The sequence below is a fragment of the Variovorax ginsengisoli genome, assembly GCF_030486595.1.
Classification (GTDB): Bacteria; Pseudomonadota; Gammaproteobacteria; order Burkholderiales; family Burkholderiaceae_C; genus Variovorax; species Variovorax ginsengisoli_B.
On the sequence record NZ_JAUJZH010000001.1, the window covers coordinates 1 to 55,558 of the forward strand.

At 68.5% G+C, this 55,558-nt stretch carries 51 protein-coding genes (1 of these 51 cut by a window edge); 13 read left to right on the top strand and 38 right to left on the bottom strand.

Annotated elements, in window-relative coordinates; translation table 11 throughout:
* The 16 genes from QZH52_RS00005 to flgB all read right to left on the bottom strand — a co-directional run.
* Positions 1-1,074, bottom strand: a 1,074-nt coding sequence (locus QZH52_RS00005; RefSeq protein ID WP_301802087.1) for a HAMP domain-containing protein, incomplete at its 3' end; no start/stop codon positions are given.
* 31 nt (positions 1,075-1,105) lie between these two features.
* On the bottom strand, positions 1,106-1,618 hold the full coding sequence (locus tag QZH52_RS00010) for a chemotaxis protein CheW (protein WP_286511327.1): 513 nt from the start codon (positions 1,616-1,618) through the stop codon (positions 1,106-1,108).
* Positions 1,619-1,633: 15 nt separating this feature from the next.
* Positions 1,634-3,217, bottom strand: a complete 1,584-nt coding sequence (locus tag QZH52_RS00015; RefSeq protein ID WP_286536609.1) for a methyl-accepting chemotaxis protein — start codon at positions 3,215-3,217, stop codon at positions 1,634-1,636.
* 6 nt (positions 3,218-3,223) lie between these two features.
* Positions 3,224-4,786 (bottom strand): methyl-accepting chemotaxis protein, encoded by a 1,563-nt coding sequence (locus QZH52_RS00020; protein WP_301802106.1) that lies wholly within the window; start codon positions 4,784-4,786, stop codon positions 3,224-3,226.
* Between the two features lie 70 nt (positions 4,787-4,856).
* A complete protein-coding gene (locus QZH52_RS00025) occupies positions 4,857-6,425 on the bottom strand; it encodes a methyl-accepting chemotaxis protein (RefSeq protein ID WP_301802109.1) in 1,569 nt (522 codons plus the stop codon).
* A gap of 40 nt (positions 6,426-6,465) precedes the next feature.
* Positions 6,466-8,169 (bottom strand): methyl-accepting chemotaxis protein, encoded by a 1,704-nt coding sequence (locus QZH52_RS00030; protein ID WP_301802112.1) that lies wholly within the window; start codon positions 8,167-8,169, stop codon positions 6,466-6,468.
* Between the two features lie 37 nt (positions 8,170-8,206).
* On the bottom strand, positions 8,207-8,722 hold the full coding sequence (locus QZH52_RS00035) for a chemotaxis protein CheW (protein WP_301802115.1): 516 nt from the start codon (positions 8,720-8,722) through the stop codon (positions 8,207-8,209).
* 49 nt (positions 8,723-8,771) lie between these two features.
* Entirely contained in the window at positions 8,772-9,740 is a 969-nt protein-coding gene (gene flgJ / locus QZH52_RS00040; RefSeq protein ID WP_301802118.1) for a flagellar assembly peptidoglycan hydrolase FlgJ, read from the bottom strand.
* Between the two features lie 8 nt (positions 9,741-9,748).
* Positions 9,749-10,888, bottom strand: a complete 1,140-nt coding sequence (locus QZH52_RS00045) for a flagellar basal body P-ring protein FlgI (RefSeq protein ID WP_301802122.1) — start codon at positions 10,886-10,888, stop codon at positions 9,749-9,751.
* A gap of 1 nt (position 10,889) precedes the next feature.
* Entirely contained in the window at positions 10,890-11,573 is a 684-nt protein-coding gene (locus QZH52_RS00050; RefSeq protein WP_286536617.1) for a flagellar basal body L-ring protein FlgH, read from the bottom strand.
* Positions 11,570-12,352 (bottom strand): flagellar basal-body rod protein FlgG, encoded by a 783-nt coding sequence (gene flgG, locus QZH52_RS00055; RefSeq protein WP_286505120.1) that lies wholly within the window; start codon positions 12,350-12,352, stop codon positions 11,570-11,572. Before flgG ends, QZH52_RS00050 begins: the two co-directional genes overlap by 4 nt.
* Positions 12,353-12,380: 28 nt before the next feature.
* On the bottom strand, positions 12,381-13,124 hold the full coding sequence (locus tag QZH52_RS00060) for a flagellar basal body rod protein FlgF (protein WP_301802132.1): 744 nt from the start codon (positions 13,122-13,124) through the stop codon (positions 12,381-12,383).
* A 46-nt stretch (positions 13,125-13,170) separates the two neighbouring features.
* The gene (flgE, locus tag QZH52_RS00065; protein ID WP_301802133.1) at positions 13,171-14,397 is read right to left on the bottom strand and encodes a flagellar hook protein FlgE; all 1,227 of its coding nucleotides are present in this window, start codon (positions 14,395-14,397) and stop codon (positions 13,171-13,173) included.
* A 49-nt stretch (positions 14,398-14,446) separates the two neighbouring features.
* A complete protein-coding gene (locus QZH52_RS00070) occupies positions 14,447-15,133 on the bottom strand; it encodes a flagellar hook assembly protein FlgD (protein WP_286526947.1) in 687 nt (228 codons plus the stop codon).
* 20 nt (positions 15,134-15,153) lie between these two features.
* Positions 15,154-15,570, bottom strand: coding sequence for a flagellar basal body rod protein FlgC (flgC, locus tag QZH52_RS00075; RefSeq protein WP_301802142.1), 417 nt, complete (start codon positions 15,568-15,570; stop codon positions 15,154-15,156).
* 24 nt (positions 15,571-15,594) lie between these two features.
* Positions 15,595-16,002: a flagellar basal body rod protein FlgB gene (flgB, locus tag QZH52_RS00080; RefSeq protein WP_286526945.1), complete on the bottom strand. Its 408-nt coding sequence runs from the start codon at positions 16,000-16,002 to the stop codon at positions 15,595-15,597.
* Positions 16,003-16,214: 212 nt separating this feature from the next.
* Between flgB and flgA the strand changes: the two genes are divergently transcribed.
* The 3 genes from flgA to QZH52_RS00095 all read left to right on the top strand — a co-directional run bounded on the left by flgA (position 16,215) and on the right by QZH52_RS00095 (position 17,781).
* Positions 16,215-16,916 carry a flagellar basal body P-ring formation chaperone FlgA gene (flgA, locus tag QZH52_RS00085; protein WP_301802148.1) on the top strand — a complete coding sequence of 234 codons (702 nt, stop codon included), beginning with the start codon at positions 16,215-16,217 and terminating at the stop codon, positions 16,914-16,916.
* Between the two features lie 122 nt (positions 16,917-17,038).
* Complete coding sequence (gene flgM / locus QZH52_RS00090) at positions 17,039-17,332, top strand: flagellar biosynthesis anti-sigma factor FlgM (protein ID WP_286526943.1); 294 nt, start codon at positions 17,039-17,041, stop codon at positions 17,330-17,332.
* Positions 17,329-17,781: a flagella synthesis protein FlgN gene (locus QZH52_RS00095; protein WP_286526942.1), complete on the top strand. Its 453-nt coding sequence runs from the start codon at positions 17,329-17,331 to the stop codon at positions 17,779-17,781. The genes flgM and QZH52_RS00095 overlap by 4 nt, the downstream gene beginning before the upstream one ends.
* Positions 17,782-17,812: 31 nt before the next feature.
* Here the strand turns inward: QZH52_RS00095 and QZH52_RS00100 are convergent, their stop codons facing one another.
* Both QZH52_RS00100 and QZH52_RS00105 read right to left on the bottom strand, forming a co-directional pair.
* Entirely contained in the window at positions 17,813-18,946 is a 1,134-nt protein-coding gene (locus QZH52_RS00100) for a zinc-binding dehydrogenase (RefSeq protein WP_301802154.1), read from the bottom strand.
* A gap of 56 nt (positions 18,947-19,002) precedes the next feature.
* On the bottom strand, positions 19,003-20,316 hold the full coding sequence (locus QZH52_RS00105; RefSeq protein ID WP_301802157.1) for a hemolysin family protein: 1,314 nt from the start codon (positions 20,314-20,316) through the stop codon (positions 19,003-19,005).
* Positions 20,317-20,339: 23 nt separating this feature from the next.
* On the opposite strand from QZH52_RS00105, the gene QZH52_RS00110 reads away from it, so the two are divergent.
* Positions 20,340-21,182 carry a symmetrical bis(5'-nucleosyl)-tetraphosphatase gene (locus QZH52_RS00110; RefSeq protein WP_301802158.1) on the top strand — a complete coding sequence of 281 codons (843 nt, stop codon included), beginning with the start codon at positions 20,340-20,342 and terminating at the stop codon, positions 21,180-21,182.
* Positions 21,183-21,202: 20 nt separating this feature from the next.
* Here QZH52_RS00110 and QZH52_RS00115 read toward each other — a convergent pair whose 3' ends face one another.
* The 5 genes from QZH52_RS00115 to guaD all read right to left on the bottom strand — a co-directional run bounded on the left by QZH52_RS00115 (position 21,203) and on the right by guaD (position 26,016).
* Positions 21,203-22,672, bottom strand: coding sequence for a DEAD/DEAH box helicase (locus QZH52_RS00115; protein ID WP_301802160.1), 1,470 nt, complete (start codon positions 22,670-22,672; stop codon positions 21,203-21,205).
* A gap of 87 nt (positions 22,673-22,759) precedes the next feature.
* Positions 22,760-23,638, bottom strand: a complete 879-nt coding sequence (gene ypfJ, locus QZH52_RS00120) for a KPN_02809 family neutral zinc metallopeptidase (RefSeq protein WP_301802163.1) — start codon at positions 23,636-23,638, stop codon at positions 22,760-22,762.
* A gap of 50 nt (positions 23,639-23,688) precedes the next feature.
* On the bottom strand, positions 23,689-23,928 hold the full coding sequence (locus QZH52_RS00125; protein ID WP_301802166.1) for a hypothetical protein: 240 nt from the start codon (positions 23,926-23,928) through the stop codon (positions 23,689-23,691).
* A 192-nt stretch (positions 23,929-24,120) separates the two neighbouring features.
* On the bottom strand, positions 24,121-24,687 hold the full coding sequence (gene dcd, locus QZH52_RS00130) for a dCTP deaminase (RefSeq protein WP_286371529.1): 567 nt from the start codon (positions 24,685-24,687) through the stop codon (positions 24,121-24,123).
* A 45-nt stretch (positions 24,688-24,732) separates the two neighbouring features.
* Positions 24,733-26,016 carry a guanine deaminase gene (gene guaD, locus QZH52_RS00135; RefSeq protein ID WP_301802174.1) on the bottom strand — a complete coding sequence of 428 codons (1,284 nt, stop codon included), beginning with the start codon at positions 26,014-26,016 and terminating at the stop codon, positions 24,733-24,735.
* Between the two features lie 133 nt (positions 26,017-26,149).
* Between guaD and QZH52_RS00140 the strand changes: the two genes are divergently transcribed.
* Both QZH52_RS00140 and QZH52_RS00145 read left to right on the top strand, forming a co-directional pair.
* Complete coding sequence (locus tag QZH52_RS00140; protein ID WP_301802177.1) at positions 26,150-27,295, top strand: glycosyltransferase family 4 protein; 1,146 nt, start codon at positions 26,150-26,152, stop codon at positions 27,293-27,295.
* A complete protein-coding gene (locus QZH52_RS00145; RefSeq protein ID WP_301802180.1) occupies positions 27,292-27,954 on the top strand; it encodes an acyltransferase in 663 nt (220 codons plus the stop codon). The genes QZH52_RS00140 and QZH52_RS00145 overlap by 4 nt, the downstream gene beginning before the upstream one ends.
* A gap of 27 nt (positions 27,955-27,981) precedes the next feature.
* On the opposite strand, the gene QZH52_RS00150 is transcribed toward QZH52_RS00145, so the two are convergent.
* Both QZH52_RS00150 and QZH52_RS00155 read right to left on the bottom strand, forming a co-directional pair.
* Positions 27,982-29,079 carry a BMP family ABC transporter substrate-binding protein gene (locus tag QZH52_RS00150; protein ID WP_301802183.1) on the bottom strand — a complete coding sequence of 366 codons (1,098 nt, stop codon included), beginning with the start codon at positions 29,077-29,079 and terminating at the stop codon, positions 27,982-27,984.
* An 83-nt stretch (positions 29,080-29,162) separates the two neighbouring features.
* Positions 29,163-30,092 carry a LysR substrate-binding domain-containing protein gene (locus tag QZH52_RS00155; protein ID WP_301802185.1) on the bottom strand — a complete coding sequence of 310 codons (930 nt, stop codon included), beginning with the start codon at positions 30,090-30,092 and terminating at the stop codon, positions 29,163-29,165.
* A gap of 82 nt (positions 30,093-30,174) precedes the next feature.
* Here QZH52_RS00155 and QZH52_RS00160 point away from each other — a divergent pair, with 82 nt between their 5' ends.
* A complete protein-coding gene (locus tag QZH52_RS00160) occupies positions 30,175-31,470 on the top strand; it encodes an MFS transporter (RefSeq protein ID WP_301802188.1) in 1,296 nt (431 codons plus the stop codon).
* Here the strand turns inward: QZH52_RS00160 and QZH52_RS00165 are convergent.
* The 11 genes from QZH52_RS00165 to QZH52_RS00215 form a co-directional block, all read right to left on the bottom strand.
* Entirely contained in the window at positions 31,428-32,483 is a 1,056-nt protein-coding gene (locus QZH52_RS00165) for an adenosine deaminase (protein ID WP_301802191.1), read from the bottom strand. The two genes, QZH52_RS00160 and QZH52_RS00165, sit on opposite strands and share 43 nt — an antisense overlap.
* Positions 32,483-33,481 (bottom strand): Rieske 2Fe-2S domain-containing protein, encoded by a 999-nt coding sequence (locus tag QZH52_RS00170; protein ID WP_301802194.1) that lies wholly within the window; start codon positions 33,479-33,481, stop codon positions 32,483-32,485. Before QZH52_RS00170 ends, QZH52_RS00165 begins: the two co-directional genes overlap by 1 nt.
* Before the next feature lie 66 nt (positions 33,482-33,547).
* Entirely contained in the window at positions 33,548-34,717 is a 1,170-nt protein-coding gene (locus tag QZH52_RS00175) for a BMP family ABC transporter substrate-binding protein (protein ID WP_286371539.1), read from the bottom strand.
* A gap of 170 nt (positions 34,718-34,887) precedes the next feature.
* The gene (locus QZH52_RS00180; RefSeq protein WP_286536639.1) at positions 34,888-35,808 is read right to left on the bottom strand and encodes an ABC transporter permease; all 921 of its coding nucleotides are present in this window, start codon (positions 35,806-35,808) and stop codon (positions 34,888-34,890) included.
* Positions 35,808-36,959: an ABC transporter permease gene (locus QZH52_RS00185; RefSeq protein ID WP_301802196.1), complete on the bottom strand. Its 1,152-nt coding sequence runs from the start codon at positions 36,957-36,959 to the stop codon at positions 35,808-35,810. Before QZH52_RS00185 ends, QZH52_RS00180 begins: the two co-directional genes overlap by 1 nt.
* Complete coding sequence (locus QZH52_RS00190) at positions 36,952-38,493, bottom strand: ABC transporter ATP-binding protein (protein ID WP_286536641.1); 1,542 nt, start codon at positions 38,491-38,493, stop codon at positions 36,952-36,954. Before QZH52_RS00190 ends, QZH52_RS00185 begins: the two co-directional genes overlap by 8 nt.
* Before the next feature lie 39 nt (positions 38,494-38,532).
* The gene (locus QZH52_RS00195; RefSeq protein ID WP_286527753.1) at positions 38,533-39,891 is read right to left on the bottom strand and encodes an NCS2 family permease; all 1,359 of its coding nucleotides are present in this window, start codon (positions 39,889-39,891) and stop codon (positions 38,533-38,535) included.
* Positions 39,892-39,972: 81 nt separating this feature from the next.
* The gene (locus QZH52_RS00200) at positions 39,973-40,926 is read right to left on the bottom strand and encodes a LysR family transcriptional regulator (RefSeq protein WP_301802207.1); all 954 of its coding nucleotides are present in this window, start codon (positions 40,924-40,926) and stop codon (positions 39,973-39,975) included.
* Between the two features lie 65 nt (positions 40,927-40,991).
* Positions 40,992-43,415 (bottom strand): xanthine dehydrogenase molybdopterin binding subunit, encoded by a 2,424-nt coding sequence (gene xdhB, locus QZH52_RS00205; RefSeq protein WP_301802209.1) that lies wholly within the window; start codon positions 43,413-43,415, stop codon positions 40,992-40,994.
* Position 43,416: 1 nt separating this feature from the next.
* The gene (xdhA, locus tag QZH52_RS00210) at positions 43,417-45,018 is read right to left on the bottom strand and encodes a xanthine dehydrogenase small subunit (protein ID WP_286536752.1); all 1,602 of its coding nucleotides are present in this window, start codon (positions 45,016-45,018) and stop codon (positions 43,417-43,419) included.
* 169 nt (positions 45,019-45,187) lie between these two features.
* Positions 45,188-46,102 carry a LysR family transcriptional regulator gene (locus QZH52_RS00215; protein ID WP_301802211.1) on the bottom strand — a complete coding sequence of 305 codons (915 nt, stop codon included), beginning with the start codon at positions 46,100-46,102 and terminating at the stop codon, positions 45,188-45,190.
* A 129-nt stretch (positions 46,103-46,231) separates the two neighbouring features.
* Between QZH52_RS00215 and QZH52_RS00220 the strand changes: the two genes are divergently transcribed.
* The 6 genes from QZH52_RS00220 (at position 46,232) to QZH52_RS00245 (ending at position 54,080) form a co-directional block, all read left to right on the top strand.
* Positions 46,232-48,385 (top strand): thiamine pyrophosphate-dependent enzyme, encoded by a 2,154-nt coding sequence (locus QZH52_RS00220; protein WP_301802212.1) that lies wholly within the window; start codon positions 46,232-46,234, stop codon positions 48,383-48,385.
* Complete coding sequence (locus tag QZH52_RS00225; protein WP_301803310.1) at positions 48,385-50,001, top strand: indolepyruvate oxidoreductase subunit beta family protein; 1,617 nt, start codon at positions 48,385-48,387, stop codon at positions 49,999-50,001. Before QZH52_RS00220 ends, QZH52_RS00225 begins: the two co-directional genes overlap by 1 nt.
* Positions 50,002-50,097: 96 nt before the next feature.
* Complete coding sequence (locus QZH52_RS00230; RefSeq protein ID WP_301802213.1) at positions 50,098-51,144, top strand: TRAP transporter substrate-binding protein; 1,047 nt, start codon at positions 50,098-50,100, stop codon at positions 51,142-51,144.
* Between the two features lie 16 nt (positions 51,145-51,160).
* A complete protein-coding gene (locus tag QZH52_RS00235; RefSeq protein ID WP_301802215.1) occupies positions 51,161-51,703 on the top strand; it encodes a TRAP transporter small permease in 543 nt (180 codons plus the stop codon).
* Positions 51,704-51,785: 82 nt separating this feature from the next.
* A complete protein-coding gene (locus tag QZH52_RS00240; RefSeq protein WP_301802217.1) occupies positions 51,786-53,087 on the top strand; it encodes a TRAP transporter large permease in 1,302 nt (433 codons plus the stop codon).
* Positions 53,088-53,129: 42 nt separating this feature from the next.
* On the top strand, positions 53,130-54,080 hold the full coding sequence (locus QZH52_RS00245) for a nucleoside hydrolase (RefSeq protein WP_301802219.1): 951 nt from the start codon (positions 53,130-53,132) through the stop codon (positions 54,078-54,080).
* 7 nt (positions 54,081-54,087) lie between these two features.
* Here QZH52_RS00245 and QZH52_RS00250 read toward each other — a convergent pair whose 3' ends face one another.
* Together QZH52_RS00250 and QZH52_RS00255 are read right to left on the bottom strand one after the other, a co-directional pair.
* Complete coding sequence (locus QZH52_RS00250; RefSeq protein ID WP_301802222.1) at positions 54,088-54,783, bottom strand: phosphoribosyltransferase; 696 nt, start codon at positions 54,781-54,783, stop codon at positions 54,088-54,090.
* 2 nt (positions 54,784-54,785) lie between these two features.
* Positions 54,786-55,558 carry the 3' portion of an ATP-binding cassette domain-containing protein gene (locus QZH52_RS00255; protein ID WP_301802224.1) on the bottom strand. It continues 64 nt past the right edge of the window, so 773 of the gene's 837 nt are visible here — the last part of the coding sequence; its start codon lies beyond the right edge, outside the window — the gene reads right to left on this strand; it ends in the stop codon at positions 54,786-54,788.

A 55,558-nucleotide genomic window follows, 5' to 3' on the forward strand; every position in this document is an offset into this window, starting at 1 on the left:
GATCTTGCGGGATGACGCGTTGATGGAGCCCATGGTGTCGACCACCTGGCTCACCACGCTGCCGCCCTTGACGGCGACTTCGGAAGCCGAGACCGCGAGTTGGTTGGCCTGGCGGGCGTTGTCGGCGTTCTGCTTCACCGTCGAAGTCAGTTCCTCCATCGACGCGGCCGTTTCTTCCAGCGAGCTCGCCTGCTCTTCAGTGCGCGACGACAGATCCTGGTTGCCCGTGGCGATCTGGCTCGAAGCTGTCGCGATCGTGTCGGTGCCGGTGCGCACTTCGCCCACCACCTTCGCGAGACTGTCGTTCATGTCTTTCAGCGCCCGCATCAACTGGCCGGTCTCGTCGCGGCTCTCGATCTCTATGCGCGCGCTGAGGTCGCCGGAAGCCACCGTCCGGGCCACCTTGACCGCCTTGTCGATCGGCCTCGTGATGCTGCGCGAGATCAGCCACGCGAAGAGACTGCCGATGAGCACCGTCAGCACGCCCAGGGCCAGCGTCAGCGAGAAGCTGCGGGCGTTGGCGGCATCGATGGCGCGGCTCATGTCGTCGATCGCCTGGCGTTCCATCGACAGCAGGTCGAGCACCCGGCTTTCATAAGCCTTCGCGGCTGGCAGGAAAGCGTCCTTGAAGACGCGCTCGGTCTCCGCCGCATTGCCCCCGGCCTTCGCCTTGCCCACCACGTCCTTCGCTGCCTGGTACTTCGCACGCAGCTCGACGATCGACTTGTAGGTTTGCTTCTCACCGTCGGTGACCAGCAGCGCCTCGACCTTCGCCATGGTTTCGCTGCCCCGCTTGACGCTGTCGGCGATCACTTCGGCAAAGGTCACGGGCAGCGTCTCGTCGGTGGTCTTGGCGATCATCGACGTACGCGCGATGGCCGAATAGGTCAGCACGTACCAGTCGGAGATCAACCGCTCCTTGGCCAGCGGACTCTGCATCATGCGGCGGGTGGCTTCGGCGTTGTTCCGCGCGCTGACCAGGGCCGCGGCGGTCGAAATGATCGTCAGGCCCAGAACGATGGCGAAGCCGACGGCGAGGCGTGTTCCGATACGGACGTTGGGCAGGAGGGTCATGGTGGTACTCGACGCAAAAAAGAGGTTGGTTTCAGGCCGCGACGGCTTCGATCAGGCCCATCTCGTCGCTGGACATCAGGCGGTCGATGTCGACCAGGATCAGCATCCGCTCTTCGAGCGTGCCCAGCCCGATCAGGTAGTCGGTGTCCAGCACCGAGCCCATCGCCGGCGCCGGCTTGATCTGCTCCGGCGTCAAGGTGATCACGTCCGACACGCTGTCGACCACCATCCCGACCACCCGGCCGCCGATGCTCAGCACGATCACCACCGTGAACTGGTCGTAGCTCGGCGTGCCGAGCGCGAACTTGATCCGCATGTCGATGATCGGAACGATGATCCCGCGCAGGTTCACCACCCCCTTGATGTAGTCCGGCGCGTTCGCGATCCGGGTCACCGCGTCGTAGCCGCGCAGCTCCTGCACCTTCTGGATGTCGATGCCGTATTCCTCCGCGCCCAGCGTGAAGGAGAGGAACTCGAGCGGCTTGTCCGCGCGTGCCGGGTTCGCCACGCCATCGGCGGCGGGCTTCGATTGAACTGTGCTCATCTTGTCGACTCCTGTTTAAGACTTGAAAACACTCACTGCATGAACCAGGCTTTCGGCCTGCTCCTGCAGCGACTGCGCCGCGGCGGAGGCTTCCTCCACCAGCGCCGCGTTTTGCTGGGTGACCTGGTCCATCTGCGTGATGGCCTGGTTGATCTGCTCGATGCCCGAGGTCTGCTCCTGGCTGGCGGTCGTGATCTCGCCCATGATGTCGGTCACCCGCTTGACGCTGCCGACGATCTCCTCCATGGTCTTCCCGGCTTCACCGACCAGCGCGCTGCCGGCATCGACCTTGCCCACCGAGTCGTCGATGAGGCCCTTGATCTCCTTGGCGGCCGAGGCCGAGCGCTGCGCGAGGCCGCGCACCTCGGCGGCGACGACGGCGAAGCCCTTGCCCTGTTCTCCGGCGCGTGCGGCTTCCACCGCCGCGTTCAGCGCCAGGATGTTGGTCTGGAAGGCAATGCCGTCGATCACGCCGATGATGTCGACGATCTTGCGGGAAGAAGCGTTGATGGAGGCCATGGTGTCGACGACCTGGCCGACGACTTCTCCGCCCTTCACCGCGACCTCGGAGGCCGACACCGCCAGTTGGTTGGCCTGGCGCGCGTTGTCCGCGTTTTGCTTGACGGTGCTGGTGAGCTGCTCCATGGACGCCGCGGTCTGCTCCAGCGAGCTGGCCTGCTGCTCGGTGCGCGACGACAGATCCTGGTTGCCGCTGGCGATCTGGCCGGACGTCGTCATCACGCCGGTGACGTTGCTGCCGACGTCGGCGACGATCGCGAGAAAGTTGGCGCTCATCTGGTTCAACGCGCGCAGCAGGCTCTTGGTCTCGTCCTGCGGCCGGATCTCGAACTTGGCCAATGCGCCGCCCGCGATCGCCTGCGCCACGCCCACCGCCTGCTCCAGCGGCCGGAAGATGGTGCGGCTCATGAACCACCCGAAGCCGATCCATGCGAGTGCGCTGCCGACGGTCGCGGCGGCCAGCAGGCCGGGGAGCCAGCCGGCGGCGGAGGCGGACGCGAGACGCGTGGCCTCGACCCAGCCGACGGCGCCGATGCCCACCGAGAGCACGGCCGCGGTCGACGTCGCTGCGATCACGCGGCTGCGGATCGGCAGGCGACGCAGGCCGCCCATCGGGTCCGACCATCCCTTGCGGACCACCTCGCCCTGGCGGATCGACACGCCCCGGGCCAGGCCCTCGCGCATGCTTCGATAGAGCGCGTCGGCTTCATCGACATCCGACCGTTCGGGCTTGCTGCGAACCGACATGTAGCCTTCGGCGACTCCGTTGCGGCGGATCGGCGTCACGTTCGCCTGCACCCAGTAGAAGTCGCCGTTCTTGCGACGGTTCTTGACGAATCCGGTCCATGGCAGGCCGCGTCCCAACGTGTCCCACATGTCGGCGAAGGCCTCGGGCGGCATGTCCGGATGCCGGACGATGTTGTGGGCCTTGCCCATCAGCTCTTCGAGCGTGTAGCCGCTGACCTCCACGAAGGTCGGGTTGACGTAGGTGATGCGCCCCTTCAGATCGGTGCGCGACACCAGCGCCGCGTCTTGCCGCAATGGGTATTCCTGGTCGGTGATGGGTAGATTGACGCGCATGCTCTCTCAGTGCTTTTCGGATTCGGATTCAAGCCTGAACATGCTCACGACTTGCGACAGGCTTCCGGCCTGCTCCTGCAGCGACCCGGCAGCGGCCGCGGCCTCTTCCACCAGCGCCGCGTTCTGCTGCGTCACCTGGTCCATCTGCGTGATCGCCTGGTTGATCTGCTCGATGCCGGAGGTCTGTTCCTGGCTGGCCGCCGTGATCTCGCCCATGATGTCGGTCACCCGCTTGACGCTGTCGACGATCTCTTCCATCGTGCGACCCGCCTCCGCCACCTGCTTGCTGCCTTCCTCGACCTTCTCCACCGAGTCGCCGATCAGGGTCTTGATCTCCTTGGCCGCCGCCGCCGAGCGCTGCGCCAGGCTGCGCACTTCCGACGCCACCACCGCGAAGCCACGGCCCTGCTCGCCGGCGCGAGCGGCTTCCACCGCCGCATTCAACGCCAGGATGTTCGTCTGGAAGGCGATGCCGTCGATCACGCCGATGATGTCCACGATCTTGCGCGACGAGGCGTTGATCGAGCCCATGGTGTCGACCACCTGGCTCACCACGCTGCCACCCTTGACTGCCACTTCGGAAGCCGAGACCGCGAGTTGATTGGCCTGCCGTGCGTTGTCGGCGTTCTGCTTCACCGTCGAAGTCAGTTCCTCCATCGACGCGGCCGTTTCCTCCAGCGAACTCGCCTGCTCTTCGGTGCGCGACGACAGGTCCTGGTTGCCCGTGGCGATCTGGCTCGAAGCCGTCGCGATCGTGTCGGTGCCCGTGCGGACTTCGCCCACCACCTTCGCGAGGCTGTCGTTCATGTTCTTCAGCGCCTGCATGAGCTGGCCGGTTTCGTCGCGGCTCCCGATCTCGATGTGGCTGGCGAGATTGCCGTCCGCCACGGTCTCCGCCACTTTCACGGCCTCGCCCAACGGGTGGACGATGCCGACCGTCAGCCGCCAGGCGAACAGCCCGCCGACCGCCAATGCAACGATCGACAGCACGATCATCGACATCCGGCCGGTGTCGTGCTCCTTCGCGATCGCCTGGGCCGACGCGTCGATCAACCCGCGTTCATGCACCGACAGCGCATCGACGGCCTTTCCATAGTTCGCCAGCGCCGTCGTGAACTGGTTGTCGGCCAGTTTGTTGGCACCGTCCGCGTCGTTCGCCGCCTTGAGCTTGTTGAGCGTCGCGAGCAGTTCGAGCACCACGCGGCGTGCCTCGGCCACGTCGCCGTAGAGCTTCTTTTCCTCGGGCGAGACCAGCAGCGCCTCGAGCTTCTTCTGCAGCGGATTGATGAGTGCCTGGCCGCCGCCGAGTTCCTTCTTGAAATAAGCTTCAGTGGCGGGATCGCTGGCCTTCACGATCGCAAAAGTCCGCACGATGTTGGCCGCCAGCAAGGTCGACCATTCACCGACCATGCGCTCCTTGACCAAGGTCTTCTCGACCATCTCTTCGGTGGCGTTGCCCACGTTGGCCAGCCGCAGCATGCCGGTGGCCGAAAGAAGGGCCATCAGCACCAGCATGGCGGCGAAGCCGATGCCCAGGCGGGTGCCGATCTTCAGATTCTTCATACTCATCACACACTTCCTCACTTCATCGAACGATTGGATCGGCGTCGAAACGCCGCGGGTCTTGTCGTATGCCGGCTCAGCTGGCCCGCCCGTCGGACGGATTCATCTTGAAGACGCTCACCACCTGCGACAGGTTGCCGGCCTGCTCCTGAAGCGACTGCGCCGCTGCCGAGGCCTCTTCGACCAGTGCCGCGTTCTGCTGGGTCACCTGGTCCATCTGCGTGATCGCCTGGTTGATCTGCTCGATGCCGGAGGTCTGCTCCTGGCTGGCCGCCGTGATCTCGCCCATGATGTCGGTCACCCGCTTGACGCTGTCGACGATCTCTTCCATCGTCTTGCCGGCCTCCGCCACCTGCTTGCTGCCTTCCTCGACCTTCTCCACCGAGTCGCCGATCAGGGTCTTGATCTCCTTGGCCGCCGCCGCCGAGCGCTGCGCCAGGCTGCGCACTTCCGACGCCACCACCGCGAAGCCACGGCCCTGCTCGCCGGCGCGTGCGGCTTCCACCGCCGCGTTCAACGCCAGGATGTTGGTCTGGAACGCGATGCCGTCGATCACGCCGATGATGTCCACGATCTTGCGGGATGACGCGTTGATGGAGCCCATGGTGTCGACCACCTGGCTCACCACGCTGCCGCCCTTGACGGCGACTTCGGAAGCCGAGACCGCGAGTTGGTTGGCCTGGCGGGCGTTGTCGGCGTTCTGCTTCACCGTCGAAGTCAGTTCTTCCATCGACGCGGCCGTTTCTTCCAGCGAGCTCGCTTGCTCTTCGGTTCGCGACGACAGGTCCTGGTTGCCCGTGGCGATCTGGCCCGAGGCCGTCGCGATCGTGTCGGTGCCGGTGCGGACTTCGCCCACGATCTTCACCAGGCTGTTGTTCATCTCCTTGAGCGCCTGCATCAGCTGGCCGGTTTCGTCCTTCGAGGCCACGTGGATGCGCGAGCTGATGTCGCCTGCGGCGACGGTCTCGGCCACCTTCACGGCTTCACCGATCGGCCGCGTGATCGATCGCGTGATGAACCAGGCAATCGCAGCGCCCAGCAGCACGGCCATCAGGCCGAGGCCCAGCATCAGGCCGCGTGCACGCTGGTACTCGGCGGCCGCGGCGGCATTCGCCTCTTCGGCCCGCCGGGTCTGGTAGTCGATCATCGCGTCCACCGAGGCCAGCGTGGCGCGCACGGCGGGAGCGAACTTCTTCATCAGGAGTTCGGTCGCTTCGACGTTCTTGTTCTGCTGCGCCAGTTCGATCAGCTGGGCGCTCAGGGGCGCGGCCACCGCCAGCGTCTCGTCGATCCTGGCCAGGAAGGCCTTGCCTTCCGGGCGCACGACGATCTTGGCGAGCGCCGTCTTGGTCTCGGTAAACAGTTCGCGCGCCGATCCGATCTTCTTCATCTGTTCGCGCATCGCGGCTTCGTCGGTCAGCAGCACCAGTTCGGTGCCGAAGCCGGCGATGTCGCGAATCGAATCGAGCATCTTGTTGGCCAGCGCCACCTTGACATTGTTGTCATGGACCATGCTGTCGAGGCGCGCCCGGATGCCGCCGAGGGAGTTCAGGCCGAGTGCGACGATCGCCGCCAGGAACAGCAGAACGACGGCGAAGCCCATGCCCAGGCGGGTGCCGATTTTCAGATTGGAAAGCGCGTTCATGGTGGTGGCAACAAGGTGTCCTGGAGTAGATGTGAGGGTTTCAGAATTCGGTCCAGTCGCCCGCGGCCGCGCTGGCCGTCGCCGGCGCAGGCGCCGGCTTCGAACGGGCGGGGGCCGGAGCCGGTGATGGCCTGGATGGCGCCCGGCTCGGCGCAGCTGCCGCGACAGGCGTGCGGGCAGACGCAACGACCGCTGCCGGCCCGCCGTCGTCGAGCTTGAAAGTGCCGACGATCTGCGACAGGTTGCCGGCCTGCTCCTGCAGCGATGCGGCAGCCGCCGCGGCCTCTTCGACCAGCGCCGCGTTCTGCTGCGTCACCTGGTCCATCTGCGTGATCGCCTGGTTGATCTGCTCGATGCCCGAGGTCTGCTCCTGGCTCGCCGCCGTGATCTCGCCCATGATGTCGGTCACCCGCTTCACGCTGCCCACGATCTCTTCCATCGTGTGGCCCGCCTCGGCCACCAGTGCGCTGCCCGCGCCCACCTTGCCCACCGAGTCGTCGATCAGGCCCTTGATCTCCTTGGCCGCCGCCGCCGAGCGCTGCGCCAGGCTGCGCACTTCCGACGCCACCACCGCGAAGCCGCGGCCCTGCTCGCCGGCGCGTGCGGCTTCCACCGCCGCGTTCAACGCCAGGATGTTGGTCTGGAACGCGATGCCGTCGATCACGCCGATGATGTCCACGATCTTCTTCGACGAGGCGTTGATCGACGCCATCGTGTCCACCACCTGGCTCACGACTTCGCCGCCCTTCACCGCCACTTCGGAGGCCGAAGCCGCGAGTTGATTGGCCTGGCGCGCGTTGTCGGCGTTTTGCTTGACGGTGCTGGTGAGTTCTTCCATCGAGGCGGCCGTTTCCTCCAGCGAGCTCGCCTGTTCTTCGGTGCGCGACGACAGGTCCTGGTTGCCCGCCGCGATCTGCCCCGAGGCGGTCACGATCGAATCGGTCGCGGTCTTGATGCGCCCGACCAGGTCGGTCAAGGTGTCTTCCATCTCGCCCATGCCGCGCAGCAGCCTGCCGAAGTCGCCGCCGCGATCGGTCTCGAACTCCTGGCTGAGGTCACCCGAGGCCACGGTGTCGGCGATCAGCAGCGCCTCGTCGATCGGCTGCACGATGCTGCGCGTCAGCAACCAGGCCAGGACCGATCCGAGCGCCAGCGCGATCGCCGCCAGCACCAGCAGGTTGACGCGGCCCGAGCGGTAGAGTGCATCGATCGCGTCGGCCGACTTGTCGATCTGTGCCCGTTCATGCGCCAGGATGGCGCGGATGCTGGCGTCGTAGCTGTCGAGCGTCGGCACCAGCTTGTCCCTGGCGATGCGCATCGCCTCGTCGCGCTGGCCACCGGCCTTGAGCTTGAGCAGCATGCTGCGCAGCTCGATGTAGTCGGCACGCTTCTTCTTGATGTCGGCGACCAGCGCGGTTTCTTCCGGCGTGTCCAGCATCTCCTCGAGTTGCTTTTGCGTCTCGGAGATCGTGACGCTGATCTTGCTCATGCCCTTCTGCAGGTAGTCCTGCACCTGCGGGTCGTCGGTGTTCAGCAGCGCATAGGTCCGCACGCTGTTGGTGCTGGTGCCCAGCAGCCAGCCCGCCGCCAGGCGCTCCTTGGCGAGCGAACGATTCGACATCTCGTGGGTCGCATCGCCGACCGCCTGCAGCCGCAGCACGCCGATGCCGGCGATGGCGGCCACCAGGGCCAGGATCACGGCGAACCCGCCACCCAACCGGGTGCCGATCTTCCAGTCTTTCATTGCGTCTCCGATTGCTTCGTTGTTCTAGATGACCGCTTCAGGCCGCCAACTTCTCGATCAGCCCCATGTCGTCGCTGGACATCAGGCGGTCGATGTCGACCAGGATCAGCATCCGTTCTTCGAGCGTGCCCAGCCCGATCAGGTAGTCGGTGTCCAGCACCGAGCCCATCGCCGGCGCCGGCTTGATCTGCTCCGGCGTCAAGGTGATCACGTCCGACACGCTGTCGACCACCATCCCGACCACCCGGCCGCCGATGCTCAGCACGATCACCACCGTGAACTGGTCGTAGCTCGGCGTGCCGAGCGCGAACTTGATCCGCATGTCGATGATCGGAACGATGATCCCGCGCAGGTTCACCACCCCCTTGATGTAGTCCGGCGCGTTCGCGATCCGGGTCACCGCGTCGTAGCCGCGCAGCTCCTGCACCTTCTGGATGTCGATGCCGTATTCCTCCGCGCCCAGGGTGAAGGTGACGACCTCCAGGCGGTTCGCGTTCGCAATCGCGGCGGCAGTGCCGGCCGCATGGGATGGAGGGCTCGAGATCTCTGCCATGGGGTTCCTTGGAGTCGGATGGATAAGTTGTCTGGATGGATATCGGCAGTCAGCCGAATTTCTGCATGATGCGAACCAGTTTTTGTCCGTATTGCGGATCGGTGGCGTAGCCCGCGCGCTGCAGGCCGTGCGCGGCTTCAGTCGGGTCGTCGGTCGCCAGCACGTTGGCGTAGCGCGGGTTGCGCGTCATGAAGCGTGCGTAGTCGGTGAAGGCCTCTTCATAGGAGCCGTAGGCCCTGAACTTGGCGCGGATGCGCTGCGGCTCGCCGTCCACGTACTCGGTGGTGGTGGTCTCGACCACCGGCCCCTGCCAGCCGCGGTCGGCCTTGATGCCGAACAGGTTGAAGCTCTGGGTGCCGTCATCGGCGCGGATCTCGCGCTTGCCCCAGCCCGATTCGAGTGCCGCCTGGGCCAGAATCAGCGGCGCCGGCACGCCGCTGGCGGCGCTCGCCGCCTGCGCCGAGGCACCCATGCGGTTGACGAAGCTGTCGACATGGCCCTGCAGGTTGGCCACGGCGCCGGCCGCGCCGCCCGAACGGTCGTTGTTGACCTGGTAGGCGCTCAGGTCGACGCGGCTGGACGGCGCCGAGCCGATCGGGATGCCCGCCTGCGGCGACAGCGGCAGGCCACCGCGCGGCGCCAGCGACATGCCCGCCGGGTTCGGCTCGCGTTCGTCGGTGCCGGCAGCCGCCGAGCGCTGCAACTGCGCCAGCATCGCCTCGGCCAGCCCCAGTCCCCGGCCGGAGAGGTTCTGCGACAGCTGCTGGTCCAGCATCGAGGTGTAGATCTTCTCGTTCTGGCCGTCGAGCAGGCCGCTGGAAGGCGTCGCCTCCCGCATGCTCTTCAGCACCATGTTCATGAACATGGCCTCGAACTGCCGCGAGACCTGCTTGAGGCCTTCTTCGGGCGAGGCGCGCACGGTGCGCCGCAGGGCGTCGACGCCCTGGACGTCGAGCGCGAAGCGCTGGTCGAGCGCACCGGCGCGATCGACCCCTGTGTTGGCTGCGGAAATCGCCATGCCGGGCCTCAGATGATCTCGAGCTCGGCGCGCAGGGCGCCGGCGGTCTTCATGGCCTGGAGGATGGACACCAGGTCCTGCGGATTGGCGCCCAGCGTGTTGAGGCCCTTGACCACGTCCGCCAGCGAGGCGCCGCCGCGGATCATCTGCAGTGCGCCGCCCGGCTGGTTGATCGAGATCTCGGAAGTCGCAGAGGTCACGGTCCGGCCGTTGGAGAACGGGCCGGGCTGGCTCACCAACGGGTCGGTGTTGATGACCACCGACAGGCTGCCGTGCGCCACCGCGCAGTCGTTCACGCGGACCGCCTGGTTCATCACCACCGAACCCGTGCGGGCATTGATGACGACCTTGGCCACTGCCTGTGTCGGCGTGATCTCCAGGCCTTCGAGCCGGGCCAGGAAGCCGACCCGCTCCTGCGCCGATTCGGGCGCTCGCACGCGGATCACGCGGCCGTCGACCGCCTCCGCCAGGCCGCCGCCGAACTGCCGGTTGATCGCCTCGACCGCCCGCTGGGCGGTGCCGAAATCCGAGCGCATGAGTTCGAGCGTGACGGCGCCCTCGCCGCCGACCGCGGCCTCGACCGCGCGCTCGACCGTGCCGCCGGCCGGGATGCGGCCCGAACTCAACTGGTTGATCTGGACCTTGCTGCCGTTGGCCGATGCACCTGCGCCGCCGACCACCATGTTGCCCTGCGCGATGGCATACACCGCGCCGTCGGAGCCCTTCAGCGGCGTCATCAGCAGGGTGCCGCCGCGCAGGCTCTTGGCATTGCCCATCGAGGACACCGTGACGTCGATGGTCTGGCCGGGCCGCGCGAAGGCGGGCAGCTGCGCCGTCACCATCACGGCCGCCACGTTCTTGAGCTGCATGATGCCCACTTGCGGCACCGTGATGCCGAGCTGCTGCAGCATGTTGTTCAGGCTCTGCGTCGTGAACGGCGTCTGCATCGTCTGGTCGCCGGTGCCGTCGAGGCCCACCATCAGGCCATAGCCGATCAGCGGGTTGTCGCGCACGCCCTGGATGCTGGCGAGCTCCTTGAGCCGCTCGGCATGCGCAGGCACGGCCAGCAGGAACGCGCAAGCCGCGGCGAACGCTGCAAGGGGCTTGGCGAAGCGCGTCGAAGCGCGCGAAGAGGGGGTGTTTTTCATGCTAGAACGGCATCACGTTCAGGAAGATTCGCTGCATCCAGCCCATCTGCTGGGCCTCGTCGATGTAGCCCTTGGCCGTGTACTCGATGCGCGCATCGGCCACCTGGGTCGAGAGCACGGTGTTGTTGCCGGTCACCGTGCGCGGGTTCACCACGCCCGAGAAGCGAATGAACTCGGTGCCCTGGTTGATGCCCATCTGCTTCTCGCCGCTGACCAGCAGGTTGCCGTTGCCGAGCACGTCCACCACCGTGACCGTGATCACGCCGCTGAAGGTGTTGGCGGCGTTGGCGCCGCCCTTGGCGGTGAGCGCGTTCTTGCCCGAGAGCTTGGCGTCCTGGTCGTTGAGCAGGCCGCCGAGGAACTTCGGAATGGTCGCGAAGGCGGCCGAGGCGCTGCCGTCGCGGCTCGCGTTGGCGCCGGAATTCTTGCTGGCGTTGACCTTCTCGCTGATGACGATGGTCAGGATGTCGCCGACGTTGCGCGGGCGGCGGTCCTCGAACAGCGCGACGCCGCGCGCGCTGTCCTGCCAGATCGCGCCGGTGGGCACGCGCGGCTGCACCGGGATCATCGCATCAGCGCGCGCCGTCATCGGCTGGTGCACCAGCGGCTCGCGCGGCACCAGCGCACAGCCCGTGGTCAGCGCGATGCCGAGCCCCGCCAGAAGAAGACGCGTGAACGCGATCACAGCTGGGCCAGCCTTTGCAGCATCTGGTCGGAGCTCTGGATCGCCTTGCTGTTGATCTCGTAGGCGCGCTGCGTCGCGATCATGTTGACCAGCTCCTCGACCACGTTGACGTTCGAGGCCTCGGTGTAGCCCTGGCTCAGGATGCCGGCGCCGTCGAGGCCCGGGTTCAGCAGGTTCGGCGCGCCGGACGAGTCGGTCTCGGTGTAGAGGTTCTCGCCCTTGCTCTCGAGGCCGGCCGGATTCAGGAAGGTGGCCAGTTGCAGCTGGCCGACCTGCACCGTGGCCGTGCTGCCGGCCTGGGTCACCGAGACGATGCCGTCGCGGCCGACCGTCATGCTGGTGGCGTTCTGCGGGATCGTGATCGGCGGCTGGATCGTGAAGCCGCTGGCGGTCACCAGCTGGCCGTCGCGGTCGGTCTGGAACGAACCGTCGCGGGTATAGGAGGTGGTGCCGTCGGGCATCAGCACCTGGAAGAAGCCCGAGCCGTTGATCGCGACATCCTTCGGGTTGTCGGTCTTGGTCATGTTGCCCTGGGCATGGATGCGTTCGGTCGCGACCACGTGCACGCCGGTGCCGACCTGCAGGCCCGAAGGCAGGCGGGTCTGGTCGGAGGTCTGGCCGCCGACCTGGCGCAGGTTCTGGTACATCAGGTCCTCGAACACGGCGCGGCTGCGCTTGAAGCCGGTGGTACCGACGTTGGCCAGGTTGTTGGACACGACGTCGAGCTGCGTCTGCTGGGCTTCGAGGCCGGTCTTGGCCACGTAGAGGGAACGAATCATTGAATTACTCCTGCGAAGGGTTTGCGGCTCAGCCGTAGGCCAGCAGCTTGTTGGCCGACTGGGCGTTGGTGTCGGCGGTCTGGATCGACTTCATCTGCATCTCGAAGCTGCGTCCGTTGGCGATCATGGCCACCATGGCCTCGACCGGATTGACGTTGCTGCCTTCGACCATGCCGGCGGCGACCACCACGTTGGCATCGGCCTCGGGCGGGCGCACGCCGTCGCGCATGCGAAACAGGCCGTCGTCGCCGCGCACCAGGTCGCGGGTGTCCGGGTTGACCAGCTTCAGCTTGCCGACGTTCGACACGCCGACGTTCGGATCGCCCGCGCCGCGCGCGGCGATCGTTCCATCGGAGGCGATCGTCACGATCGAGCCGGGCGGGATCACCAGTGCGCCGCCGTCGCCGACCACCGGCCGCGCGCCCATCGTCGTCACCTGGCCATCGGGACCGACCTGCAGGTTGCCGACGCGGGTGTAGGCCTCGCCGCCGCCGGGCGCCTGGACCACCAGCCAGCCCTCGCCGCGCACCGCGACGTCGAGGTCGCGGCCGGTCTCGGTCAGGGGCCCGTGCGAGAAGTCGGCGCCGGGCGTCGTCGCGGTGACGAAAGCCCGCGTCGGCGCCTCCTCGCCCACCACCGGCACCGCGCGGAAGGTGTTGATCTGCGCCCGGAAACCCGGGGTCGAGACGTTCGCCATGTTGTTGGCGACCGAGGCCTGCTGCTCCATGGCCTGCTTGGCGCCGCTCATCGCGACATACAACATTCGATCCACTGTGTGCTCCTGGTGTTGAGAGGCTGCGTCTGCTCGGAACCCCGCGTCAGCGGATGTTCATCAGCGTCTGCATGACCTGGTCCTGCGTCTTCACGGTCTGTGCGTTGGCCTGGTAGTTGCGCTGCGCGACGATCAGGTTGACCAGCTCGGCGGTCAGGTCGACGTTGGAGGACTCCAGCGCACCCGCGGCCAGCGAGCCCTGCTTGGTGCCTTCGCCCGGCGTGCTGGTGAGGGCCGCGCCCGAGGCCTGGGTCTCGGCGTACATGTTGTCGCCCTTGGGCTCGAGGCCGTTCGGGTTCGCGAAGGAGGAAAGCACCACCTGGCCCAGCAGCTTGGACTGCTCGTTGGAGAACTTGCCGGTGATCGTGCCGTCCGGATTGACCGAGAAGGACGTCAGCACGCCGGAGGTGTAGCCGTCCTGGCTCAGCTTGCTCATGCCGTTGGCGGTGCCGAACTGCGTGGTGCCCGAGAGGTCGATCTTGATGTTGACCGGCGACGATCCGTTCGGGAAGGTCATGGCCGGCAGGGTGATCGCGCCGCTCGCAGGCGCCGTGAGGTTGCCGTTGGTGTCGAAGGTCATGCCGGGCGCGGCGCCGGAGATCGGGGCGCCGGCGTTGAGCGCCACGCCGTCGGCCGTGGCGTAGACGTCCCATGCGTTGGCGGCGGTCTTCACGAAGTAGACCGACAGGTCGTGCGCGTTGCCGAGCGAGTCGTAGACCGGGCCGGCGGCGTTGGAGTAGTTGAAGGTGGCCGAATCGGTCGGGTTGAACGGCGTCTTGGTCGGCACCGTGCTGCGGGCGTCGAGGTTGAACTCGGCGTCGACGCCGGTGGTCGCATTCGGCGTCATGGCCTGCGTGGGGATCTGGATCGCCGCCGGCGTGCCGCCGTTGATGCCGCCGCTGGCATTGACGCCGTAGCCGGTCAGGCGCAGCCCGTTGGCGTTGACGATGTAGCCGTCCTTGTCCTTGGTGAACTGGCCGTTGCGGGTGTACATGATCTCGCCGCTGGTGCTGGCCATGCGAAAGAAGCCGTCGCCGCTCAGGATCGCGACGTCCAGCGGACGGCTGCTGCTCTGGGTCACGCCCTGCGTGAAGTTCTGCACCACGCCCGACACCGAGGCGCCGAGCCCGATCCGCGAACCGGCATAGATGTCCTGAAAAGTCGCGGCCGCGGACTTGAAGCCGATGGTGCCGGAGTTGGCGATGTTGTTGCCGATCACATCGAGGTTCGCGGCGGCCACGCCGAGCCCGCTGACGCCCTGGGAAAAGCTCATGATGAATCCTTGTTTCGAAGCAATGAAGAAAAGAGAAGCACGCTGCGCCTCAGAGGAACATGCGCACGTCGGACAGCGCGATGCTCTGGCCCGACGCCAGTTCGAGCGTGACGCCGGTCGCACCCTGCTTGACCGCCGCGACCTGCGCGAAGGTCAGTGCCGTGGCTTCCACGGCCGTGCCGCCGTTGCTGGCGGCCACGGTGAACTTGTAGCTGCCCGCGGGCACCACGTTTCCGGCGTCGTCCTTGCCGTCCCAGGTGACGGCGTTGACGCCTTCGGTCATGCCGCCGGCCTCGATCGTGCGCACGGTCTTGCCCGAGGCGTCGACGATCTTGATCTCGACATCGGCGGCCGTTCCCGGCAGCTGGACGGCGAACGCCTGGACGGCCGGGTCCTTGCCCTCTTCCGCCGCCTTGGTCGCGAGCGTGTTGCCCGGCGACAGCACGTTGTAGCCAATCAGCGAGGCCGCCTGCAGCACCTGGTTGGAGCCGGTCTGGCTCACCAGGCCCGACAGCGTGCTGTTGAGCTTCTCGATGCCGCTCACCGTGCTCATCTGCGCCAGCTGCGAGGTCAGCTCGGCGTTCTCCATCGGATTGAGCGGGTCCTGGTTGTTGAGCTGCGTCACCAGCAGCTTCAGGAAGCGCTGCTCGCTGTCGGAGTTGGAAACGCTGGCGGTGCTGGCCGCTGCGCTGGCCGCGTTGGCGCCGGAGATCGAGGAGGTGTCGGTGATGGCCATGGGATCTTTCTGCTGTGTTGTTACTGACCGATGGTCAGTGTCTTGACCATCAGCGTCTTGGCGGTGTTGAGGACCTCGACATTGGCCTGGTAGCTGCGCGAGGCCGAGATCATGTTGGTCATCTCCTCGACCACGTTGACGTTCGGCATCGCGACATAGCCATCGGCGTTGGCATGCGGGTTCTTGGGGTCGAAGACCATCTTGGCGGGCGAGGCGTCCTCGATCACGCCGGCGACCTTGACGCCGCCGATGTCCTGCCCGCCCGAGCCCGCGACCTCGAACACCACCTGCTTGGCGCGGTAGGGCTGGCCGTCGGGGCCGGCCACGCTCTCGGCGTTGGCGAGGTTGCTGGCGGTCACGTTCATGCGCTGCGATTGCGCGGCCATGGCGGAACCCGCCACGTTGAAGATGTTCATGGAAGCGCTGGGAAGCGGCATTTCGTTCTTTCTTCCGGCTGCCGCTTACTGCTGCACAGCCGACAGCAGCGACTTGATCTTGGCGTTGATCACCGTCAGGTTCGACTCGTAGCGCAGCGCGTTGTCGGCGAAGTTGATGCGCTCGGCATCCATCTCGACCGTGTTGCCGTCGATGCTCGACTGGCTGGGCACGCGGTAGAGCAGGTCCTGGTCGGGCATCGATTTCGACTCGCCGGCCAGGTGGCGCGACGAGGTCGTGGCGAGCGCGAAGGACTGCGACTGCCGGCCCTGCTCCACCGCCTGCGTCAGCCGGCTGGCGAAGTCGAAGTCACGCGCCTTGTAGTTCGGCGTGTCGGCGTGGGCGATATTGGCCGCCAGCACTTCCTGGCGCTGGGCCCGGAGATTGAGGGCTTCGCGGTTGAAGGCGAGCGCCGCATCGAGCTTGTCGATCATGGGGTTCCATCGGTTGACGTCGCGTCCGCACAAGACGGGATGGCGACAGATGGAAAGCGAGTCTATGCATGCATCGCGTTCGCAATGGGCTGAACAAAGGGGGTTTTCGCCAGCACTTCGCGACTTCGCGGCGTGGGCTCGATTCCTAGAATCTCCTGGCGCCGGTGTCCGTCTCCCTTCTGTCTTCCACCCGCGCTTGCCGAGACTTCCCCATGCAACACCGCTTCTGCAGCACCCGCTTGCTGCGCATCGCAATCCCCGCCCTGGTGGCCATGGCGGGCGCCAACGGCGCCGCGGCGCAGCAGCTGCCGGAAGCGGCCCGGGTCGCGATCGAAGGCCTGCTGCAGAGGCAGTCCAACGGACTGCCCGGCAAGCCCAGCTTCAGCACCAAGGCCACCGCCGAACTGCCGCCCTGCGACGACTACGAGGCTTTCCTGCCCAATGGAGCGACGCCCCGCGGCCGGATCTCCATCGGCCTGCGCTGCCGCGGTGACAAGCCCTGGACCCGCTTCGTGCCGGTCCAGGTGGCGATCGAGGGCCGCTACTACGTCGCGGCGCGTGCGATCGAGGCCGGCCAGACCCTGGGCGAGGCCGACGTCACCGAGCGCAGCGGCGACCTCGGCGACCTGCCGCGCTCGGTGGTCACGGAGGCTTCGGCGCTGCAGGGCGTGGTGGCCACCAACCGGATCGCCGCCGGCGCGCCGCTGCGCAAGGAGTCGATGCGCGGCGTGGTCGCGATCCAGCAGGGCCAGACCGTGCAACTGGTGGCCCAGGGCCCCGGATTCACGATCAGCACCGAGGGCAAGGCCCTGACCCGGGCCGAGGTCGGCGCCACCGTCCAGGCCAAGACCCGCGACGGCCGCCTGCTGACCGGCGTTGCCACCCAAGACGGCCAGATCCGGTTGAGCCAATAGGGCCGCCAAGGCGTGGGCCCCATGGTTTTCCATCTGCGCGCCCGCTCGCGAATTGTGCAAACTCCGACCTAAAGTTCTGGCTGCGTCCGCCGATATACGGGTCAGCCCTTTGAGGAACCATCTTGAAAATCGATCCATCCGGCCTCCCGGCCACGCCCCAGAGCCGCCCGACCAAGGCGCAAGCCGCCGCCGCGAGCGGCGTCGATGGCGCTGCGGCGCCCGCCACGGACGGTGCCCAGCCCATGGGCCAGGTCCGCACCCTGCCCGGCACGCCCGGCGGCGACTTCGACGCCGCCCGGGTCGCGGCGATCCGCGAGGACATCCGCGCCGGCCGCTATCAAATCCACCCCGACCGCATCGCCGACGGCCTGCTGGCCAGCGTGCGCGACCTGCTCGATCCGGAAGCCAAGCCATGAACACGATGCTGCTCTACCTGCATGCCGAGAAGACCTGCGTCGAGGAATTCCTCGCCGTGCTCGACCAGGAAGAACAAGCCATGGCCAACGCCCGCTTCAGCGAGCTGACGGCGATCACCGACGAGAAGATCGCCCTGCTGGACCGGATGGCCACGCTGGACCGCCAGCGCGAAACCGCGCAGGTCGCACTGGGCTTCGAACCCGGCCCCGCCGGCGCCGAAGCCGCAGCGGCGGCCGCCGGCGAAGCCACGCGCCAGGCCTGGACCGCCCTGCTGGCACTGGCCGAGGACGCCAAGGCGCGCAACATGCGCAATGGCTCGATGGTCCACACGCACCTCGACTTCACCCAGCGCGCGCTGCATTTCCTGCAATCGAGCGTGCAGTTGTTCTACGGCCCCGATGGGGTGCGCAAGACCGCCGGCGGCGGCAACCGCCTCGCCCTCGGCTGAAGCCTTCTCGGCGCCCTCCGCGGGCGCCGATTCACTTGTTGGGGTTGAGCAGGGCCTTCTCGCCGGTCGCGTGGCGCGAATAGACGGCGATCTGCGCCAGGTCCAGCGCCTCGACCAGCGAGAGTTCCGCCGTGTAGTGGCTGGCGAAGGTGGTCTTGAGCTCGGCCGCCACCCGCGCCTTGAGCTTCGCGGCGCCCTCGGGCCCGATCTTCTGCAGGAACGGGAACAGCAGCCAGCCCCCCATGCCCCAGGTCATGCCGAAACCGCGCGTGAACTCGGTCGGGCCACGGTCGAGGCCGCCGTAGATGTAGACCTGCTTGTGGGTGCTGGAGCCGTAGCGGCTGTATTCGGTGGCGGTCTTGTTCAGTGCCGCTTCCATGCAGGTCAGGATTTGCCCGGCCAGCTTGCCGCCGCCGATGGCGTCGAAGGCCAGGGTGGCGCCGGTGGCGACCAGCGCATCGGTCAGGTCCTGCATGAAGGTCGGCGAAGTGGCGTTGCAGACGTACTTCGCGCCGAGGCCGCGAAGGATGTCTTCCTGCTCCTTCTTGCGCACGATGTTGACGAGCGGGATGCCGTCCTGCAGGCAGATCCGGTTCAGCATCTGCCCCAGGTTGGACGCGGCGGCGGTGTGGACCAGGGCCTTGTGGCCCTCCCGCCGCATGGTCTCGACCATGCCGAGCGCGGTCAGCGGGTTGACGAAGGCGGACGCGCCCTCGGCCGGCGTCTGGCCTTCGGCCAGCGGCATGCACTGGGCGGCGGCGATCGTGCGGTACTGCGTGTACATCGCGCCGCCGAGGGCCGCCACGGTCTTGCCCAGCAGCGCCTGGGCCTCGGGCGAGGCACCCGCGGCGACGACCACGCCGGCGCCTTCGTTGCCGACCTGCATCGACTGGTCCAGGCGACCGGCCATGCTCTTCAGCGCGGCTTCGGGGACGTCGGCGGTGACGACCGGCCGGGACGCCGTGCCCGACGCCTTGGCGGTGCGCAGGTCGGCGGCCCCGAACAGCAGGCCGAGGTCCGACGGGTTCATCGGCGCGGCCTCGACGCGGACGATCACTTCGTGGGCGGCCGGCTGGGCGATCGCCTCCTCGGCCAGCGACAGGGTGAGTTGGCCGTCGCGGCTGACGAGCGAGCGGATCTGCAGGGTGGTGGCGGGCAGTGTCATGGGGGTCTCCGGGCTGGGCGGCCAGTATAGGAGCCGCGGCCGGCCGGCGCCCAGGTTCAGGGCGCCAGGTCGGCGGCGCCGGCGTCCGGATAGGCCAGCACGCGGTCGATCCGCTTGCCCTCGAGCGCCGCCACCTCGAAGCACCAGCCGGCGCAGTCGATGCGCTCGCCCACCTCGGGCAGCTGGCCCGAGACGAACATCAGCAGCCCGGCGACCGTGTTGTAGCGCCCGCGATCCTCCTCGGGCAGCTCGCGGATGCCCAGGCGGGCGCGCAACTCCGACACCGGCATCAGGCCGTCGAGTTCCCAGACACCGTCGGGCCGCTCGCGGGCCCAGGCTTCGTCATGGGTGGCGACCTGCAGTTCGCCGGTGATCGCCTCCAGCAGGTCGCGCGGCGTCATCAACCCCTGCACCACGCCGTATTCGTCGACCACGAACACCAGCCGGCCGGCGTGCGAGCGGAACTGTTCGAGCAGTTCCATGCCGGTGAGCGTCTCGGGCACGAACACGGCGGGCTGGGCCGCCTGCTCGATCGATCCCTCGTGGTCCGGGCCGAGCCGCAGCAGGTGGGCCACGCTGATCACGCCGACCACGTCGTCGAGCGAGTTGCGGCACACCGGATACCAGGAATGGACCAGGTTCAGCGCCCCGGCGGCCGACACCTTCTGCAGGCTCTGGGCGACGCTCCAGGAGGCATCCAGCCATTCGATGTCGGCCCGCGGGATCATCAGCGAGGCCAGCCGCCGGTCGTCGAGGTGGAACACGTTGCGCACCATCTGGTGCTCGTGCATCTCGATCACGCCGGCATCGACGCCCTCCTCGAGGCTGGCGGAGATCTCTTCCTCGGTGACCACCCGGGCGGCGTTCGAGTCGATGCGAAGCAGCTTCAGCGTGGCGGCGGTGGCGCCCGACAGCAACAGAACGAAGGGCTTGGCGCCGGTGGCCAGTCCGCGCATCGGCCGGGCCACGAAGCGCGCCACCGGCTCGGGGTAGAGCTGGCCGATGCGCTTGGGCACCAGTTCGCCGAAGATGATCGTGAAGAAGGTGATGCAGGTCACGACCACCGCGGTCGACGCGATGCTGGCGGTGCCGGCGCCCAGGCCCCAGGCCTGCATCTGCACCGACAGCGGCTCGGCGAAGGCCGCCTCGCCCACGATGCCGCTCAGCATGCCGATCGAGGTGATGCCGATCTGCACGCTGGACAGGAACTGCGTCGGATCCTCCATCAGCTTGAGCGCCGCCGCGGCGCCCGCATCGCCGGTCTCGGCCAGTGCCGCGAGGCGGGCGCGGCGGCTGGTGGACAGGGCCATTTCGGACATTGCGAACAACGCGTTGAGCGTGGTCAGCAAGGCCAGGAGAAAAACATCCATGAAGGCGGGTGAGAATGGGGATCATGGCACTTTACTTGATCGGTGACGTGCAGGGCTGCGACGACCCCCTGCGGCGCCTGCTGGACGACATCGCCTTCTCCCCCAGCCGCGACACGCTGGTCATGCTCGGTGACCTGGTCAATCGCGGACCGGCATCGCTCGCGGTGCTGCGGCGGGTGCAGGGCTACGGCGCTGCCGCGCAAAGCCTGCTGGGCAACCACGACCTGCACCTGCTGGGGGTGGCCCACGGTGCGCGCAAGGCGGGCCGCAAGGACACGCTGCGGGAGGTGCTCGATGCGCCCGATCGCAGCGCGCTGCTCGACTGGCTGCGCCACCAGCCGATGGCGCTGCACCGGCGCCTCGGCGGCGGCGACCTGCTGATGGTGCATGCCGGCGTGCTGCCGCAATGGAGCGTCGCCGACACGCTGGCGGCGGCGGGCGAGCTCGAATCGGTGCTGCGCGGGCCGTCGCTGGCCGATTTCCTGCAGACCATGTACGGCAACGCGCCGGCCCAATGGAACGACGCCCTCTCGGGCAGCGCCCGGCTGCGGGTGATCGTCAACGCGCTGACGCGGCTGCGCTTCTGCAGCGCCGAAGGCGTGATGGAGTTCGACAGCAAGGACGGCGCGGCGGCGCCGCCGGCGGGCTTCATGCCCTGGTTCGACGTGCCCGGCCGGGCCACTGCGGTCGCGACGGTGGCTTTCGGCCACTGGTCGACGCTGGGCTGGAAGTCACGGCCCGATCTGCTGTCGACCGACACCGGCTGCGTCTGGGGCGGCTGCCTCAGCGCGGTGCGCATCGGGCCCACGCTGCAGGACCGCGAATTGATCCAGGTCGATTGCCCGCAGTCCCAGAAACCCGGCTGAGCCGCCGGGCATCCGCTGGATCAGCTGGGTTCGGCGGCCTTGAAAAGCGCCGGCACCTTGCGCTTGGTCTTGATGTTGGCCGAGATGCCGCGCGACGGCGCGGCCTTGGCGGCGGCCTCCCAGGCCGGCGCGCCCTCGCGCTCGACCGGCGCCTCGTAGGGCTGCTCGAAGAACGGATCGCGCGGCGCCGACGGCGCGCGGTGCGGACGGGTGCTGCGCACCGGGCGGCCTTCGGCGCGCTCGCGCGGCCGGTCGAGGGTGTCGAGCACGTCGCGGGCATCGCCCGCCTCGCCCTCTTCGCGCCAATGGCGGCGGCCGTCGTTGATGCGGCCGCGCGGGCGGTCTTCTTCGAATTCGACCGGCTCGAGCTCGATCTTCTTCTTGATCAGCTTCTCGATGTCGGCCACCAGGCGGACGTCGTTGCCGCCGCTGGCGAAGCTCACGGCCAGGCCCGAGGCACCGGCGCGGCCGGTGCGGCCGATGCGGTGAACGTAGTCCTCGGCATTGAACGGGATGTCGAAGTTGAACACCGCCGGCACGTCCTTGATGTCCAGGCCGCGGGCGGCGACGTCGGTCGCCACCAGCAGGTCGACCTCGCCGGCCTTGAAGGCGGCCAGCGCCTTCAGGCGTTCGTCCTGGCTCTTGTCGCCGTGCAGCGCGGTGGTCTTGAGGCCTTCGCGCTCGAGCGAACGGGCCAGCCGGGCGCAGCCCAGCTTGCTGTTGACGAAGACGAAGGCCTGCGTGAGGCCACGCTGGCGGATGATCTGCTTGAGCGCGCGACGCTTGTCGTCGTCGCTGACGCTGTAGAAGCGCTGCTCGACGGTGGAGGCGGTCTCGTTGGGCCGCGCCACTTCGATCGTGACCGGATTCTGCAGGTAGCTGCCGGCCAGCCGCTTGATCTCGGGCGAGAAGGTGGCCGAGAACAGCAGCGTGGTGCGCTGCTTGGGCAGGTACGACAGGATCCGCTGCAGGTCGGGCAGGAAGCCGATGTCGAGCATCCGGTCAGCTTCGTCGAGCACCACGTACTCGACCTGGTTCAGCACCGCGTTCTTGGCCTCGATGTGGTCCAGCAGCCGGCCCGGCGTGGCAACCAGCACCTCGACGCCCTTCTTGAGCTCGAGCGTCTGGGGCTTCATGTCGATGCCGCCGAAAACCACCGCGCTGCGCAGGTTGGTGTACTTGGCATAGAGCGCGACCTGCTGCGCCACCTGGTCGGCCAGTTCGCGCGTGGGCAGCAGCACCAGCGCCCGCACCGGATGGCGCGCCGGCGAGGTCGAGCTGTTCTCGTGCTTGAGCATCCGCTGCAGCAACGGGAGCGAAAAAGCCGCCGTCTTGCCGGTGCCGGTCTGCGCCGCACCCATCACGTCCTGACCCGACAGAACCACCGGGATGGCCTGTTCCTGGATCGGCGTCATGCTCTCGTAGCCCATTTCGGCGACGGCACGCGCGAGGGGTTCGGCCAGGGAAAGATTGGAGAAGGAGCTTGTCATTAAGCCTTCTATTGTCGCACTTTGGCGAAAAACGGCAGTGACAGCGCGGTGACCGGCCGTTTCAGGCCCCCAAACAGGCCCCGACAACTAGAGCGATTTTGCCGCGAAAGTATCGCAATCCTGCATGTTCCCCGACTTGAAACCGGCGCCGAACCAACGCTGCCGCTGGGCGCTGGTGCCGTGGGTGAAGCTGTCGGGCACCACGGCGCGGCCGGCCGAGCGCTGCAGGGCGTCGTCGCCGATCTTCTGGGCCGCATTCATGGCCGCCTCGATGTCGCCCGGGTCCAGCCACTGCTTGGACTGCTGCGAATGGTGGGCCCAGACGCCCGCCAGGCAGTCGGCCTGGAGTTCCACCCGCACGCTCAGGGCGTTGGCCTGCGCCGGGCTGACCCGGCCGCGCATCTGGTCGACCTTGGCCGTGATGCCGAGTTCGTCCTGCACGTGGTGGCCGATCTCGTGCGCGATCACGTAGGCCTGCGCGAAAACGCCGGGCGCGCCGAGCTGGTTCTTGAGGGTGTCGAAGAAGCCCAGGTCGATGTAGACCTTCTGGTCGCCGGGACAGTAGAAGGGCCCCATCGCCGACTGGCCGGTGCCGCAGGCGGTGGGCGTGACGCCGCGGAACAGCACCAGCCGCGAGGGCGTGTAGCTGCCGCCGTTCTGGCGGAAGATGTCACTCCAGACCACCTCGGTATTCTTGAGCACGGTCGAGACGAAGGCCGCCTCGCGGTCATCGGGCGGCGGCTTGTGGGCCGGACCCTGTTGCTGCACCTGGGGCGCCGGCTCGCCACCGCTCAACAGGCCCAGCACGGTCAAGGGGTTGATGCCGAAGATCCAGCCGGCGATCAGCGCCACCGCCACCGTGCCGATGCCGATGCTGCGGCCGCCGATGGGAAAACCACCACCGCCCCCGCCGCCGTCGCGTCGATCCTCGACGTTGTCCGATTGTTCGTTGCCTTCCCACCGCATGACTCGCTCCTCTGCCGTCTCCGGGACGGCCGTCGCAGGATGGTACGCGCTCAGCGAGCCGCCGCGTAACCGACCTTCATCACCTCGCGGGACGGCTTCTGCCGGGCGGGTGCGGCCGGCGCGACCGCGGCCGCCGCGGCCGAGGCGGCGTAGTGGGCTTCCGCCTTTCGCACCTGCGACTGCGTGACCACGGCCATGGCGACCACCTGGACGAGCACGACCGCGGCCAGGGTCGCGATCAGCAGCAGGCGGTAGGGATGGGTCTCGCGAAGGCGCTGGAAAATCGGCATGTTCTCGTTCCTCGTGGCCCCGCGGACGCCGCGTGGGATGGAAGTAGAGAATGCAGGGGCGCGGCCTGCGGCACAGGCGCCATAGGGCCCGAGACGCTGTAGGACCGCGCCGGAGACGCGCCGAAGAGTCTAGTCAGTGGAGGACAGAGCAAAAAACTGCTGCGCAGTTTTCTTGGTCTGTCCCGCCAAGCCTCACGCCTTGGGCAGCGTCACGCCGCGCTGGCCCTGGTACTTGCCGCCGCGGTCCTTGTAGCTGACTTCGCAGACCTCGTCGCTCTCGAAGAACAGAACCTGGGCGCAGCCTTCGCCGGCGTATATCTTGGCCGGCAGGGGGGTGGTGTTGCTGAACTCCAGCGTCACGTAGCCTTCCCATTCGGGCTCGAAGGGCGTGACGTTGACGATGATCCCGCAGCGCGCGTAGGTGCTCTTGCCCAGGCAGATGGTCAGCACGTTGCGCGGAATGCGGAAGTATTCGACAGTCCGCGCCAGCGCGAAGCTGTTGGGCGGGATGATGCAGCTGTCGCCGTGGAAGTCGACGAAGCTCTTCTCGTCGAAGTTCTTCGGGTCGACCACGGTGCTGTGAATGTTGGTGAAGACCTTGAACTCGGGCGCGCAGCGGATGTCGTAGCCATAGCTCGAGGTGCCGTAGCTGATGATCTTGTGGCCGTCCTGCTCGCGGATCTGGCCCGGCTCGAAGGGCTCGATCATGCCGTTCTTCTCGGCCATGCGCCGGATCCACTTGTCGCTCTTGATGCTCATGTCGGGGTCCTTCCTGGGGCCGCTATTCTAGGCAGCCCGGACGCGCTACCCGGTTTGCGAGATCACGGTGCGCTCGATCAGGCGGTCGTCGCCGAGCACGATCAAGGAAAAGAGCAGCTCCTCCAGGTTGTTCGCCAACCCGGTCTTGCGCGCCAGCAGGGGGGTGGCCTTGGGGTCGATCACCAGGAAGTCGGCTTCGCACCCGGGCTGCAGGTTGCCGATGACGCCGTCGAGACCGAGCGCCCGTGCCGCGCCGCCCGTATGGCGCCACCACAGCTGCGACGGCGCGATGCTCACGCCGGGCTTGGTCTGTCCCTCGCGTCCTACGTAGTAGGCCGCCAGCATGGTCGCGAAGGGGCTGAAGCTGGTGCCGCCGCCGACGTCGCTCGCCAGGCCGTACCGATAGCCGATGCGGTCGGCGCCCTCGAAGTCGAAGAAGCCGCTGCCCAGGAACAGGTTGCTGGTCGGACTGACGGCCGAGGCGGTGCCGGTGTCGCGCATCAGGCGGCGGTCGTCGTCGTCGAAATGGATGCAGTGGGCGTAAACCGCGCGCTCGCGCATCAGGCCGAAGCCGGCGTAGACGTCCAGGTAGGAGCGGGCCTGCGGGAACAGTTCGCGCGCCCACTTGACCTCGTCCTTGTTCTCGGCCACGTGCGAATGGACCCAGGTGTCGGGATACTTCGCCGCCAGTTCGCCGGCGCCGCGCAGCTGCGCATCGGTGCTGGTGGGGGCGAAACGCGGCGTGATGGCGTAGCCCAGGCGGCCCTGGTTGTGCCAGCGGCGGATCAGCGCCTCGGTGTCGACCAGGCTCTGCTCGGTCCGGTCGCGCACGCCATCGGGCGAATGGCGGTCCTGAAGCACCTTGCCGGTGATCATGCGCAGCTGCCGCCGCTCGGCGGCCTCGAAAAAGGCCTGCACCGACTGCGGGTGCGAGGTCGCGAAGGTCAGGGAGGTGGTGACGCCGTTGCGCAGCAGTTCGTCGAAGAAGACCTCGGCCACCTCGGCCGAGTGGGCCGGGTCGGCGAAGCGGCTTTCAGCCGGGAAGGTGTAGTTCTCCAGCCAGGGCAGCAGGCCGTCGGCCGGCGCCCCGATGATGTCGGTCTGCGGAAAGTGGATGTGCATGTCGACGAAGCCCGGCGCCAGGATGCGTCCCGGCCAGTGGGTGACCGCGACGCCAGGGTGGCGCGCCGCCACCTCGGCATGGGCGCCGGCGTCCTGCACCCGCTGCCGGCCCTGGGCATCGGGGCCGACCACCAGCAGGCCGTCGGTGTCGAACAGCGGTTGGCCGGCGGCGTCGAATCGCAGGAGGGAGGCTCGGTAGGCGTGCATGGCTGCGAGAGTAAGGCAGACGCGGCGGTATGCAATTTGCATGCGCATATGAAGGCTATATGTCACGAACGGGGCGCCGTCCCGCCGGGGGCCGGCCCGGCCGCCATGCAGGGTCGAACATAATCCGGCACCCATGAAAGTGCTTCTCGTCGCGAACTACGAACCCGATGCCCAGAACAGCATGCTCGCCTTCCGGCGCGTGCTGGAACGCGAGCTGCCCCGCCTCGGCTGCGAGGTGCGGGTGGCGGCCCCGCCGCAGCGGGTGCTGCGCTTCGCGCCCTCGGCGCGCTGGCGCAAGTGGTTCGCCTACATCGACAAGTTCGTGCTGTTCATCCCCTCGCTGGTGCGACAGGCGCGCTGGGCCGACGTGGTGCATGTCACCGACCATTCGAACGGGATGTACATCCCCTGGCTCGGCAGCCGGCCCGCCGCGATCACCTGCCACGACGTGATCGCCATCCAGGCGGCGCGGGGCATGGTTGAGGGCTGGCACGTGGGCCGCAGCGGCCGGCTGTTCCAGCGGCTCATCGTGCGGGGACTGGCGCGCGCCGACGTGATCGCCTGCGTCTCGGACCTGACCCGGCGCGACCTGCTGGCCCTCGATTTGGCCCAGCCGTCGAAGGTGGTGCTGGCGCGGAACGGCCTGAACGACGAATTCTTGCCTGTGCCGCCGGCCGAGTCACAGGCGCTGCTGGCGCGGCTGGGCCTGCGGCCGCAGGAGCCCTACCTGCTCCACGTGGGCGCCGACCTGCCGCGCAAGAACCGCCGGCGGGTACTGGAGACCTTCATCGCGCTGCACGAGCGGGCCGCCGCGGCGTCCCGGCCGGCCCTGGTGCAGCGGCTGGTGTTCGTCGGCCCGGAGCTCGGTCCCGAGCTGGCGCAGCTGGCGCAGCGGCACGTCGTCGCCGACCGGATCACCACGCTGCAGGGTCTGTCGCACGCCGAGCTCCGGGCCGCCTATGCGGGCGCCACCGCCCTGCTCTTCCCCTCGCTGCAGGAAGGCTTCGGCTGGCCGGTGATCGAGGCGCAGGCCTGCGGCTGCCCGGTGTTCACGTCCGACCTCGCGCCGATGAACGAAATCGGCGGCGAGGGCGCGGTCTACGTCGACCCCGACGACCCGGTGGCCATGGCCGAGGCCATCGAGCTGGCGACCCCGCGCCTCGCCGAGCTGCGCCAGGAGGGGCTCGCCAACGCCGCCCTCTACACACCGGGCCAGATGGCCGCCGCCTACGTGGCGGCCTACCGGCTGGCGATCGAGAAGCACGAGGCGAAGCGATGAAGCGGCTGGCGGCGCTGGCGGTGGTCTTCCTGCCCTGGTCGCTCAAGCGCTGGCTGCTGCGACGCTTCTGGGGCTACCGGATTGCGGACGGTGCGCGAATCGGGCTGTCCTACGTCTTTCCGGGCCACCTGGTGATGGAGGAAGGTGCCCGCATCGGCCACCTGAACGTCGCCATCCACCTGGAGCGGATGGAATGCGGCGCCCATTCGATCATCGAGCGCTCCAACTGGATCACCGGCCATCGGCTGGGTGGCGGGCACTTCGGTCACCGTGCCGGACGCGACTCGGCGCTGGTGCTCGGCGCGCACGCCGCGATCACCAAGCAGCACATCATCGACTGCACCGACAAGGTCGAGATCGGAGCCTTCACGACCCTCGCCGGCTACCACTCGCAGATCATCACCCACGGCATCGACGTGGTGGACGGCCGCCAGGACTGCAAGCCGATCCGGATCGGCGCCTACTGCCTGGTCGGCACGCGCGTGATCGTGCTCGGCGGCGCCGCGTTGCCCGATCGCTCGGTACTGGCCGCGGGCTCGGTGCTCAACAAGGCCCACGGCGAGGAATTCGCGGTCTATGCGGGCCAGCCCGCGGTACGGGTCAAGGGCATCGCCCCCGAGGCCGCGTACTTTCACCGGCCCCAGGGCTTCGTGGACTGAGGGCGCGGAGGGGCTTGGCCGGCCCTCTCAGGGCGCCTTGCGCGCGACCCGCCCCTGCACGCCCTCGACCAGCCAGTTCATGTTCAGGATCTGCTCGTCGTCCAGTGCCTGTCCCTTCGCGATGACGACCCGGCCCTCGTTGTCGCGCACATCGGCGGCCACGGCCTGGAAGGGCTTCAGCTTGCCGGCGGCGACGTCCTGCTGGCGCGTCATCACTTCGTCCTGCACCGCCTTCGGCACCTTGGTGCCGAAATCGCCGACGCGGATCATGCCCTCCTTGACGCCACCCCAGACGTTGCCGCTTTTCCAGCTGCCGTCGAGCACGGCACGGGCGCGCTGCGTGTAGTAGTCGCCCCACTGGTGCGTGACCGCGACGACCTGGGCGTCGGGCGCGACCTTGCGCATGTCGGAGTGGTAGGCGACGGCCAGCTTGCCGCGCTCCTGCGCAGCGGCCATCACGGCGGTCGACCCGGTGTGGAAGGCGATCACGTCGACGTCCTGGTTGAACAGGGCCATCGCCGCCTCGCGCTCCTTCGGCGGGTCGAACCAGACGTCCAGCCACACCACCTTGACCCGCGCCTGCGGGTTGACCGAACGCATGCCCAGCGTGAAGGCGTTGATGCCCTGCAGCACCTCGGGGATCGGGAAGCCCGCCACGTAGCCCGCGACGTTGGTCTTCGTCATGCGGCCGGCCGCGACACCGGCGAGGTAGCGGCCCTCGTAGTAGCGCGCATTGGCGGTCGCGACGTTCGGCGTCGTCTTGTAGCCGGTGATCGATTCGAACTTCACGTCCGGAAAGTCGCGCGCCACCTTCAGCGTCGGCTCCATGTAGCCGAAGCTGGAGGTGAAGATCAGCTTGTTGCCCTGCTGCGCGAGGTCGCGGATCACGCGCTCGGCGTCGGCGCCTTCGGCCACGTTCTCGACATAGCTGGTCTTGACCTTGCCGGCCAGCGCGGCCTCGACGGTCTTGCGTCCGTTCTCGTGCTGGCGCACCCAGCCGGCATCGGTGACCGGGGCGACATAGACGAAGCCGATCTTCAGCGGATCGGCCTTCGGCGCGGGTTGGGAAAAAGCTGGAAGAAAGAAACAAGCGGCCGCGAGCGCGGCTGCGAGGTTTTTATACATGGTAGTCCTCTACATGGCCCCGGAATGGAAAAGGCGCCGCGGGGCAGCGGCGCCGGTGCCCATTTTAGCGGAGCCGCCGGCGCTCAACGACCGATCGCGCTTTCGCGCACCGCCTCGCGCATCAAATCGGCCAGCCGGGCCACCGGCGCTTCGGGCTCGGCCTGCGCGCGGGCCATCGAGAGCGCGATCTGCGGCAGCACCGGCAGGCCGGTGCCGGTACGGTCGAGCACGCGCACGTGCGGCGGCAGCCCGAAGGCGGGGCGTGCCGACAGGCCAAGCCCGGCGGAGGTCGCGGCCCACAGCGCGGCCAGGCTGGCACTGGTGAAGACATGGCGCCAGGGAATGCCCGCGCGGTCGAGCACCGTGGTGACGATCTCGCGCAGCGGGCATGGGGCGTCGACCATCACCAGCGGCAGCGGCTCGCGCGACTTGCGCGGGCCGGCGCGCTGCAACTCGGTCCACCACACGGTGTCCAGTGCCGCGGGCGCGGCGGGTGCGATCCATTGCAAGGGCAGTCGCACGAGCTGCTCGGCATGGTCCAGAGGGGCGCTGCCCGCGACCTCCCAGGTCAGGGCCAGGTCGAGCTGGCCCAGCGCCAGGCGCTCGCGCAGTTCGGCGCTGCGCGCCACGCAGGCCTCGACGCGAACCCTGGGATGCGCGCGCGCGAAGCGGCCGAGCACGCCGGGCAGCAGGCTTTCGCCCAGGTCTTCCTGCAGGCCGAGCCGGACCCAGCCTTCGAGGTCGGCGCCGCGCATCGCGGCCGCGGCCTCGTCGTTGATCTCGAGCAGGCGATGGGCATAGGCCAGCAGGGTCTGGCCGGCGTCGGTCAGCTCGAGGCCGCGGCCGGCCTTGCGCAGCAGCGGCGTGCCGGCCTGGCTTTCGAGCTTCTTGAGCTGGGCGCTCACCGCCGAGGTCGAGCGGCCGAGCTTGTCGGCCGCCCTGGCGTAGCTGCCGAGGGCCACGCCGGTCGAGAAGCTGCGAAGAACGTCGAGATCGAACAACACGTGGGTCATGGTCAATCATCCCGTTTTGGTGGATGGATGGTTGATTATTTTCTGATTTTCAAAAGCTTTGCACGAGCGGACACTGCGCCGCATGATGCAAGCCCCCTCTCTCCCCGCCACCTCGTCGCACCGCTGGAAGGTGCTCGCCGCCGGCGTCGCCGCCAACGCGGCGTTCTCGGTCGCCTTCAGCGGCATCCCGATGACCGCCGTGCTGATGCGATCGGGTTACCGGCTCGACAACGCCACGCTGGGCCTGGTGCTCGGGCTGATGGGCCTCGGCATCGCCGTGAGCGAACTGCCGTGGGGCCTGCTGACCGACCGCTGGGGCGACCGGCCGGTGCTGCTGACCGGCCTCGCCGCCACCGCCCTGGCGCTGCTCGCGATGGCGCTGCTGGCAGCGCCGACGCCGCGGCACGTGCCCGGCCTGGGCTGGCTCGGTGCCGGCCTGCTCGGGGTCGGCCTGCTGGGCGGCAGCGTCAACGGCGCCAGCGGCCGGGCGGTGATGGGCTGGTTCGCCGACGGCGAGCGCGGCCTGGCGATGAGCATCCGGCAGACCGCCGTGCCGCTCGGCGGCGCGGTCGGCGCCATGCTGCTGCCGGCGGTCGCATCGCGCTTCGGCTTTGCGGCGATGTACGGCGTACTGGCCGCACTGTGCGCGCTCAGCGCCCTGCTGGCCTGGGCCTGGGTGCACGAACCCGCGGCGCCGCTCGCGCCCTTTCCGGCCGCCGCGCGGGTCGCGCAGCACCGGGATGGCCCGCTGCGCGACGCCCGAATCTGGCGCCTCGCGGCGGGCATCGGCATCCTGTGCGCGCCGCAGTTCGCGGTGCTGTCCTTCGGCACGGTCTTCTTGCACGACTTCAGCCACGCCGGGCTGGGCGCCATCGCGGCCGCGATGACGGCGATGCAGGTCGGGGCGATGGCGATGCGGGTCTGGAGCGGGCGCTGGACCGATCGTCGCCGGAACCGGCCGGCCTACCTGCGCGCCTGCAGCCTGCTCAGCATGCTGCTGTTCGCGGCACTGGCGGCGCTGGCACTGGCGGACGACGCCGCGACCGGTGGTTCGGCTGCGCTGCGCGCGCTGCTGATCGGGCTGCTGGCCGTGAGCGGCCTCTGCGTGTCGGCCTGGCACGGCGTCGCCTACACCGAGCTGGCCACCCGCGCGGGCGCGGCCCGGGCCGGCACCGCACTGGGCATGGCGAACACCAGCGTGTTCATGGTGTGCTTCGCGACGCCGCTCGGCATTCCCCACCTGTTGGCCCTGCAGGGCTGGCCGCTGGTGTGGCTGGCGGCCGCGGCCTGCGCGGCCGCCGCCCTGCCGCTGCTCTCGGCGCCGGCGGAGGCGGTTCAGGCGAAGGCGTCGAAGGCCGAGTTGAGCCGGTCGACATAGGCGCGCTTGGCCGCGGCATCGACGAAGCTGCCCTCGAAGCTGTTGGCCGCCAGCTGCCAGGCATGCTGCGCCGTGAGCCCGGTGGCGGCGAAGGTCTCGGTGAAGTTCTGGTTCATGTAGCCGCCGAAGTAGGCCGGGTCGTCGGAATTCACCGTGGCCACCAGGCCGCCGTCGAGCAGCGCGCGCAGGTTGTGCTGCCCGAGGTCGGGGAACACGCACAGCTTGAGGTTCGACAGCGGGCAGACGGTCAGCGGAATGCGGTCCTGGGCGAGCCGCTTCATGAGCGCGGCGTCCTTGGTGCTCTGCACGCCATGGTCGATGCGCTCGACCTTGAGCACGTCGAGCGCGCTCCAGACATAGGCCGGCGGCCCCTCCTCGCCCGCATGGGCGACCAGGTGGAAGCCGAGTTCGCGGCAGCGTGCGAACACGCGGGCGAACTTCTCGGGCGGATGGCCGAGCTCGCTCGAATCGAGGCCGACGCCGATGAAGCGGTCGCGAAACGGCAGCGCCTGCTCCAGCGTGGCGAAGGCATCCTCCTCGCTGAGGTGGCGCAGGAAGCACAGGATCAGCTCGGCATCGACGCCGAGCCTGGCCTTGGCATCGACGCAGGCCCGGTGCAGGCCGTCCATCACGGTCTGCATCGCGACGCCGCGCTCGGTGTGGGTCTGCGGATCGAAGAACATCTCGGTGCGCACCACGTTGTCGGCCGCCGCCCGCTCCAGGTAGGCCCAGGCCATGTCATAGAAGTCCTGCTCCTTCAGCAGCACGCTGGCGCCGGCGTAGTAGATGTCCAGGAAGGTCTGCAGGTTGGTGAAGGCGTAGGCGGCGCGCAGGTCCTCGACGCTGGCGTAGGGAATGGCGACGCCGTTGCGCTGCGCCAGCGCGAAGATCAGCTCGGGCTCGAGCGAGCCCTCGATGTGGATGTGCAGCTCGGCCTTCGGCATGGCGCGCAGCAGCGCGGGCAGGCGGTCGGCGGCGATGTCGCGGACGGTGCGTTGTTGGGGAATGGTCATCAGCAGACTCCGAAGGTGATGCCACGCATTTTGAGGTGGCGGCGATAGAGGGACGAGGCCTTGTCGGCCACGGTGTGGAGCTCGGCGCGCAAGTCGAGCGGCAGCCGCTTGGGCGCCTGGGATTCGAGCACCGGCTTGTCCTGCAGGAAGATCGTGTCCTGGAAGGCGCGCACCGAGGCCGCGTCGCGCTCGAAATCAGAAGTGGCGAAGCGGAACCAGACCCGGCTGCGCTCGGCATCGACCGGGCAGATCCGGAGCGCGATCGATTCGCGGTAGCCGTCGATGCCGACGCTCGAAGCCTCGGGCACCTTGGTCAGCATCGCCGCATAGGGCGCCGTGACCTCATAGCCGTATTCGACCTGCGCCGGCGCGGTCGAATGGGCCGTGGACTGAGGCTGCCAGGCCTTGCAGCCGGTCGCGCGCAGGCCGTCGGGCGTGGCTTCGACGCGGTAGTCGTCGATCACGGCCATCTCGCGCGCGCCGAGCCAGCCTTCGTGCACGAAGCCGAAGTGCGCCATGTCGAGGAAGTTCTCGACCAGGCGCGGGGCGCTGGTCTCGACGTCGTAGGGGCCGCAGCTGATCTTGCGCATGCCGGCGTCGGACTCGGCCTCGAAGGCGGGCAGCGCGGCATCGCCCTGGCCAACACTTTCGAGACGGACCCACACCAGGCCCTGGGCCTCGACCGCGGCATGCGCCATGGCGCGGTGCGTGGCCGGCGGCACGAAGTCCGGCAGCGCCGGCACCTGGATGCACCGGCCGTCGGGCTCGAAGCGCCAACCATGGTAGGGGCACTCGAGCGCCGCTCGGCCATCGCAGGCGACGACGCGGCCGAGCGAGAGTTGCGCGCCACGATGCGGGCAGCGGTCGGCCCAGGCGTGGACAGCGGCGGCCTCGTCGCGCCACAGCACCAGGTTCTCGCCGAGCAGTCGCACGGCCACGGGCGCCGCTGCGACTTCATCGGCCAGCACGACCGGGTGCCAGAGTTGTCTTTCGATCATCGTGGTCTCAAATGAAAAAGGGTTGCCCGAGGACAACCCTTCCGACCGGCAATCCGGTTCGTCGTCTTACTTCTTGTCGCCGCCCGGCACCTTGCCTTCGACGCCCTTGACGTAGAAGTTGACGCCGCTCAGGAACTTGTCGTCGGCCACCGCGCCGGCAGCGACCACTTCCTTGCCGTCCTGGTCGACGATCGGGCCCTTCCAGATCGAGAAGCTGCCGTCCTTCAGGCCCTTCTTGATTTCCTCGACCTTGGCCTTGGTCTCGGCCGGCACGTCCTCGGCGATCGACACCAGGTCGATCGCGCCTTCCTTGACGCCCCACCAGGTCTGGCCGGTCGCCCATTTGCCGTCCAGCACGTCCTGCACCGCCTTGGTGTAGTAGGGCGTCCAGTTGATGATGGCCGAGCCCAGGTGGGCCTTCGGGCCGTAGGCGGTCATGTCGGAATCCCAGCCGAAGGCGCGCTTGCCCTTTTCCTGGGCGGTCTTGAGCACGGCCGGCGAGTCGGTGTTCTGGAACAGCACGTCGGCGCCGCCGTTGATCAGCGCGGTGGCGGCCTCGGTTTCCTTGGGCGGGCTGAACCATTCGTTGACCCACACCACCTTGGTCGAGATCTTCGGGTTGACCGACTGGGCACCCAGCGTGAAGCTGTTGATGTTGCGCAGCACCTCGGGGATCGGCACCGAGCCGACCACGCCCAGCGTGTTGCTCTTGGTCATCGAGCCCGCGATCACGCCGGCCATGTAGGCGCCTTCGTAGGTACGGCTGTCGTAGGTGCGCATGTTCTCGGCCGTCTTGTAGCCGGTGGCGTGCTCGAACTTCACTTCCTTGTTGTCGGCCGCGACCTTGAGCATCGGTTCCATGTAGCCGAAGGTGGTGCCGAAGATCAGCTTGTTGCCCTGGCCCACCATGTCGCGGAACACGCGCTCGGCGTCGGCGCTCTCGGGCACGCTCTCGACGAAGGTGGTCTTGATCTTGTCGCCGAATTCCTTCTCGATCGCCTTGCGGGCGTTGTCGTGCGCGAACGACCAGCCGCCGTCGCCGACCGGGCCGACGTAGGCGAAGGCGATGTTCAGCGGGGCCTTCGGTGCCGGTGCCGCAGCGCTGGGCGCCGGGGCGGCAGGCGCCGCGGCGGGGGCTGCTGCTTCTTCCTTCTTGCCGCAGCCGATGAGGGCGGCCGAAGCGACTGCGGTCAGGGCAGCCAGCTTGAGCAGGGAACGCTTGTTCAGATCATTCATTGTTCGAAATCCTCGAAGGACGGGTTGGCGGAGAAACAAAAGGAAACGTGATTATGAGCCGCGCGGCCGCTCCGGAGGCGAATTCCGAAGCGCTGCTGCGCGAGGACTAGTGAGACCTTGCGGGACAGATCAAGAAAGTGCGCAGTAGTTTTTGCTCTGTCCTCAACTGATCAGGAGCCGGGGTAGAAGGGTTTCCCAATCGAAGCCGGCATGTTGACGCGGATAAACGCCGGGTTGCGCGAGATCAATGCCAGCACCACGATCGGCGCGATATAGGTCAGCATGCTGAGGAACTGGCTCGGGATGTTGACCCCGGTGCTCTGCAGGTGGAAGCCCAGCATCGACACCCCGCCGAACAGGTAGGCGCCGAGCAGCACCCGCACCGGGCGCCAGGTCGCGAAGGTGGTGAGCGCGAGCGCGATCCAGCCGCGTCCGGCCACCATGCCCTCGACCCACAGCGGCGTGTAGACGGTCGACAGGTAGGCACCCGCCAACCCGCACAGCGCGCCGCCGGCGATCACCGCCAGGAAGCGGATGCGCCGCACCGGATAGCCCAGCGCGTGCGAGGACTCGGGCGACTCGCCGACCGAGCGCAGCACCAGGCCGGCGCGCGTGCGGTACAGAAACCAGATCAGGCCGATGGTCAGCAGCACCGCGAAATAGACCATCGGGTGATGGCGGAACAGCGCCGGCCCGACCAGCGGGATGTCGCCCAGCACCGGCAGCGCGTAGGACACGCTCTCGGGCAGCTTGGCCTGCACGAAGTTGATGCCCGCGAAGGCCGAGAAACCGACCCCGAACAGGCTCAGCGCAAGCCCGGTGGCGTACTGGTTGGTGTTGAGCCAGATCACCAGCACGCCGAAGAAGGCGGCCAGCAGCGCCCCGGCCGCCATCCCGGCCAGGAAGCCGAGCCAGGTGTTGTGCGTGACCACCACCGTGGCGAAGCCGGCGATCGCGGCGCACAGCATCATGCCCTCGGCGCCGAGGTTGACGATGCCGGCCTTTTCGTTGATCAGGAGACCCAATGCCGCGATCGCGAGGACGGTGCCGGCACTGAGCGTGGAGCCGAGCAGGAGTGCGTAGCTTTCCATCATGCGGCTCCTTCGGTGGGACGGGCGACGGGGGCCGTCAGGGGTGTGCTCGCTTGAAGCGAACCGGTTCCGGAGGTCGAGGCGATCACCTTGACCGCTGCCTTGCGCCGGATCCGGTAGGCGATCAGCGTGTCGCAGGCCAGCAGCGTGAACAGCAGCAGGCCCTGGAACACGCCGGTCAGCGACTTGGGCAGGCCGAGCCGCGACTGGGCCAGCTCGCCACCGATGTAGAACATGCTCATGAGGATCGCCGAGAAGATCATGCCGACCGGGTGCAGCCGGCCGACGAAGGCCACGATGATCGCGGCGAAGCCGTAGCCGGCGGGAACGTAGGGCGTGAGCTGGCCGATCGGGCCCGCCACTTCGAGCGCACCCGCCAGGCCGGCCGCGCCGCCCGAGGTCAGCAACGCGATCCAGACCGCGCGCCGGGCCGAGAAGCCCGCGTAGCGCGCGGCCGCCGGCGCCAGCCCGCCGACCTGCTGCGCGAAGCCGGCCCGGGTGCGGAACAGGAACACCCACAGCGCCGCCGAGCCGGCCAGCGCGATCAGCAGGCCGATGCTGACGCGCGAGCCCTTCAGCAGCCGCGGGATCTGGGTCACGGCCTCGAAGGTCTTGGTCTGCGGGAAGTTGTAGCCCTGGGGGTCCTTCCACGGGCCGTAGACCATGTAGCCCAGCAGCAGCACCGCGACGTAGACCAGCATCAGGCTCACCAGGATCTCGTTGGCGTTGAACCTGTCGCGCAGGAAGGCGACGATGCCGGCCCAGACCATGCCGCCCAGGATCCCGGCGACCAGGATCGCGGCCACGATCCACGACCCGGTCGACTTGTCGGCCAGCAGCGCGACGCCGCCGGCGCAGATGGCGCCGAACACGAACTGCCCCTCGGCGCCGATGTTCCAGACATTGGAGCGGAAGCACACGGCCAGGCCGAGCGCGATGATCAGGAGCGGCGTCGCCTTGACCATCAGCTCGCCCAGCGCATAGCTGCTCTTGATCGGCTCCCAGAAGAAGACCGCGAGGCCCTTGACCGGGTCCTTGCCGAGCAGGGCGAACAGCACCATGCCGATCAGCACGGTGATCAGCAGCGCCAGGATCGGCGAGCCATAGCTCCAGAAACGCGAGAGCTGCGGGCGGGGTTCGAGCTTAAGCATGGGCCACCTCCGTGGCTGCCTTGGCAGCATGTGGCGAAGCGTCCCAGAGGCCGCTCATCCATTCGCCGATCTGCGGCACCGTGGCGGCCGCGCGATCGATCGAGGGCGAGAGGCGGCCCTTGGCGATGACATGCAGGCGGTCGCAGATCTCGAACAGCTCGTCGAGCTCCTCGCTGACCACCAGCACCGCGCAGCCGGCATCGCGCAGCGCCAGGATCTCGCCGCGGATCAGCGCCGCGGCGCCGACGTCCACGCCCCAGGTCGGCTGCGAGACGATGAAGATCTTCGGGTCGGCGTCGATCTCGCGCCCGACGATGAATTTCTGCAGGTTGCCGCCCGACAGCGAGCGTGCCGCCGCGTTTGGCCCGCCGGCCTTGACGTTGAAGCGCTGGATGATCTTGGCGGCGTGCTGCTGCAGCGCGCCGGTCCGGATCCAGCCGCCCTTGCCGACCGCGTTGCTGCGGGTCAGCAGCATGTTCTGCGCCAGCCCCAGGGTCGGCACGGCGCCGCGGCCCAGCCGCTCCTCGGGCACGAAGTGCAGCCCCAGCGCGCGGCGCCGGCGCGGCCTGAAGTGGGCCGCCGGCTGGCCGAAGACCTCGATCATGCGGGCCTCGGCCCGCGTGTCCTCGCCCGACAGGGCGTAGAGCAGTTCCTTCTGGCCGTTGCCCGAGACGCCGGCGATGCCCACCACCTCGCCGGCGCGGACGTCCAGGGAGATGCCGTCCAGGTCGACGCCGAACTGGTCCTCGCGCGCCAAGGTGAGGCCCTTGACCTGCATCGCCACCGCGCCCGCATGGATCGGCCGGTGTTGCAGCGGCGGCGGCTCGGCGCCGATCATCAGCCTCGACAGCGATTCGTTCGATTCGTTCTGCGGATTGCACACCCCCGTGACCTTGCCGCCGCGCAGCACGGTGCAGGCCGTGCACAGCTCGCGGATCTCGTGCAGCTTGTGACTGATGTAGAGGATGCTGCAGCCCTCGGAGGCCAGCTTCTTGAGCACCACGAACAGCTTCTGCACCGCCTGCGGCGTCAGCACCGAGGTCGGCTCGTCGAGGATCAGCAGCTTGGGGTCGGTCAGCAGCGCGCGAATGATCTCGACCCGCTGCATCTCGCCGACCGACAGCGTGTGGACCGGCCGCGCCGGGTCGATGTCCAGCCCGTATTCGGCCGCCTTGGCCTGGACCCGGCGCGCCACCTCGGCCAGCGCCAGGCTCTTGTCCAGCCCGAGCCAGACGTTCTCGGCCACGGTCAGGGTGTCGAACAGGGAGAAATGCTGGAACACCATGCTGATGCCCAGCGCCCGCGCCTCCTGCGGGTTGCGCACGTTGACCGGCTGGCCGTTGAACATCACGCTGCCTTCATCGGGCTTGACCGAGCCGTAGATGATCTTCATCAGCGTGGATTTGCCGGCGCCGTTCTCGCCGAGGACCGCGTGGGTTTCGCCGGGCGCCACCGTCAGCGAAACGTCGCTGTTGGCGACCACCGCGGGGTAGCGCTTGGTGATGTGCGCGAGCTGGAGTCTGTGGATTGTCATGCCTGTGCCTGGCCGTTGGGTTTCAGGGACGCATTGTCGTCAGTGTCCGCCGATATAGATGAACTTGAACAGGAAAACGCCGCCGATCAGCCACACCATCCAGTGGACCTTGCGGGCCTGGCCAGTGAACAGCTTCAGCACCGCGTAGGTGATGAAGCCGAACGCCAGGCCGTTGGCGATCGAATAGGTGAAGGGCATGACCAGCGCGGTGACCGCCGCCGGAATCACTTCGGTGGTGTCTTCCCAGTCGAGTTCGGTCAGTTCCCTAAGCATCAAACAGGCCACGAAGAACAAGGCCGGTGCCGTGGCATAGGCCGGCACCGCGCCGGCCAGCGGCGAAATCACCAGCGCCGCCAGGAACAGCACCGACACCGTCAGCGCCGTGAGCCCGGTGCGGCCGCCGGCCTGGACGCCGGCCGCGCTCTCCACGTAGGCGGTGGTGCTGGACGTGCCCAGGAGCGAACCGGCGAAGATCGCGCCGCTGTCGGCCAGCAGCGCCTTGTTGAGCCGGTCCATCTTGCCCGGCACCAGCAGGCCGGCGCGGCGGGCGACGCCCATCAGGGTGCCGGTGGCGTCGAACAACTCGACCAGGAAGAACACCAGGATCACGTTGAGGATGCCGCCGGTGAGCGCCGCCTTGATGTCCAGCTGCAGGAAGGTCGGCGCGATCGACGGCGGCGGCGCGAAGATGCCGTGGAAGACGTTGCCGCCGAAGAAGAAGGACAGCACCGTCACCGCGATGATGCCGATCAGGATCGCGCCCGGCACCTTGAGCCGGTCGAGCACCACGATCAGGAAGAAGCCCAGCGTGGCCAGCACCACTTCGGGCGTGTGCAGGTCGCCGAGCGTGACGTAGGTCGCCTTGGAGGGCGCCACGATGCCGGCGCTCTTGAGCGCGATGATCGCCAGGAACAGCCCGATGCCGACCGTGATGGCGACCCGGATCGAATGCGGGATGCCGCGGATGATCAGCTCGCGCAGCTTGAACACCGTGACCAGCAGGAACAGGCAGCCCGAGACGAACACCGCGCCCAGCGCCGCCTGCCAGGTGAAGCCCATCTGGCCGACCACCACGTAGGCGAAATAGGCGTTCAGGCCCATGCCGGGCGCCAGCGCGATCGGGTAGTTGGCGTAGAGCGCCATGATGGCGGTGCCGAGCGCCGCGATCAGGCAGGTGGCGACAAAGACCGCGTCCTTCGGCATGCCCGCGTCGCCGAGGATCGACGGGTTGACGAAGATGATGTAGGCCATCGTCAGGAAAGTCGTGAGGCCCGCCACCAGTTCGGTGCGCACCGTGGTGTTGTGCTCCCTGAGCTTGAAGAGCCTTTCGGCCCAGCCGCTGGCGGCGGGGCGTGGCGTGGTGGCGTGCCCGGTGGGCACCGTGTCTGTCCGGTTCATCGCATTTGTCTCCGTCTCGTTTCTTTGGGCTCGTGGCGTTCCTGTCCGTATCGCGACGCCGGCGCGAAATTCTTGTGCGGTCTAGTCGGGACCGGCCGCGGCGGGCGGCGGCCGCAGCGACGCCGCCACCGCCTTGGTGCGCTCGCGCAGCCAGCGCGCCGAACTCGAGGAATGAGTGCGCTCGTGCCACAGCTGGTAGTACATGAGGCGCGGCAGCGGCACCGGGCAATCGAGGATCGCGACCGGCAGCCGGTCGACGAAGCGCTCGCAGTACTGGCGGCCGGTGGTCAGCACCAGCAGGCTCGAGGCCACCATGTCGGGAATCAGCCCGAAGTGGGCGCAGCGGGCCATGATGTTGCGCTGCCGGCCCATCTCGTCGAGCATCTGGTCGATGATCCCGCGGGCCCCCGGATGCGTCGGCGTCGGCGCGATGTGCTCGGCCGCGAGCCAGCTCTCCAGGTCCCAGCCGCGCCGCACCGCCGGATGGTCCTTGTTGACCATCGAGACGATCTCGTCGCCGAAGAGCCGCGCCATGTGCAGGTCTTCCGGCGGCTTGAGCCAGTTGCCGACCACCACGTCGACCTGGCCCAGCGAGAGGTGCGCGTGGTAGTCCGAATCGGACGACAGCGGATGGATCTCGATGTGGCACAGGGGCGCCTGGCTCTTGATCTGCGCCACCAGCAGCGGCAGGAACTGCGGGTCCATGTAGTCGCTGGCGGCGATCCGGAAGGTGGTGGCGGCGGTCTGCGGATCGAAGCCGCGGGCGTCGCTGAACAGCACCTCGGCCGAGCGCAGGATGGCGGCCGCCGGCTCGATCATGCGCAGGCCGGCATCGGTCGGCACCATGCCCGAGCCCGAGCGCACCAGCAGCGGGTCGCCGGACAGCTCCCGCAGCCGCTTGAGGGCGGCGGAAACGGCGGGCTGGTACATCCCCAATCGGATGGCGGCTCGCGAGACGCTGCGGTCGGTCAGCACGGTGTGTAGAACCCGGATGAGGTGAAGATCGATCTTGTCGAGAAGCGCTTGGTCTCTCATGACTGCCCGCCGTGGTCTGGAATGTGCGGGCAGTTATACAGCGCGGCAATCACATGGAAAGGCCCTCAGGCGCCGGCCTGGACCGCGGTGATCGCGTTCAGGATCGCCTCGCTGGTGGCGGGCGCGCGCAGCGGCGGGTCGACCTTGTGCTCGCCGGCCGCAGACACCGCATCGCGGATCGCGAAGAAGACCGAGAACGGCAGCAACAGCGGCGGCTCGCCGACCGCCTTGCTGCGGTGGATCGAGTCCTCGAAGTTCTGGCCCTCGAACAGCCGCACGTTGAACACCGGCGGGCAGTCGTTGGCGGTCGGGATCTTGTAGGTGCTCGGCGCGTGGGTGGTCAGCAGGCCGGTCTTGGGATGCCAGACCAGCTCTTCGGTCGTGAGCCAGCCCATGCCCTGGATGAAGGCACCCTCGACCTGGCCGATGTCGACCGCCGGGTTCAGCGACTTGCCGGCATCGTGCAGGATGTCGGCGCGCAGAAGCTTCCACTCGCCGGTCAGCGTGTCGACCACGACCTCGCTCACCGCCGCGCCGTAGGCGAAGTAGAAGAACGGCCGGCCGAACATCTTGTCCTTGTCCCAGCTGAGGCCCGGGGTGGCGTAGAAGCCGTCGGACCAGAGCTGCACCCGGTCGAGGTAGGCCTCGCCGACCACGGTGCCGAAGGGCAAGGTGCGGCCGTTGACCTCGACCTTGTCGTTGGCGAAGCGCACCTGCGACGCCTCGCCGCCATGGCGCGCCGCGGCGCAGGCGGCCAGCCGTTCGCGGATCTGGCGGGCGGCGTCCTGCGCCGCCTTGCCGTTCAGGTCGGCACCGGTCGAGGCGGCCGTGGCCGAGGTGTTGGCCACCTTCTGGGTGTCGGTCGCTGTCACCCGCACGCTCTCGAAGCTGACGCCGAGCTCGTGCGCCACCACCTGCGCCACCTTGGTGTTCAGGCCCTGCCCCATCTCGGTGCCGCCATGGTTCACCAGGATCGAGCCGTCGGTGTAGACATGGACCAGCGCGCCGGCCTGGTTGAAGTGCTTGACGTTGAACGAGATGCCGAACTTGAGCGGCGCCAGCGCGATGCCGCGCTTGAGCACCGGGCTCTTGGCGTTGAAGGCCGCGATCTCCTCGCGCCGCGTGCGGTAGCTGCTGGTGGTCTCGAGTTCGGCCACCAGCTCGTGGATGATGTTGTCGCTCACCAACTGGCCGTAGGGCGTGACGTTGTTCTCGCCCTTGCCATAGAAATTGACGCGCCGCACGTCGAGCGGATCGCGGCCCAGTTCGCGCGCCACGCTGTCGAGGATGTTCTCGATCGCGATCGCGCCCTGCGGCCCGCCGAAGCCGCGGAAGGCGGTGTTGCTCTGGGTGTTGGTCTTGCCCGAGTAGCCGTGCATGGCGACGTCGGGCAGCCAGTAGGCATTGTCGAAATGGCACAGGGCGCGGGTCATCACCGGGCCCGACAGGTCGGCCGAATGGCCGGCGCGGGAGACCATCGAGATCTCGGCCCCGAGGATGCGGCCCTCGTCGTCGTAGCCGACCTCGTATTCATACCAGAAGCAGTGCCGCCGGCCGGTGATCATGAAGTCGTCGTCGCGGTCGAGCCGCAGCTTGACCGGGCGCTGCAGCTTGCTGGCGGCGACCGAGGCCACGCAGGCGAACAGGGCCGACTGCGACTCCTTGCCGCCGAAGCCGCCGCCCATGCGCCGGCACTCGACATGCACCTCGTTGGCCTGCAGGTGCAGCGCATGCGCCACCAGGTGCTGCATCTCGCTCGGATGCTGGGTCGAGCAGTAGACGTGCATCGCGCCGCCCTCCTTGGGGATCGCATAGCTGATCTGCCCTTCGAGGTAGAACTGCTCCTGGCCGCCGACGTCGAGCTCGGCCTTGAGGCGGTGCGGCGCCCTGGCGATCGCGGCCTGCGCGCCGCCTTCGTTCGTGCTGCGCACCAGGTGCATCGGCGGCACCACGTACTGGCCCCTGGCATGCGCGTCCTGCGGCGTCAGCACCGGCGGCTGCGCCTCGATGTCGAGTGCGTCCTTGGCGCGGGCCGCGGCGCGGCGGGCGGCGTCGCGGGTCTCGGCGATCACCGCGAACACCGGCTGGCCCAGGTAGCGGATGTCGCCGCTGCACAGGATCGGGTCGTCATGGACGATCGAGCCGCAGTCGTTGCTGCCCGGAATGTCGGCGGCGGTGAGCACCGCCACCACGCCCGGCATCGCGCGGATGGCGTCGAGCCGGACGCCCGTGAGCCGGCCGTTGGCCACCGGCGACAGGCCCAGCGCGCAGTGCAGCGTGCCGGCGAGTTCGGGGATGTCGTCGATGTAGGTGGCCTCGCCGGCGACATGGAGCTGGGCCGACTCGTGCGGACGGCTGATGCCGACGCGGGCGCCATCGTCATGCGCGCGGGCCTCGGCCTTGGCGTCGATGCGCGCGGCGGTGTTGGTCAGGTAGTCGGCGAAGGCCTCGGCCGACTGGAACAGGCTGGGATCGAGGGGTTTGTTCATGTCAGGCTCCTTGCACGGCCTCGAGGGCGGCGTGGGGCATCACGCTCCAGACGCTGGTGGCTTCAACCGGCAGCGGGTCGTTGGTGCGCGTTTCCAGCCACAGCCGCTGCAGCAGGTTCTGCGCCACCTGCAGCCGGTAGTCGGCGCTCGCGCGCATGTCGGTCAGCGGCTTGAAATCCTGCGCCAGCGCCAGCTTGGCGGCGTTCACGCTGGCCTGGGTCCAGGGCTTCCCGGCCAATGCGGCTTCGGCCTGCGCGGCGCGCTTGACGGTGGCTGCCATGCCGCCGAAGGCCAGGCGGATCTCTTTCACCACCTCGCCGTCGATCGCGATCGCGAAGCCGGCGCACAAGGCCGAGATGTCGCAGTCGAAGCGCTTGCTGATCTTGTAGGCGCGCAGCTGGCGCCCGAGCGCCGACAGCGGCACCGCCAGACCCTGCACGAATTCGCCCGGCTCGAGCTTGTTCTTCATGTAGTCGACATAGAACTCGGGCAGCGGCATCCGCCGCACGCGCTCGCCGCGGCGCAGTTCGATCTCGGCGTCGAGCGCCATCAGCACCGGCGGCGAATCGCCGATCGGCGAGCCATTGGCGACATTGCCGCCCATGGTGCCCGCGTGGCGGATCGGCGGTGAGGCGAAGCGCAGCCAGACATCGGTCAGGCTCGGCGCCCGCTGCACCAGGGCAGCGAAGGCGTTCTCGAGCGAGGCACCGGCGCCGATGTAGAGCTCGGCCGCCGCGCCGCTGCCGCGCTCCTCGATCAGCTTCAGCTCGGCCACGTCGCCGACCGAGATGATGTCGCCGAGGTCGCGGAACTGCTTGTTGACCCAGAGCCCGACGTCGGTCGACCCCGCGAGCAGCTGGGCGGCCGGCTTGGCTTCGCGCAGCGCGGCGAGTTCGGCCAGCGTGGTCGGCGCATGGAAATGGTCCAGCCGCTGCCCCAGGGGCGCGGCGTAGTCGAAGGTGGCGTCGTGCTTCAGGCTGGCGAGCGCCTCGACCACCGGCGCGGTGTCCAGCCGCACGCCCGGCAGGTCGAACATGCGCTGGCCGGCGTCGAGGATCGGCCGGTAGCCGGTGCAGCGGCACAGGTTGCCCGACAGGTCGTCGGCCAGCTGCTGCCGGGTCGGCTGGGTGCCGCCCTCCTGGTGGTGCTCGTAGGTCGACCACAGCGACATCACGAAGCCGGGGGTGCAGAAGCCGCACTGCGAGCCATGGCAGTCGACCATCGCCTGCTGGACCGGGTGCAGCCGCTGCACCGGGTGCTTCTCGTGCCGCGTCGCATCGTGCCCGTGGCCGCACTGCGCCTTCAGGTCCTCGACCGTGAACAAGGCCTTGCCGTGCAGGGTGGGCAGGAACTGGATGCAGGCATTGACGGTCGACAGGCGCAAGCCGCCGACCGCGCCCTTCTCGCCCGGCTCGGCCAGTTCGCCGACGACCACGGTGCATGCACCGCAGTCGCCCTCGTTGCAACCCTCTTTGGTGCCGGTGCAGCGCACGTCCTCGCGCAGCCAGTCGAGCACCGAACGGGTCGGATGGACGCCGCTGACGTCGACGATTCGGCCGCGATGGAAAAAGCGGATCGGTTGGGTGCTCGGGGTCATGCGCATCTCGTGGGTGGGTTCTGTCAACGCTCTGGAACGATCAAAAATCGGGCCATGTCGAAGTTAGTACTTTGCCGCATGCCATGCATACGGTCCCACCCATAGCGCCTATGTGGTGTCCGGTATGTGGCGATAGGGAAAACCCTTGGAGCAGGCCGCATGGACCATTGTCGAGTCAGGCGCCCTCGCTGAACAGTTCCCGGATCACCTGCCGCAGCCAGCGGTTGGCCGCATCGCCCTCGAAGCGCTTGCTCCAGTGCAGCGAGACGCTGAAGTCGCGCAGCGGAAAGGCCGGCTCGACGATCGCGTAGCCGCCCTCCTGCGCGAAGCCGCGGGCGATGTTGCGCGGCATCACCACCGCCAGGTCGGTGGCCCGCACGATCGCCGGCAGCACCATGAAGTGTTCGGTGGTCAGCCGCACCCGGTCCTCGAGGTTGAGCAGCTGCAGGATCCGCAGGGTTTCGGCGTGGGTGCGCACGGCCACGTACTCGAGTGTCTGCAGCGCGTCGAGCAGCGCCCCGCTGTTGCGCCGGCCGCGCGTGAACGGATGGCCCGCGCGCAGCAGCACGATGTAGCGGTCCTTCAGCAGGTGCGCGCGCTGGGTGTCGCGCACCTTCGGCAGGAAACCGAAGGCGAAGTCGATCCGGCCGTTGTCCAGCGCCGGGGCGATCTCGGCCGGTGGCAGCGGCAGCGTCTCCAGCCGCACCCCGGGCGCCAGCGCGCCCAGGCGGGCCATCAGGACCGGCAGGAAGCGGCCCTCGCCGATGTCGCTCATGTGGATGCGGAAGGTCTTGCGCGAGGCCGAGGGCTCGAAGCGATCGGGCTCGTTGAGCGCCTCCTCGAGGGTGCCCAGCGCCGCCTGCACCGCCACCGCCAGCCGGTCGGCGCGCGGCGTCGGCGCGACGCCGCCCGGCGCCCGCATGAAGAGCGCGTCCTTGAGCAGCAGGCGCAGCCGGCCCAGCCCGTGGCTGGCGGCCGGCTGGGTCAGGCCCAGCGCCTCGGCCGCCCGGCTCACGCTGCGGGCCCGGTAGACGGCGTCGAACAGCCGCAGCAGGTTCAGGTCGATCGAATCGATATGCATGGCGTTCATGTTGCTTAGTCTGATTATTTTATTGATGACTGCTGACCGCCCCGCGACACTGGCGGCCGGCCGGTGAGCCGACCCCGGCGCCGCTCTGCCCCCGCCACCCCAGCCCTCCGGCAAACAGGAATCCGTCTCTTGGAAGTTTCATTCAGCAAGGAAATCGAGGCCCTGCGCCTCGGTGCCGGCGACACCTTTCACGGCGAGGGCATCCTCGCGATCACCAAGGCACTGCTGCAGTCCGGCGTGGCCTACGTCGGCGGCTACCAGGGCGCGCCGGTGTCCCACCTGCTCGACGTCATGGTGCAGGCCAAGCCCTACATGGACGAACTCGGCGTGCACGTCGAGGCCTGTTCCAACGAAGCCTCGGCGGCGGCCATGCTCGGCGCCTCGATCCACTATCCGCTGCGCGGCGCCGTCACCTGGAAGTCGATCGTCGGCACCAACGTGGCGGCCGACGCGCTGTCCAACCTGTCGTCGCCGGGCGTCAAGGGCGGCGTGCTGATCGTGGTCGGCGAGGACTACGGCGAAGGCGCCTCGGTGATCCAGGAGCGCACGCATGCCTACGCGCTCAAGTCCAGCATGTGCCTGCTCGACCCGCGGCCCGACCTCGGCGTGATGGTGGACATGGTCGAGCACGGCTTCCGGCTGTCGGAGTTCTCCAACATGCCCTGCATGATGGAGCTGCGCATCCGCACCTGCCACGTGCGCGGCAGCTTCGAATGCAGGGACAACCTGCCGCCCGCCATCTCGACCCGTGCACTCATGGCGGAGCCGGCCGGCTTCGACTACATGCGGCTCGCGCATCCGCCCGTCACCTTCCGCCACGAGAAGCTCAAGGGCGAGGAGCGGCTGCCGGCCGCGCGCCGCTACATCGCCGAGCACAAGCTCAACGAACTGATCCCGGGCACGCATGCCGACCTCGGCATCGTGGTGCAGGGCGGTCTCTACAACGCGCTCATCCGCAGCCTGCAGCAACTCGGCCTGGCGGATGCCTTCGGCGCCACCGATGTCCCGCTGCTGGTGCTCAATGTCGCCTATCCGCTGGTGCCCGAGGAAGTGGCGGATTTCTGCGTCGGCAAGCGCGCGGTGCTGGTGGTCGAAGAGGGGCAGCCCGAATACATCGAGCAGGAGATCGCGACCTTGCTGCGCCGGCGCGACATCCAGACGCCGCTGCACGGCTGCGACATGCTGCCGGCCGCCGGCGAATACGGCGTCGAGGTGCTGGCCACCGGCGTCGGCCGCTTCGCCGAGCGCTACCTGCCGGACCATGCGCACGGCTCGGCCCGCACCTGGCTGGCGGGCAACATCGACCGCCGCGCCGCGGTCGCGACCCGGCTCGACGCCCCGCTGCCCATTCGGCCGCCGAGCTTCTGCATCGGCTGCCCCGAGCGGCCGGTGTTCGCAGCGCTCAAGCTGGCCCAGCAGGACAGCGGCCCGGTCCACATCGCGGCCGACATCGGCTGCCATGCCTTCGGCACCTTCGAGCCGTTCTCGATGGGGCATTCGATCCTCGGCTACGGCATGAGCCTGGCGAGCCGCGCCGGCGTGTCGCCGATGATGCAGCGGCGGGCGCTGTCGATCATGGGCGACGGCGGCTTCTGGCACAACGGCCTTCTCACGGGCGTGCAAAGCGCACTCTTCAACGGCGACGATGCGGTGCTGCTGATCTTCAAGAACGGCTACACCTCGGCCACCGGTACGCAGGACATCATCTCCACGCCCGACGACGAGGTCAAGGAGCGCGCGGTCGACAAGCAGCAGAGCCTGGTCGACAAGAACCAGACCATCGAGGCCACGCTCAGGGGCCTGGGCGTGCAGTGGCTGCACACGGTCCACACCTACGACGTCGACAAGATGCGCAAGACGCTCAATGACGCCTTCACCAGCGACTTCAACGGCCTCAAGGTGATCGTCGCCGAGGGCGAATGCCAGCTCGAGCGGCAGCGCCGCATCAAGCCGTGGATCGCCAGCCTGCTCAAGAGAGGCGAGCGGGTGGTGCGCGTGAAGTACGGCGTCGACGAGGATGTCTGCAACGGCGACCATGCCTGCATCCGCCTGTCGGGCTGCCCGACGTTGACGATCAAGGACAACCCGGACCCGCTCAAGGTCGATCCGGTGGCGGTCGTGATCGACGGCTGCGTGGGCTGCGGCCTGTGCGGCGCCAACGCCCATGCCGCCACGCTGTGCCCGAGCTTCTACCGCGCCGAGGTGGTGCAGAACCCGAAATGGCACGAACGCCTGCTGCACGGACTGCGCGGCGCATTCGTCCGACTTCTCCAACCCGCATGATGAACCGCACCCAACCCACCACCCTGCTCATCTGCGCCCTCGGCGGCGAAGGCGGCGGCGTGCTGACCGAATGGCTGGTCGATGCCGCGCGCCATGCGGGCTACGCGGCGCAGAGCACCTCGATCCCCGGCGTGGCGCAGCGCACCGGTGCCACCACCTACTACGTCGAGGTCTTCCCGGTGCCGCTGGCCGAGCTCGGCGGCCGCCGACCGGTGTTCAGCCTGAGTCCGGTGCCGGGCGCGCTCGACGCCATCGTCTCGTCCGAACTGCTCGAGACCACGCGCCAGATCGGCAACGGCATGAGCGCGTCCGAGCGCACGCTGGTCATCACCTCCTCGGCCCGCACCCTGACCACCGCCGAGCGCATGCAGCCCGGCGATGGCCGCGCCGATGCCGGCCGGCTGCTCGAAGTGGTCAAGGCCTTCAGCCGCGAGCACCACGTGTTCGACATGGGGGCCGCGGCACGCGAGGCCGGCACGGTGGTCAGTGCCGTGATGCTCGGCGCGATCGCCGGCAGTGCACTGTTCCCGTTCCCGCGCGCGGCCTTCGAGCGAGCGGTGCGGGGCGGCGAAGTCGACAAGCCGAGCAAGATGGCTGCCGCCAGCCTGCGCGGCTTCGATGCCGCCTTCGAAGCAGTCAACGCGCCGCGAGAGCAGGCCGCCATGGTGACCCGCCTGCTGGACAGCGCGAGCGGCGAGCGCGCGCTGCCGACGCCGCTGCCGCCGGCCGTGGCCGCCCGGTTCCCGGCGCCGATGCACGACCTGCTCGCGCTCGGCCATGCGCGGGTGCTCGACTACCAGGACGCCGCCTACGCCGCGCTCTATGTCGAGCGCCTGGCCCAGGTGCTGGCCGCCGAGCGCGCGGCCGATCCGGCAGCCGCCCACGGCTACTCCACCACGCGGGAGATGGCGCGCTGGCTGGCCTTGTGGATGGCCTTCGACGACATCGTGCGGGTGGCCGAACTCAAGAGCCGCGCCAGCCGGGCGCTCCGCGTGCGCGGCGAGGTCAAGGCCGGCGACGACGACATCGTCAAGGTGTACGACCACTTCAAGCCCGGAGCGCCCGAGTTCGCGGCGCTGTTGCCGGCCCCGCTGGCGCATCGCGTGACCGCCTGGGACCGGCGCCGTTCGACGCCCTGGGCGATGCCGCTGAAGGTCGGCAGCCATTCGGTGATCGGCATGGCCTCGCTGCGGCTGCTGGCGTCGCTGCGCTGGCTGCGCAAGCGCGGCAGCCGCTTCGCCGAGGAGCAAGCGCTGATCGCCCGCTGGCTCGACGCCGTGGTCGCCGGCACTCGCAGCGACTGGCGACTGGGCCACGAGATCGCGCTCTGCGGCCGCCTCATCAAGGGCTACGGCAGCACCAACGAGCGCGGCAAGGCCAACCTGCTGCACGTGATCGACCACCTGGCGACGGCACCGCTGCCCGACGGCTCGCCGGCCGCGCGCGCCACGGCGATCGCGGCAGCGCGCGAAGCCGCGCTGGCGGACGAGGCCGGCAAGGCGCTCGACGCGGCGCTGGTGCGCCACGGCGCGCCGCCGCGGCCGGTGGTCGCGCAGCCGATTCGATGGATGAAGCGCAAGCCGCAGGCCGGCGCCACGCCCGCCCAATCAAGGTAAATGCCGATTCACGGTGCGTCGATTCTTATAAAAAATAACCGATTCGCACCGCGCCGAGCTTCCCGATCCGACAACACCCGCAAGGAGACACATCCCATGACCCCTATCCGCTTCATGACTTCGGCCACCGGCCGCGCCGTGCTGGCACTTTCGGCCACGCTGGCACTGGCAGCCGGTGCCGTTCATGCACAGGACAAGCCGGTCAACCTCAAGATGTCGAGCTGGGTGCCGGCGCAGCATCCGCTCAATCCGTCGCTGCAGGCCTGGGCCGACGACATCAAGAAGGCCTCGAACGGCACCATCACCGCGACGCTGTTCCCGTCGGAGCAGCTCGGCAAGGCCTTCGACCACTACGACATGGCGCGCGACGGCATTGCCGACTTCGCCTACATCAACCCGGGCTACCAGCCGGGCCGCTTCCCGATCATGGCCGGCGCGTCGCTGCCCTTCCTGTTCGCCAACGGCAAGGGCGGCTCGGCCGCCATCGACGAATGGTACCGCTCCTACGCGGCGAAGGAGATGAAGGACGTGAAGTTCTGCTTCGCCTTCGTGCACGACCCGGGCACCTTCCACGCGCGCAAGAAGATCACGCTCCCGACCGACATCAAGGGCATGAAGATCCGCCCCGCCACGAGCACCATCGGCCAGATGGTCACCTCGCTGGGCGGCACCAACGTGCAGGCGTCGGCGCCCGAGTCGCGCGACATGCTGGAGCGCGGCGTGGCCGACGCGATCACTTTCCCGTGGGGCTCGATCGGCCTGTTCGGCATCGACAAGGTGGTCAGCTACCACATGGACGTGCCGCTCTACGTCACGCCTTTCGTCTGGGCCATGAACCAGAGCAAGTACGACAGCATGTCGCCGGCGCAGAAGAAGGTCATCGACGACCACTGCACCAGCGAATGGGCCGAGAAGGTCGCCACGCCGTGGGCCGACTTCGAGTTCGCGGGCCGCGCCAAGATCGCCGGCCAGGCGGGCCACGAGATCTACAAGCTCACGCCCGAGCAGCTCGACGCCTGGCGCAAGGCCACGGCGCCCGGCGAGGCGCAATGGGCCGAGGGCGTGAAAAAGGTGAGCCAGGACCCGAAGGCCGTGATGGACGCGCTCAAGGCCAGCCTGGCCAAGAACAAGTCGGCGCTCTGAGCCGGGCGGGGTTCGAATGAACGACGCAGCCGCGCCGACCCGACCCCGCGTGGGGGTCATGGACCGGATGATCAATTCCATCGAGTGGCTGGCCGCCATGTTCGTGGGGATCGTCGCGCTCAACATCTTCCTGGCGGTGGTGCTGCGCAAGTTCTTCAACACCTCGATCCCCGACTCCTACGACTTCGGCCGGATGCTGCTGGGCATCCTGATCTTCTGGGGCATCGCGGCCACCAGCTACCGCGGTGGCCACATCACGGTCGACCTGGTCTGGACCGCCGCCGGGCCGCGCATGAAGCGCTGGATCGACGTCTTCGCGACGCTGGTGCTGCTGTTCGTGGTCGCGGTGCAGACCGCCATGCTGTTCGACAAGGTGCGCGGCACCTATGTCGACAACGTGCTGACCTACGACATGAACATCCCGACCTGGCCCTTCTACGCGGTCGCTTGGCTCGGCGACGTCTCGGCCGTGGTGCTGATCGCGATCCGCACGTACCGACTGATCTTCCATCCCGAATTGCTCGAAGAGACCAAGCCCGAAATGAAAGCTGACGAATGAGCGCCGCGCCGGGCCGCCCCAAGCAAGCTCGCGCCCCCTCGGGGGGCAGCGCAGTACACGAAGTGGCAAGCGTGGGGGCATCATGAGCACTGATGCGATCGCCGTTCTCGGCTTTGTTGTTCTCTTCGCACTGATGCTGCTGCGCGTGCCGGTCGGCATGGCGATGGGCCTGGTCGGCGTCACCGGCTACGCCTGGATCGTCGGCCCCGGCCCGGCGCTCAAGCTGGTCGGCCAGACCTCGATGCGCACGGTGACCGACTACACCTTCGGCGTCATCCCGATGTTCATGCTGATGGGCGCGCTGGTGTCGGTGTCGGGGGTCAGCCGCGAGCTGTTCAAGGCCGCGAACTCGATGATCGGCCATCTGCGCGGCGGGCTCGGCGTGGCCACCGTGCTGGCCTGCGGCGGCTTCGCGGCGATCTGCGGCTCGTCGGTGGCCACCGCCGCCACCTTCTCGGCCGTGGCCTATCCGGAGATGCGGCGCTTCAACTACCCGCAGTCGTTCTCGACCGGCGTGATCGCGGCCGGCGGCACGCTGGGTGCCATCCTGCCGCCGTCGACCGTGCTCGCGGTCTACGCCATCCTCACGCAGCAGGACATCGGCAAGCTCTTCATGGCCGGCATCGTGCCGGGCATCCTGGCGATGGCGATGTACGTGATGACCATCGCGATCATCGTGCGGGTGCGGCCCGACTGGCTGCCCGCCGGCCAGCTCCGGCCCTGGGCCGAGCGGCTGGCCGACCTGAAGAACGTCTGGGCGCCCCTGGTGCTTTTCGTCTTCGTGATCGGCGGCCTGTACGGCGGCTTCTTCACGCCGACCGAGGCCGGCGGCGTCGGCGCCAGCGGCGCCTTCATCCTCGGCCTGCTGCGCCGCAAGCTCGACGGCCCGAAGATCCGCGAGGCGCTGCTGTCGGCCACCCGCACCGCGGCGGCGGTCTTCACGGTGCTGATCGGCGCCCTGCTGTTCGGCTATTTCCTCACCATCACGCAGAGCCCGCAGAAGCTCACCGAATTTCTCACCAGCCTGGGCATCGGCCGCTACGGCGTGCTGGCGCTGATCATGCTGATGTACCTGGTGCTCGGCTGCCTGATGGACGCGATGGCGATGATCATCCTCACCGTGCCGATCATCTTCCCGGTGATCGTCCACCTGGGCTTCGATCCGATCTGGTTCGGCGTCATCATCGTGATGACGGTCGAGCTCGGGCTGATCCATCCGCCGGTGGGCATGAACGTCTTCGTCATCAAGAGCGTGGTCAAGGACGTCAGCTTCACGACCATCTTCAAGGGCGTGCTGCCCTTCATCCTGACCGACATCCTGCGGCTGGTGATCCTGATCGCGTTCCCGATCATCGCGCTCTGGCTGCCGACCAAGATGGGTTGACGACGCCGGCCAGCCAGGGCCGGGCAGGCGACACAATCTCGCATGCATCCTTCAAACGCACCGACTTCCGCCTGGATCGACACCGACATGGGCTTCGACGATCTGGCGGCCGTGCTCACGGTCACGCAGACGCCGCCCTGGCGGGTCGACGGCATGTCGCTGGTGGCGGGCAACGCGCCGCTCGAGGTGGTGATCGACAACGCCTTGCGCTCGGCCGCCTGCTTCGGCTGGGACTTTCCGATCCACGCCGGCAGCGACGGTCCGCTGGTCGGCGAACTGGTCACGGCGCAGAACATCCTCGGCGCGGACGCCATGGCCTCGGCCGGCCGCAGCCTGCCGCGGACGCGCGCCCCGCTGGCATCGAGCGACGCGGTGGCCGCGCTGATCGACCATCTCTCGGCCGCGGACCAGCCGGTCACGCTGCTTGCGCTCGGGCCGCTCACCAACATCGCGCGCGTACTGCAGCGCCGCCCCGAATTGGCAACGCGCATCGGCCAGCTGATGTGGATGGGCGGCAGCGCCGGGTCGGGCAACCACACGGCGGCTGCCGAATTCAATGCGGCGGTCGACCCGGAGTCGATCAATGCGCTGCTCGACGCCGGCGTGGCGCTGCATATGGTCGGCCTCGATGCCTGCAGGCAGGTGCGCGTGCATGCGGCCGACGCCGAGGCCCTGCGTGCCGTCGGCACCGACAAGGCCGAGCTGCTGGCCGACCTGCTGCTCGGCTATGTGCGCATCGCGAGCCCGGCGGGCACGTTGCCGATGTCGCTCTACGACCCGACGGCCGCCGCGGCGCTGGTGGCGCCCCACGGAATGAGCTTCAGGCCGGCCCACCTGGTGGCCGAATGCAAGGGCGAGCACACCCGCGGCATGACCGTGGTCGAGTGGCGGGTGCCCAGGCGCGCGGCGGCCAACGCGCAGGTGGCCAGCGTGGCCGACGAGACCCAGCTGCGGCGCGTGGTGCTGGACGCCCTCGCGCGCGCCGCGCGATGAACCCGCGCTAGTCCCGCAGCACCCAGCCGTCGGGCACGGCCTTCAGCAGCGGACTCTCGAACACGCCGACCACCCGCGCGGCACGCTCGGCCCCGAGCTTGTCGACCCAGCGGCGACCCTGCAGCATCGCGACCCCGCAGGCCACCACATCGCCGCCCAGCGACTCGACCAGTTCCCAGGCCGCGAGCAGCGTGGTGCCGGTGCTGACCGCGTCGTCGACCAGCACCAGGCGCCGGCCCTCGATCAGCGGACGCAGGTGGGGGTCGAGATAGATGCGCTTGCCCGGCGTCGGCGAGGTGATCGAGTGCACCGGCGCGGACAGCGCCTCGTCGTACCAGAATTTGCGCGAGTAGCCCATCGGGAGATAGCGCGCATGGCCCAGCGCACGCGCGACCACCGGCGCCAGCGTGAGCCCCAGCGTGGGCAGGCCGATCACCAGCTCGGGCGCCTGCGGCGCCAGGCGCTGCGCCAGCATGGCGCCCAGCGTGTCGACCACCTCGAGCGAGGCGTGGTTGACCAGCAGCGATGCCACGGCATGCGCCGGCTCGGCCGCAAGCTGCCGGATCGGCAGCATCAGCACGCGGCCGTCCGGCAGGCGGGCCGGATAGCCGAAGCGCCAGGGCGCATCGGGCCGCTCGACCGCATCGGCCGCGACGATGCGCTGCCAGTGGCCGGTGGTGGCTTCGGTGAAATGCCCGGTCATCATCAACTCCGCTGTGGCGCCAGCTGGCGCGACGGATCGGGCACCGGCGTGGCGGCCAGCAGGCGCTGGGTGTAGGGGTCGCGCGGCGCATTCAGCACCGCGTCCGCATCGCCGCTCTCCACCACCCGGCCCTGGTGCATCACCATCACGCGGTCGGCCATGGCGCGCACCACGCCGAGGTCGTGGGTGATGAAGAGATAGGCGAGCTGGCGCTCCCGCTGCAGGTCGAACATCAGCTTGAGGATCTGCGCCCGCACCGAGACGTCGAGCGCCGACACCGGCTCGTCGGCAACGATCAGCGCCGGATTCGATGCCAGCGCGCGGGCGATGCCCACCCGCTGGCGCTGGCCGCCCGAGAGTTCGTGCGGCAGGCGGTGGCGGAAGTGCGCGGCCGCGAGGCCGACCTGCTCCAGCAGCGCATCGACCTCGACCGCGGCCGCGCGGGCGTCGAGTCCGCGGTGCCAGGTCAGCGGCAGGGCGACGCTCTGCCCGATGGTGCGGCGCGGATTGAGCGAACCGCCGGTGTCCTGGAACACCACCTGCACCTCGCGGCGAAAACTGCGCGCAGCCTCGCCGGAGTGGGTCGCGACGTCCATGCCCTTGTAGAGGATGGTGCCTTCGCTCGGCGCTGTGAGGCCCAGCAGCATGCGCCCGAGCGTGGTCTTGCCGCTGCCGCTTTCGCCGACCAGGGCGAGCACCTCGCCGGCGCGGATCGACATCGAGACGCGGTCGACCGCGCGCTGCATCTGCCGGGCGCGGAACAGCCCGCCGCTCG

What these genes read in the sequence shown, in the direction of transcription:
- QZH52_RS00010 (WP_286511327.1), bottom strand. Translation starts at nt 1,618, where the DNA reads ATGAGCACAGTTCAATCGAAGCCCGCCGCCGATGGCGTGGCGAACCCG.
- QZH52_RS00015 (WP_286536609.1), bottom strand. Translation starts at nt 3,217, where the DNA reads ATGCGCGTCAATCTACCCATCACCGACCAGGAATACCCATTGCGGCAA.
- QZH52_RS00020 (WP_301802106.1), bottom strand. Translation starts at nt 4,786, where the DNA reads ATGAGTATGAAGAATCTGAAGATCGGCACCCGCCTGGGCATCGGCTTC.
- QZH52_RS00025 (WP_301802109.1), bottom strand. Translation starts at nt 6,425, where the DNA reads ATGAACGCGCTTTCCAATCTGAAAATCGGCACCCGCCTGGGCATGGGC.
- QZH52_RS00030 (WP_301802112.1), bottom strand. Translation starts at nt 8,169, where the DNA reads ATGAAAGACTGGAAGATCGGCACCCGGTTGGGTGGCGGGTTCGCCGTG.
- QZH52_RS00035 (WP_301802115.1), bottom strand. Translation starts at nt 8,722, where the DNA reads ATGGCAGAGATCTCGAGCCCTCCATCCCATGCGGCCGGCACTGCCGCC.
- flgJ (WP_301802118.1), bottom strand. Translation starts at nt 9,740, where the DNA reads ATGGCGATTTCCGCAGCCAACACAGGGGTCGATCGCGCCGGTGCGCTC.
- QZH52_RS00045 (WP_301802122.1), bottom strand. Translation starts at nt 10,888, where the DNA reads ATGAAAAACACCCCCTCTTCGCGCGCTTCGACGCGCTTCGCCAAGCCC.
- flgG (WP_286505120.1), bottom strand. Translation starts at nt 12,352, where the DNA reads ATGATTCGTTCCCTCTACGTGGCCAAGACCGGCCTCGAAGCCCAGCAG.
- flgE (WP_301802133.1), bottom strand. Translation starts at nt 14,397, where the DNA reads ATGAGCTTTTCCCAGGGCGTCAGCGGGCTCGGCGTGGCCGCCGCGAAC.
- QZH52_RS00070 (WP_286526947.1), bottom strand. Translation starts at nt 15,133, where the DNA reads ATGGCCATCACCGACACCTCCTCGATCTCCGGCGCCAACGCGGCCAGC.
- flgC (WP_301802142.1), bottom strand. Translation starts at nt 15,570, where the DNA reads ATGCCGCTTCCCAGCGCTTCCATGAACATCTTCAACGTGGCGGGTTCC.
- flgB (WP_286526945.1), bottom strand. Translation starts at nt 16,002, where the DNA reads ATGATCGACAAGCTCGATGCGGCGCTCGCCTTCAACCGCGAAGCCCTC.
- flgA (WP_301802148.1), top strand. Translation starts at nt 16,215, where the DNA reads ATGCAACACCGCTTCTGCAGCACCCGCTTGCTGCGCATCGCAATCCCC.
- QZH52_RS00095 (WP_286526942.1), top strand. Translation starts at nt 17,329, where the DNA reads ATGAACACGATGCTGCTCTACCTGCATGCCGAGAAGACCTGCGTCGAG.
- QZH52_RS00100 (WP_301802154.1), bottom strand. Translation starts at nt 18,946, where the DNA reads ATGACACTGCCCGCCACCACCCTGCAGATCCGCTCGCTCGTCAGCCGC.
- QZH52_RS00105 (WP_301802157.1), bottom strand. Translation starts at nt 20,316, where the DNA reads ATGGATGTTTTTCTCCTGGCCTTGCTGACCACGCTCAACGCGTTGTTC.
- QZH52_RS00110 (WP_301802158.1), top strand. Translation starts at nt 20,340, where the DNA reads ATGGCACTTTACTTGATCGGTGACGTGCAGGGCTGCGACGACCCCCTG.
- QZH52_RS00115 (WP_301802160.1), bottom strand. Translation starts at nt 22,672, where the DNA reads ATGACAAGCTCCTTCTCCAATCTTTCCCTGGCCGAACCCCTCGCGCGT.
- ypfJ (WP_301802163.1), bottom strand. Translation starts at nt 23,638, where the DNA reads ATGCGGTGGGAAGGCAACGAACAATCGGACAACGTCGAGGATCGACGC.
- QZH52_RS00125 (WP_301802166.1), bottom strand. Translation starts at nt 23,928, where the DNA reads ATGCCGATTTTCCAGCGCCTTCGCGAGACCCATCCCTACCGCCTGCTG.
- dcd (WP_286371529.1), bottom strand. Translation starts at nt 24,687, where the DNA reads ATGAGCATCAAGAGCGACAAGTGGATCCGGCGCATGGCCGAGAAGAAC.
- guaD (WP_301802174.1), bottom strand. Translation starts at nt 26,016, where the DNA reads ATGCACGCCTACCGAGCCTCCCTCCTGCGATTCGACGCCGCCGGCCAA.
- QZH52_RS00140 (WP_301802177.1), top strand. Translation starts at nt 26,150, where the DNA reads ATGAAAGTGCTTCTCGTCGCGAACTACGAACCCGATGCCCAGAACAGC.
- QZH52_RS00145 (WP_301802180.1), top strand. Translation starts at nt 27,292, where the DNA reads ATGAAGCGGCTGGCGGCGCTGGCGGTGGTCTTCCTGCCCTGGTCGCTC.
- QZH52_RS00150 (WP_301802183.1), bottom strand. Translation starts at nt 29,079, where the DNA reads ATGTATAAAAACCTCGCAGCCGCGCTCGCGGCCGCTTGTTTCTTTCTT.
- QZH52_RS00155 (WP_301802185.1), bottom strand. Translation starts at nt 30,092, where the DNA reads ATGACCCACGTGTTGTTCGATCTCGACGTTCTTCGCAGCTTCTCGACC.
- QZH52_RS00160 (WP_301802188.1), top strand. Translation starts at nt 30,175, where the DNA reads ATGATGCAAGCCCCCTCTCTCCCCGCCACCTCGTCGCACCGCTGGAAG.
- QZH52_RS00165 (WP_301802191.1), bottom strand. Translation starts at nt 32,483, where the DNA reads ATGACCATTCCCCAACAACGCACCGTCCGCGACATCGCCGCCGACCGC.
- QZH52_RS00170 (WP_301802194.1), bottom strand. Translation starts at nt 33,481, where the DNA reads ATGATCGAAAGACAACTCTGGCACCCGGTCGTGCTGGCCGATGAAGTC.
- QZH52_RS00175 (WP_286371539.1), bottom strand. Translation starts at nt 34,717, where the DNA reads ATGAATGATCTGAACAAGCGTTCCCTGCTCAAGCTGGCTGCCCTGACC.
- QZH52_RS00180 (WP_286536639.1), bottom strand. Translation starts at nt 35,808, where the DNA reads ATGGAAAGCTACGCACTCCTGCTCGGCTCCACGCTCAGTGCCGGCACC.
- QZH52_RS00185 (WP_301802196.1), bottom strand. Translation starts at nt 36,959, where the DNA reads ATGCTTAAGCTCGAACCCCGCCCGCAGCTCTCGCGTTTCTGGAGCTAT.
- QZH52_RS00190 (WP_286536641.1), bottom strand. Translation starts at nt 38,493, where the DNA reads ATGACAATCCACAGACTCCAGCTCGCGCACATCACCAAGCGCTACCCC.
- QZH52_RS00195 (WP_286527753.1), bottom strand. Translation starts at nt 39,891, where the DNA reads ATGAACCGGACAGACACGGTGCCCACCGGGCACGCCACCACGCCACGC.
- QZH52_RS00200 (WP_301802207.1), bottom strand. Translation starts at nt 40,926, where the DNA reads ATGAGAGACCAAGCGCTTCTCGACAAGATCGATCTTCACCTCATCCGG.
- xdhB (WP_301802209.1), bottom strand. Translation starts at nt 43,415, where the DNA reads ATGAACAAACCCCTCGATCCCAGCCTGTTCCAGTCGGCCGAGGCCTTC.
- xdhA (WP_286536752.1), bottom strand. Translation starts at nt 45,018, where the DNA reads ATGCGCATGACCCCGAGCACCCAACCGATCCGCTTTTTCCATCGCGGC.
- QZH52_RS00215 (WP_301802211.1), bottom strand. Translation starts at nt 46,102, where the DNA reads ATGAACGCCATGCATATCGATTCGATCGACCTGAACCTGCTGCGGCTG.
- QZH52_RS00225 (WP_301803310.1), top strand. Translation starts at nt 48,385, where the DNA reads ATGAACCGCACCCAACCCACCACCCTGCTCATCTGCGCCCTCGGCGGC.
- QZH52_RS00230 (WP_301802213.1), top strand. Translation starts at nt 50,098, where the DNA reads ATGACCCCTATCCGCTTCATGACTTCGGCCACCGGCCGCGCCGTGCTG.
- QZH52_RS00235 (WP_301802215.1), top strand. Translation starts at nt 51,161, where the DNA reads ATGAACGACGCAGCCGCGCCGACCCGACCCCGCGTGGGGGTCATGGAC.
- QZH52_RS00240 (WP_301802217.1), top strand. Translation starts at nt 51,786, where the DNA reads ATGAGCACTGATGCGATCGCCGTTCTCGGCTTTGTTGTTCTCTTCGCA.
- QZH52_RS00245 (WP_301802219.1), top strand. Translation starts at nt 53,130, where the DNA reads ATGCATCCTTCAAACGCACCGACTTCCGCCTGGATCGACACCGACATG.
- QZH52_RS00250 (WP_301802222.1), bottom strand. Translation starts at nt 54,783, where the DNA reads ATGACCGGGCATTTCACCGAAGCCACCACCGGCCACTGGCAGCGCATC.